Raw genomic sequence first — 57,671 nt, 5'->3', positions numbered from 1 at the left:
AGGGAATGTTCTTGGCAAGCTTTATGTAGAAAAGTATTTTGATGAAACACAACGCCCGGCCATGCTGGAAATGGTGGAAAATATCCGTAAAGCATTTCATCTAAAACTTGATCAGGCCAGCTGGATGGGAGCGGATACCAAAAGAGAAGTGCGACATAAACTGGATAGTATTAATGTCAAAGTTGGCTATCCAAAAACATGGCGCGACTATTCAGCCTTGGATATTCGTAAAGATGATCTGATCGGAAACATCCAGCGTACCCTAATGTTAAATTTTCAACGTGAACTGGACAAGGTAGGACAGGCCATTGATCCGGAAACCTGGTACATGTTGCCGCAATCGGTAAATGCCTACTATAACGCCCAACTCAATGAAATCGTGTTACCAGCGGCAATCTGGCAGCCTCCATTTTATTATGATACAAGCCATGATCCTGCGGTCAATTATGGGGCCATAGGCGCTGTGATTGCACATGAGATTAGTCATGGTTTTGATGATAAGGGCAGTCATTTTGATGCAAAAGGTAAGGGTGGAGAAAAGTGGAACGAGCATGACCGTAAAAAATTTAATGAACGTACCAAAGCCTTGGTCGAGCAATATAAACAGTATGAAGCATTACCCGGATACAAGGTAAATGCTGAATTAAATACAAGTGAAAATATTGCAGATAACCTGGGGCTAGGGGTCGCACATATGGCTTATAGATTATCCCTTAAAAGTCAGCCAGCACCTGTCATTGATGGCTTTAGTGGGGATCAGCGCTTTTATATGGGCTGGGCACAGGTATGGCGCAGCAAGAGTAATCCTGAATATCTGTTGAATAGTCTGAATCTTGCCCCCCATGCCCCGGAACCCGTGCGTGGAAATGGCGCTGTACGTAATCAACAGAGTTTCTATGAGGCTTTCGAAATTAAAGAAGGTGACAAGATGTATTTGCCACCAGAAAAACGGATATCCATCTGGTAGCGGTTAAAAAGCGGGGCCGTGAGTCTGAAAACAGCCCTGTTTTTCTGTAAAAGAGTATTATATAGAGCCAAACGTTTTTTTAGAGATTGGCATATATGCTGCTTATCGTATAAGGACTTAAGTGTCTGATCATAAAATCAACATACATATTTAAATTAAACTGCGCAGTGAAGCGCAAGGATAGTCAGCTTTGAAAATTTTTCTAAAAACAACACTAGTTAGTGCTTTATTATTGGTTTCAACTGCAAATTATGCTTCAGATCAAACTGTTGTGGCGCAACAATTAAGCTCAGGTGTAAACCAGCAATACTTTGATAAAAAAATCGCTCCACAACAGGACTTCTATCAACATGTGAACGGGCACTGGTTAGAACACGAAGATATTCCATCTGACATGCCAAACTGGGGTGCATTTACCCAGTTACGTGAAAATTCGACTCAGCAGTTGCATGCCATTGTCGAAGACCTGGCCAAAACAAAATCCGCTTATGGAACCAATGAACAAAAAGTCGGTAGCCTATATGCCAGCTTTATGGACACTAAGACTTTAGATACTAAAGGCTTAATGCCACTTAAAGCAGATTTAGCCAGAATTGCAGCTATGAAAACCTCAAAAGACTTTACGTTGTTGGTCGCGGAATTTGCGAAAACTCGAGTCACCACACCTTTTGATTTTGGTGTGATGCAAGACTTGAAAAAGTCCGATCAAATGGCGGTAATGATGGGACAAAGCGGTTTAGGCTTACCTGATCGTGACTACTATTTAAAAGACGATGAAAAATTAAAAATAGCACGTGAAGCGTATGTGAAATATATCGAAAAACTGCTTATGCTTTCTGGTGAAATAGAAGCTGAAGCAAGCACACATGCGCAGACAATTTTGCAGTTAGAAACCGACATTGCCAAAGTGCAATGGGACAGCGTGCAAAATCGCGATATAGAAAAAATGTACAATGTCTATGCACTCAAAGATGTAAAAACTTTAGTGCCGGCATTTGATTGGAAAACCTATTTTAAAGCCACAGGCCTAGATAAAAAAACCAAAACCGTGATTATGGCGCAAAAAAGTTATTTTGAAGATCTCAATCAAATTTTAGAAAAAACACCGATTAATTCATGGCAGACCTATTTTAAATTTCACCTGATTAATAGCAATGCAGCATATTTAAGCCAACCTTATGCCGATGCAAACTTTGACATGTATAGCAAAACCTTACGTGGAGTGACTGAGCAACGTGCGCGTTGGAAACGCGGTGTCGATTTGACCAATGCGATTCTGGGTGAAAGTCTGGCACAAGTGTATGTGGCAAAACATTTCCAGCCTGAACAAAAACAGCGTATGGAAAAATTGGTCGACAATTTATTGCTGGCGTTTGAGCAAAATCTCAATAAATTAGACTGGATGAGCGATACCACCAAAGTTCAGGCACATCGTAAACTGAAAAGTTTCAGTGTGAAAATTGGCTATCCAAATAAATGGCGTGATTACAGCAAGTTAGATATTAAAGATGGCGACTTAATCGGTAATATTCAGCGTACCAACAGTTTTATTTATGACATCGAAATGAACAAGCTGGGCAAGCCAGTTGACCGCGAAGAATGGCATATGCTGCCACAAACCGTAAACGCCTATTACAATCCGTTGTCGAATGAAATTGTTTTCCCTGCTGCCATTTTGCAGCCACCATTCTTTGACATGAAAGCCGATGATGCGGTCAATTATGGTGCGATTGGTGCCGTTATTGGGCATGAAATTAGCCATGGTTTTGATGATAAGGGGAGTCGTTTTGATGCCGAAGGCAACATGAAAAACTGGTGGACGGAAGAGGATAATGAAAAGTTCAAAGCCAAAACCAAAGCCTTGGTGGAACAATACAGCGCCTATGATGCCTTGCCTGGCTATAAGGTGAACGGTGAATTAACCTTAGGTGAAAATATTGCCGACAATTCCGGTTTAGCGGTGGCATACGAAGCATATAAATTGTCTTTAAATGGACAACCTGCACCTGAGATCGACGGTTTTAGTGGCGATCAGCGTTTCTATTTGGGTTGGGCACAAGCGTGGCGTGCGAAAATGCGTCCTGAAATGGCATTACAGCTGGTTAAAACTGATCCACATTCACCATCAGCTATTCGGGGGCGTGCAACCTTACTGAACCAAGACCCATTCTATGAAGCCTTTGGGGTGAAGCAGGGCGATGGCATGTATTTACCGGAAGAAAAACGCATCAAAATTTGGTAATCATGTTATTGAATCAATAGATTCTGAAAAAATCCTGACTGATGTCGGGATTTTTTTGTTCATGATTTTAGGTTACAGAGTCATAACAGGCTTGCCTGCCTTTTACATGATACAAAGAAGCTGTTTTGTTTAAGCAGCTTGAGCTGATGAAAAGGGAAATGGATATGAATTTGAAAGGTTCATCTTGTCTTCGTGCAGTATTCTTGGCAACGACTTTGCTTGGGGCGACTCAGGTTGCAATAGCTGGCCCAACGGTGGATCAGCTCAGTGACTGTTTGATGAAATCCACCACAGCCACCGATAAAACGACAGTGTTGCAATGGACCTTTGTGGCATTGGGTAATCATCCCGACTTAAAGGCTTTTAGCAATGTGACCGCTACTCAAAAGGAAGCATTAGACAAGAATCTGGCCTCGGTGTTGCAGCGCATTTTAGTGGAGCAATGTTCAGCACAGACCAAAGCGGTGATTCAGGCGGAAGGTTTGCCGGCGGTGGGCGATAGTTTTCAGGCATTAGGTAGAGCTACAGGCGATGAAATTTTAAAGAATCCTGAAATCAATAATCAGCTCAAAGGTGTGCTGCGTTATATCGACTTAAATCGTGTTGCACAGACTTTTTTGACGCCAGATTTGTTGAATAAGTTGGGATTATGAACTGGGTACTTAATCACCTCGCCCTAACCCTCACTTGCGCTTCGTTTTAAAAGCAGTGCTTTAAAACTCGCTCAGGAGAGGGAACATCCATTACAAAATATATGGCGGTATTCAATTCGTAATGAAAGCTCCTTCTTCCATCGGGATGAGAATCCTCAAAATATATTTTGAGTTCGCAAGGGGGTGAGGGTGCTAACCACGCATAAAGAAGGGCTTTGAAAGTTGAATACGTCCTAAGTCTTCGAGCTTGTTGATAGAGGATACTTTTTTGATTATGGTTGTTATAATCTAATCGATAGAAAAACTTAAATCATTTTTGTCATTTACTGTTTCTAAATCTCTTAAAAAATTTTCGTATTTATAATTCCTTGGCAAATATGAAAATGACTTAAGGAAAAAGAAATCTTCTTGAGTCATAAATTTTTTACTCAATTGTCTTGATAGTTGAAGGGAATCTTCAAAATTAATTTCTGAACTTAAATTTAAATATTTAATACCTGTTGAGAAATGTGAGATAGAAGCACCAAGAGATTTTAATTCGTCTATATATGATGTTGTATCTTCGTCCCAACCATATATTGTTACTGGACCTACAGATACACCAGTAATATAAATTTTATGCTTCTCAAGCCACTCCTCGGTTTCTTTCAAGGTTCTCTTTGTCTCACCAGCATATAATAAAATATTAATTTTGACTTTGATCCCAAGATTAAAAGCTTTAACTATTAATTTAGAAGCTCTATCTAAATATTGTTGAGGATTTTTAGTTTTCTTCATTGATATCAGTTGTTGATGAGATGCACTTTCTAAACCTAAATCTAATACTGATAACCCCGCTTCAGATAGATGATCAAGATTTTCAGGTTTAATAGAGTCAATTCTTGCTTCAGTACGCCATCTAATTTTTAATCCTTCTTCTACTAATTTTTCTTTTAATTGAATTGACCATTTACGATTAGGTGTAAACATGGAAGTTTCAAAATAAGGAGTAATGTCATCAGATTTATTAAAGGAGATATAGTTTTTAATTTCTGCTATTAGTTCTACTACTGGTTTCAATGGGGTTAAGGGCTCATCCTTTTCTTGGCAAAAAGCACAACCTTTGCCACATCCACGAGATACTTCGAAACTAGGTTGATAGAGTTGACTGTCATGCAATAATTCATAGTTGAGTTGATAATGTGTCGATATTTTTTTTATGAAAAGCATACTGTATCTTGAAAGTACTTCAGGTAGTTTAACTTCTCCTAAGCCTGTCGTAATCTGATCGACTGGTGGAAGGTTCGCCTTAATATTCTGTGTAGAATTGCCAATTACCCAACGTCCCCCAACTATAATTTTTTGTTTAGGCTTAATTTGGTATATCAGTTTAATAAACTCTTGAGCCCATTCTAATGCATAAAAACTAGGTATAGATAAAAAAAGTGGATAATCTGATTTTAAAAAATTATATTTATCAAGGCAAATTTGAAGGGTTTGTTGAGGACTATCAAATAATCCTTGAATTTGTACTGCGGGAATATTTTGCTCTTTCAATAGGGTTGCTAGAGAAAGTAAGCCATAGTTTAAATAACGATGTTTTAAAGAAAATGGGGTTTTCTTTTTTCTAGTGATAGTTTGGCCTGCACTAATGCAAAAAAAGTAAGTATTTGACATATAATGGCTTTATGCTGATTTTTAATCAAGTGATTATATAAAAAAACCCGCTCTAAAGCGGGTTTTTTTCTAAACTAATCAGATCAACCAATTAATTTTTTCATTAATTCATTTACTTGTGCAGGGTTGGCTTTACCTTTTGCTGCTTTCATTACTTGACCAACAAGACCATTGAAAGCTTTCTCTTTACCAGATTTATACTCTTCAACCATCTTCTCGTTCGCAGCAAGCACGTCTTTAATGATTGCTTCAATTGCGCCTGTATCAGTTTCCTGTTTCAAGCCTTTCTCAGCAATAATTTCGTCCGCAGATTTGCCTTCTTCCCACATAAAGCCGAATACTTGCTTCGCGATCTTACCGTTAATCGTGTTGTCCACAATACGTGCGATCATTCCACCAAGTTTTTCTGCCGATACAGGAGATTCTTGAAGATCTAAGCCTGCTTTGTTGAGCGCCCCTGAGAATTCACCCATCACCCAGTTTGCCGCAATCTTACCTTGTGCAGGGCCACCAGCAGCAACGACGACTTCTTCGTAAAACTCTGACATTTCACGAGTAAGTGTAAGCACGTGAGCATCGTACTCAGTCACACCAAAGTCCGCTACAAAACGCGCACGACGTGCAGCAGGCAGCTCAGGCATGGTTGCTTTAATTGCTTCGATTTGCTCATCTGCAATCACTACAGGCAACAAGTCAGGGTCAGGGAAGTAGCGGTAATCGTTCGCTTCTTCTTTCGAACGCATCGAACGGGTTTCCATCTTCACAGGGTCGAAAAGACGCGTTTCCTGATCAATGGTGCCATCCCAGTCCAGAATTTCCATCTGACGCTCAATTTCAACATTGATCGCCTGTTCAATGAAACGGAATGAGTTCAGGTTTTTCAATTCACAACGTGTACCGAAGGGTTGACCCGGACGACGTAAAGACACGTTACAGTCACAACGGAACGAACCTTCCGCCATATTACCGTCGGAAATGCCTAACCAGCGCACAAGCGTGTGAATCGCTTTGATATAAGCAACCGCTTCTTCAACCGAACGCATATCTGGTTCAGAAACAATTTCAAGTAGTGGCGTACCGGCACGGTTTAAATCGATACCAGACATGCCTTCAAACTGGTCATGAATCGATTTGCCTGCATCTTCCTCTAAATGCGCACGGGTTACGCCAATGCGTTTAACCGTGCCATCTTCAAGCTGGATGTCGATATGACCCAAGCCCACAATCGGGTTGTCCATCTGGCTGATCTGATAGCCTTTTGGAGAATCCGGGTAGAAGTAGTTTTTACGCGCAAACACAGAAGCCTGGTCGATGTAAGCATCGATACCCAGACCAAAGCGAATCGCAAGATCAACCACTTCTTTGTTCAATACCGGCAATACGCCCGGCATAGCTAAATCAACCAGGCTGGCTTGGGTGTTTGGATCATTACCAAAAACAGTCGATGAACCTGAGAAAATTTTGGTATTGGTGGCAAGCTGAGTGTGAATCTCGATACCAATAACGACTTCCCAGCCATCAATCAGGTTGGATTTCGGTTTAGCCGATTTTTGAGCTTGAGCCATTATGCGTTCTCCTCAGCAATTGCAGCGCGTTGTGTATGCCAATCTGTGGCCTGTTGATACTGATGTACCACAGACAACAATTGAGATTCTGACCAGTAAGTACCAATCAGCTGTAAGCCAACTGGCAAGTTGTTCTGGTCAAAACCGACAGGCGCGTTAATCGCAGGAAGTCCTGCCAGGTTTACCGCAAGCGTATAAATATCGCCCAGGTACATTTCAACTGGCGTTAAATCCGCACCAATTTTATAGGCAGTCGTTGGCGCAGAAGGTGCTGCGATGACATCGACAGATTCAAATGCTTTGAGGAAATCTTGCTGGATCAGGCGGCGTACTTTCTGTGCTTTTACATAGTAAGCATCGTAATAACCTGCAGACAGGGCATACGTACCAATCAGGATACGGCGTTGCACTTCTGCACCAAATCCTTCTGAACGTGAACGCTTGTACAGGTCCATCAGGTCCACCGGGTTTTCTGCACGGTAGCCATAACGCACGCCGTCATAACGTGACAGATTCGAAGAGGCTTCAGCAGGCGCGATCAGATAGTAAGTCGGCACATAGCTTTCTGTCATATCGAGATCAATCTCAACCAGAATTGCGCCCATGTCTTCCAGTTTTTTTAAGGATTCTTCAACCCGTGCTTTTACGTCTGCATCCAGACCTTCCACATTGAAGTATTGCTTTGGAATACCGATGCGCAAACCTTTTACAGATGTGGCGTTCAGATTTGCCACATAGTCATCAACGTCTTTGTCCATTGAGGTTGAATCTTTGGCATCATGGCCGGCCATCACATTCATCAGGTAAGCACAGTCTTCTGCCGAACGTGCCATCGGACCGCCTTGATCCAGTGATGAGGCATAGGCAATCATACCGAAACGTGATACTCGGCCATAGGTCGGTTTAAGGCCGGTCAGGCCACAGAATGACGCAGGTTGACGGATAGAACCGCCGGTGTCAGTACCAGTTGCAAACGGAGCAAGATCGGCTGCTACAGCTGCTGCAGAGCCACCTGAAGAACCGCCAGGGACATGACCCAGGTTCCAAGGGTTAGCCGTTGCGCCGTAGTATGAGTTTTCAGAGGTCGAACCCATTGCGAATTCGTCCATGTTCACTTTACCTAAAGTGACCAGGCCCGCAGCTTTGCCTTTCGCTACTACGGTCGCATCGTAAGGAGAGATAAAATTGTCCAGCATTTTAGAACCGGCAGTGGTCTTGATGCCCTGGGTACAGAAAATGTCTTTGTGGGCAACTGGCACACCAGTCAGGGCAGAGGCATTACCAGATTTGATTGCAGCATCGGCAGCATCAGCTTCAGCCAATGCCTGTTCAGCAGTTACCGTCACATAAGCCTTGACCTGTGCATCAATTTTTGCAATGCGCTTTAAGTAGTGTTCAGTCAATTCGCGAGATGAAAACTGGGCATTTGCCAGACCTTCACTAAGTTCACGAATAGATAAGCGATGTAAATCTGTCATGAGAAATAATTCTTTACGTTTAATTTAATAAAAAGAATGAACTGGGTAGTAATTACTCAATCACGCGCGGTACGAGGTACAAGCCATCCTGAACAGCTGGTGCAACTGCTTGGTATTGCTCACGATGATTGGTTTCGGTAACCACGTCATCACGTAGCGGCTGAGGGTGGTCGAAAGGGCTTTTCAGGGGTTCAACACCATCGGTATTGATGCCTTTCAGGGTTTCCATCATGCCTAAAATTTTATTTAAACTTTGAGCATATTCAGCAGATTGCGTATCATTGAGAGATAACCGTGCAAGGTTGGCAATAGCTGAAACTGTTTCTGCACTTAAATCTGCAGAATGCTGTGCATCCGATGTAGACATAATATTACCTAATCAGTATTAAAAAAATTCAAATTATCATGCGTTATGATAAGCGATTGACTTGTCCAAATCATCACATTTAGTTAAAGTGGCCACCTTGCGTCCATATAAAGTTTAACTGAGAACGTCCCCGTGATTCTAAAACGACTAATAGGCTTGTTTTCGCCCGATCTTGCCATTGATTTAGGTACAGCAAATACACTTATTTATGCGCCAGGACGAGGCATTATATTAAATGAACCGACGGTTGTAGCCATCCGTCATAGTGGTTCACATAAAATTGTTGCGGCAGTCGGTCTTGAAGCGAAGCAAATGCTAGGTCGTACCCCAGCCAATATCTCAGCGATCCGTCCGATGAAAGACGGTGTGATTGCGGATTTTGAAGTCACTGAGACCATGCTGAATCAGTTCATTCGCAAAGTACATGAAAACCGTTTATTTACTCCGGCACCGCGTGTCGTGGTCTGTGTGCCATGTAAATCGACCCTGGTTGAGCGCCGTGCCATTCGTGAAGCCGTGTTTAATGCGGGCGCACGTGATGTGCGTTTAATCGAAGAGCCAATGGCAGCAGCGATTGGTGCAGGGATGCCAGTCGAGCAGGCTTGTGGTTCGATGGTGGTTGATGTGGGCGGTGGTACCACTGAAATTGCAATTATCTCGCTGCAGGGTTGTGTTTATGCCGATTCTTTACGTATTGGCGGTGATGTATTTGATGAGCAGATCATTAACTATGTGCGTAAAGCGCATGGCTGTGTGATCGGCGAAACCACGGCTGAAGTGATCAAAAAAGAAGTGGGTATGGCGTTGCCAGATGAAGGCGCTAAACCGCTTGAAATTGAAGTTCGTGGCCGTAACCTCGCAGAAGGTGTGCCTCGCGCAATCGTGGTTAATTCTGACGAAGTTACCCAAGCCATTTCTGATCCATTGCAAAATATCGTTGCTGCGGTGAAATCGGCACTAGAACACACGCCTCCTGAGCTTTCTTCGGACATTGCCGAACGCGGTATCGTGTTAACCGGTGGTGGTGCATTGCTGCGTAACCTGGACAAGCTGCTGGCTAAAGAAACCGGTTTGCCTGTTGTGGTTGCAGAAGATCCACTGTCTTGTGTGACACGCGGTGGCGGCAAGGTCCTCGAATTTTTCGACAACCCAAATCATGACATGTTATTCGTAGGCTAAGAAAAGGATCCGGCGGGTGCAAGCACATCTGTTTTCTCGACAACCGCCATCTTTTCGCTCTTTTATCATTGCATTGGTGACATGCCTGGTGGTGCTTTTCTTTGATTGGCGCATGCCACATGTTGTTCAACCTGCAAGGGATGTCTTGTACGCTGCTTATAATCCTATTTATGCGGTGGCCAGTTATCCGGTATTGTCGCGAGAGTGGTTAAATCAACAAACCAAGTCTGAAGCTCAGTTGCGCCGGGAAAATACCGCGATGCAGGCCGAGCTGTTACAGGCACAGGTACGCTTACAAAAAATCTCTGAACTTTCTGCCGAAAATACCCGTTTGCGCGGTCTATTGGACACACCGCTAATCATTGATGGACGTATCGAAATTGCGGAAGTGATTGGCACCGATGCCGATCCATTGCGGCATATTATCGTGATCAACCGGGGTGCTAAAAGCCAGCTAAAAGTCGGGCAAACGGTACTGGACGACAAGGGTATCATGGGACAGATTATCAATGTCTATCCGCATAGTAGCCGGGTCATGCTGCTGTCTGATAAAGAGCATTCACTGTCAGTGCGTCTGGAACGTACGGGCATGCGTGCCATTGTCTCGGGCACAGGTGATCTGGGACGTTTGAAAATGGAATATGTGCCGACCAGTGCCAATATCAAGGTCGGTGAAAAAGTCTATAGTTCGGGCTTGGGACAACATTTTCCGGCAGGTTATCTGGTGGGGCAGGTGTCTAAAGTACAACGGCATAATTCCGGAGAGTTTGCCCAGATTGATGTCACACCTGCCGCCCAGCTGGCCGGTGGACATCACGTGGTGGTGTTATTTTCCGATTCATTAGCGATGGAGCAACCGCATGTCAATCGCTAGGATGAAGTCTAGAAAGCATCGTGATCCTTTAATGGCTATTGTCATTTCGGTGATTGTAGCTTCCATTTTAATGGTCTATCCACTTTCCTATAATCTCTCGGGCTGGCGTCCGCTGTTCATGCTGATGATCATGCTATTCTGGGTGCTGTGCCAGCCAACCTGGTGCGGAATCTGGTTTGCCTTCGGCACCGGTATTTTTATGGATTTGCTGCTAGATGCCCCCTTGGGTCTGAATGCACTCAGCTTTATCATTATCGCCTTTTTAGCCCGTTTTCTGACCCGCGAACGCCGTATCCTGACCTTCAATAATCTCTGGGTGATTATGGGGCTGGCGATTGTGGCGTATTTGCTGATAATCTTTTTTGCCCAGATTATGGCCGGGATGCAATTTTCTTTTGCACGGCACTGGATTCCGATGCTCACCAGTATTCTGGTCTGGCCAGTAATTTATTATATGCTGAAAAAATGGCGCATATAGTTCTAGCTTCCAGCTCACCACGACGTCGCGAGTTGTTACAGCAACTCGGGCTACAATTTGATATTTATAGTCCAGAAATTGACGAATCGGTACAAGAGGGCGAGACAGTCGCTGCTTATGTCGAGCGTCTGGCACGAGCCAAAGCGGATGCCGTGGCCGAACGCTATCCGGATGCCATCATTATTGCTGCGGATACCAGTTTAGGGGTCGATCAGGAGATTTTGGGCAAACCTGAATCTAAAGGACATGCGATTGAAATATGGACAAAAATCTCTGGTCGATGGCATGATGTGTATAGTGGCGTCTGTGTTCGTACAAAGTGTGAAAAATACAGTATAGTGGTGCGTACACAGGTCGAATTTCAAATCCTGAGCGCTGCAGATATGGAAAGTTACTGGGCGACAGGTGAGCCTTTGGGTAAAGCCGGGGCTTATGCAATTCAAGGAATTGCTGCACGTTATATTCCAAAAATACAGGGCAGTTATTCCAATGTGGTGGGCTTGCCCTTATATGAAACAGTACAGTTATTACAGACGGTTAAGGCACTAAATTAACTGCTGAAAAAGAATTCTTATAATGTTTTGAGTGTATTTATGTCTGACGAGTTGTTGATTAACGTCACACCGATGGAATGTCGGGTCGCGTTAATTGAAAACGGCACGGTCAATGAACTGTTTGTCGAGCGTACCGCCAAGCGTGGTCTGGTAGGAAATGTCTATAAAGGAAAAGTGGTGCGGGTTTTACCCGGGATGCAGGCCGCTTTCGTAGATATCGGACTCTCGCGTACTGCATTTTTGCATATCAATGATATGGTCTGGCCACGCAATCAGCCAACCCCGAATGTTTTTGAGCTACTGCAACCGGGACAGACCCTCACTGTTCAGGTCATGAAGGATATGCTCGGTACCAAAGGCGCACGCCTGTCTACTGACCTGTCTATTCCTTCACGCTATTTGGTCTTGATGCCATATGGCAATCATATTGGGGTATCGCAACGGATTGAATCCGAAGAAGAGCGTAATCGTTTGCGTTCTATCATTGAGCGGATTCAGGTGGAGCACAAGCTGCCGGGCTCAGTGATTGTGCGTACTGCGGCAGAAGGGATTGAAGAAGAAGCCATCGCGCAGGATATGGCTTATCTGGCCAAACTCTGGGAATACATCCAGCGCAAGCAAAAGATTATTGCGGTACCTTCTTTGATTTTTGAAGAATTGCCTTTGCCGCAACGCGTCATTCGTGATCTGGCCAATGAAGAAACGGCCAAAATTTATGTAGACTCACGGGAGATTCATGCCAAGCTGCAGGAATTTGTCGAAGAATTCGTTCCGAACATGAAAAACCGTTTGCTGCATTATCCGGGGGAACGGCCAATTTTTGACCTGTATAATGTCGAAGAAGATCTGCAGAAGGCATTGCAAACCCGGGTTGCGCTCAAGTCTGGTGGCTATTTAATGATTGACCAGACCGAAGCCATGGCTACGATTGATGTCAATACTGGCTCTTATGTTGGTGGCCGTTCGCTGGAAGACACCGTCTTTAAAACCAATATGGAAGCGACGCAGGTTATCGCACGTCAGTTACGTTTGCGTAATCTCGGTGGCATTATCATCATTGATTTTATTGACATGCAGGAAGCGCAGCATCGTGAAGAAGTGATGAAACAGTTTGAACGTATGCTGGAACGTGATCATGCCAAAACCAAGATTACTCAGGTGTCAGAACTTGGCTTGGTGGAAATGACCCGGAAACGGACCCGTGAATCGCTGGAGCATCTGCTGTGTGAGTCTTGTCCGACCTGTCAGGGGCGGGGTTATGTTAAAACAGCCGAGTCAGTATGTTACGAAATATTCAGGGAAATTCTACGCTATGCCCGTGCTTATGAGTCACAGAGTGGCTTTACTGTTGTCGCGCATCCAGCTGTTATTGATCGCTTGTTAACAGTGGAAGCGCCGGCTGTCGCTGATCTGGAGCATTTTATTAATCGCGTGATTAAGTTCCAGGTGGAAAATCTCTATACGCAAGAGCAATACGATATCATTCTCAGCTGAAATTGTAACAGAATATCGTTAAACACTTGTTACATCTGAAATTTTACATCGGGGCCTTTATTTACAATACTAGATGCATGAATTAGCCAAAGCCGTTTCTCCCAGTTTCAGGCTTAGCAAAAGGAGTGTGTGATGAATATGAGTAAAGCAGTAATCAATAAAGGCCTAAAACACGTATTAGAACCAAAGACTGTACATGCAGGCTATATCGTAGATGAACGCGGTAATGAAGTTCAGATTACCGCAAGTATGATTCGTAGTGCCTGTCATCAATTACTGCAACAGTGCCGTACCATTAAAAGCTGATGATCTTGTTTTCGGTTTTCTAAGCGGGCAAAAATCATTTGAAGAGATTTTCTTCTACCTAGGAAAATCCTCCAAAAATTCTAAAAAAATCAGAAAGATTTAAAAAATAAAGAAAAGGGACCAATCTGGTCCCTTTATTCTTTGGCAAGGACTGGCAAAAATTATCATTCTCTTTGTCAGCCTGGCTATTTTATTTATTCATCTGCGGTTAGCTCACCGCCTGTAACTTTGGGGCGGGTTCGCCCTGTATAATGAATTCAAATCGTTGAATTTCTTCTTCAAGATGCGTTAGCAAATTCTGCATTTTCGGCAAGGCATTCCGACATGCGGTCAAGCCAACTTCCAGTTTGTCTAAATAGCTGGTCATGGTGATATTGAGTGCCTGACCATCGAGCACAATGGAGGCAGGATACAGCGCTTCAAGGCGCGCACCATTCCAGTAAAGTGGTTCTTGTGGTCCTGGCACATTGGAAATAATCACGTTAAAAGCCTGACGTGTCGGCATTAAACCGGATGCAATATTCAGACCTGCTGCACCATAAACAAAGGCACTATAGTTTAGAATCTGATTGGCATTCATACGTTTAAAGCGCTCTTTGGCACTGAGTACACTGCGACGTACGATCTTGAGCCGTTCCAGCGGGTCTTCTTTATGGGTACCCAGATTGGCCAGAATCATGGTAATACGGTTGGATATATCGGAATCATCACTGCGCAGCGAAGCCGGAACCATAGCAATTAACGGTTTTTTCGGCAGGGCATCTTGTGATAATAAATATTCACGTAATGCCCCAGAGCAAATGGCGAGGACAATGTCATTAATGGTCACGCCTAATGTCTTGGAAATATGGCGTAAACGTGAAAACTCAAAAGACTGGGCGGCAAAACGACGAGAAGCACTGACGCGTTGATTCAGAATACAGCTTGGCGCCTGAAAGCTGGACACATAATCTGGATTACGCCCCATATCTTTCATGACGGTTTGCGACAGCTCATAAGCGACTCGCGGCACGCATTCCAATTGTCCTTTAATGGCTTGCAAGACATTTTTAAAGCCATTCACTTTGGGTGCTTTCAGGCGTTTGGCACGTGGCCCTTCTACACACCACGGCGGTACAATACTCTTGGCATGGGGGTCAAATGAAAGTGATTTTTCTACCAGACGCATGCCGGCAATTCCATCCACCATGGCATGATGGATCTTGAAATACATGGCAAAACGGTTACCTTCAATACCTTCAATGATATGGCAGGTCCATAAAGGTTTGGCGCGATCAATCAGGGCACTATGTTCTTGTGAAATATAGGTGAGCAGTTCACGGATACGGCCCGGTTTTGGCAGCGCAATATGACGAAAATGATGATCTAAATCAAACTCTTGGTCTTCATCCCAAAATAATCCGTTTAAATAGTTGTTAAAAGGTGGAATAGGGGTAGATTTTGAATTTTGAATATCCCTCACCAGATTCTGAATAAAAGAAGTGGGTGCATTATCGGGAATCTGGAATAAAAATAGCCCACCTACATGCATAGGCTGCTGTCGTTTTTCTAAAGTCAAGAAAATAAGATCAATCGGGTGTAATGGACGCATAGCGTAAATTGCCTCACTGCAGTTTCTTCAGCTGCTCTGATCCGAACAACCTTGTTAGAATTATTAATATAGACATTACAAAGTATAGCGGTTTTGTCGTGGAAAGGTACTGATTTTTCTGTAGATGTTTCGTTTACAAAAAAACCACCGATGAGTCGGTGGTTATGCTAGATCACTTTTTCAAGTTGCCGGCATGCAGCCCGCATTCTTTGTGGGTGGCCTCTTCCCACCACCAGCGACCTTCACGTTCATGCTGATTTGGCAGGACAGGGCGGGTACAGGGTTCACAGCCAATTGAAACGAAACCTTTTTCATGCAGGGCATTATAAGGCACTTCCATCATGCGGATATAACTCCAGACATCAGCACTGGACCAGTTTGCCAGAGGATTGTATTTGATTAGCTGCTTTCCGGGACCGGAAAAACCTGGATCTGCCTGAACTACAGGAATTTCATTGCGTGTGCCCGGGCTTTGGTCTTTACGCTGACCGGTAATCCATCCGTCCAACGTGGCCAGCTTTTTACGTAGTGGCTGAACTTTGCGGATTCCACAACATTCCTGGTGACCATCCCGGTAAAAACTGAACAGGCCTTTTTCAGTAGTCAGTTGCTGGATAGCCTCAGTTTCCGGGAAACAGATCTCAATATCAATATTATAATGCTGACGAACCTTTTCAATAAACTGATAGGTTTCTGCATGTAAACGGCCAGTATCCAGACTGAATACCCGGAACGGCTTCCCCAGATGAGAGGCCATATCAATCAATACCACATCTTCGGCACCAGAAAATGAAATCGCGATTTCACCTTGCTGGCTCAGGGCAAGTGCCAAAATTTCATTAGGTGATTTGTCTGCATATTCGGAAGCAAGTGCATCGATACGATCAATAGTAGGAATAATGGTCATGAGAGTCCTGGCGATATAGGCTTGGAAAAGACATGGCCTATATAAATTAATTTCACCTCTATTTTAATAGAATTGATTAACCAGACTTATCACTAAAAAATAAATAGTTATGAAAAAAATAGATTTAAAAAAGTACGGTGCAAAATCTGTTTCTTCAGCTATCATAATGCAAATTTTTTCAATACAACTCAGAGGGGATGTTCATGGAAGTCGTATGTCTAGATTTAGAAGGCGTGTTGGTTCCAGAAATCTGGATTAACTTTGCAAAAAAAACCGGTATTAAAGAGCTTGAAGCGACGACTCGTGACATTCCTGACTATGATGTACTGATGACTCAACGTCTGAATATTTTAAAACAGCACGGTTTAGGCTTGAACGATATTCAGGAAGTGATTGCAGAAATGGGTCCTTTTCCAGGAGCAAAAGAATTTGTGAAATGGGTGAGCACACATTTTCAATTGATTATTCTTTCAGATACCTTCTATGAATTTGCACATCCACTGATGAAACAACTGGATTGGCCAACTATTTTCTGCCATAAACTGGAAACAGATGAAGCAGGAATGATCTCTGCTTATAAACTTCGTCAGCCGGACCAAAAACGTCAAGCGGTAAAAGCATTACATGGCTTGAACTTCCGTGTGATTGCAGCAGGCGATTCTTATAACGATACCACGATGCTAGGGGAAGCAGATCATGGTTTCTTATTTGATGCACCTGAAAACGTTATTGCCGAATTCCCGCAATTCCCGCCAATTCGTGGTTATGATGCCTTGAAAGAAGCGATTCGTAATGCATCTGTGCGTGATATTCCAGCTTAATGAATCAACTGTTAATAAAAAAGGCATCTAAGAGATGCCTTTTTTATGGGATTCGTTCAATTAGAAACGGTAACCAATTTTCATTGCATAAGCCATAGCAGTGTTATCTTTAAACTCGGCTACAATATTGTTAGCTGTTTGCGCATGTGCATCGCCTAACCACATATAGCGTACACCACCTTGTATAAAGGTTTGTGCGGTTGGGCTATATTGCGCGCCAACACCCAGACCCCAGTAACCTTTAGTAGGACCAAGAGTCGTAACCGGGTTACCTGCGCCAGTGTCATAGTTCACCATCGCCGTACCTGACCATTTTTCATTAAACTTACGGCCAACACCGACATTTGCAGACCATTGGTCATCGCTATAGCTGATCAAGTCTTGACCTAATTCGCCTAACATTTCTGGACTCACTGTAAATTGATCCCAGTGAACCCAACGGACATTGGCAAATGCAACGGTATTGGCTGCGATACCTGTTTGTAAGTCTAAATTTACAGATTGAGGGGTTGTTGCATTAACCGTGCTTTGTCTAAAGCCTTTAGTTGCATATATTGCTTTACGTGGATCTGTATCAGACATAAATGATGCATATATTGGCAGATTAGATGTTTCAGTCGATTTCGCATCATGTGAAATTTCAGAGCGATAGGTAATCGCTGCTTTTAATGCAATTTCTGGAATTTGATAGGCAAAACCCGCTAACCAGCCATAGGCTTCTTTGGTATCAACGTTAATGTTATAGCCTGTATTTTTATAGGCTGTACCACGCAATTTAATATCCGCTTCTACCGTTTGCCATACTGGGCCTGCGTAGAAATTCCAGTTTTGATTTGGCTGGTAACCAAATAAAGCAGTTAAATTCTCAGTTCTAACTTCAACACTGGTGCCTTCAGTTACTTTAAGCAATGGATGGGTTTCAGAAAAACTTGTGGTTTCTGTATTGTAAGTTGCATCTGCACCAAAAGGTTGGTCATAAATTAGACCTAAAGAAAGATGATCTGTTGCTTGTACTTTTAATGCAGCAGAAGGGAAATAGTAATCATCGCCCATATCGGAAATTTTTTGACCGCCCAATTGTGCGATCGCTTGACCTCGAACAGTTGGATCAATGACAGTAATGCCTGCTTCTGCATAATTACCAGGCTGTAAAAAAGCATGAATTGACTGACCAGAACGGTCTAGGCCAGCTGCTTGAACTGCTGAGAGGGAGAAAGTGCTAAGTAAAATAGCTGAAGAAATTTTAGTGAGCTTCATGGTACGGTCCCTGATGCCATCTGTAACAAAAATGTGCAGGAAAAGTAACATAAATTTAAAAAGAGTAAATACTCAGGTTCGCATGAGAAATGAACTGGAACGGTTAAATATAGGGATTGCTTAGAGTATTTATACTAGAATTTTAAGATTAAATAGATGAAAAATAACAAAATAAAAAAGATAAAAATTTCTATAGAAATGAAAGTGAGTAAAATATTGATTGGCGGTAAAATAAACAAATGCTATGCAAATGTATAAAATTAGGATTCAAACATAAAAAACCACCCGGAAGTGGTTTTTTATTTTATGAAAACTTAGAAGCGGTAACCCATTTTCAAGCCATAAGCAATTGCGTCATTGTCTTTAAAGCTACCTACATTTGGATTTGCTACAGTCAGAGCATCAGCATCGCCCAGCCAGAAATATTTCATTCCGCCTGCAATGAAATAGTTTGGAGCAGGAGAGAACTGAACCCCTACACCCACATTCCAGTAACCTTCTGTTGGACCAAGCGTTGTAACAGGATTACCTGCACCAGAGTCCCAGCCTACAGAGACATTACCTGCCCATTTTGCATTGAATTTACGGCCTACGCCCGCTGTAGCAGACCATTGATCTTCATTATATTCAACAAGATTCCCACCCTCTAACGAGGTCAAGAGAGCTTTAGTTGGAGCTAATGCTGGTAAAGCAGGAAGAGCATTTCCCGCAGCAGCAAGTTGATCTAAAGCTTGGCCGAATTGAGTTGGTCGAATTGCGAATCCATCCCAATTTACCCATCGAACATTTAAGAAGGCAACCGTGTCAGCCATGATCCCTGATTGTAGGTCTAGGTTAACAGATTGAGGAGTAGTAACATCAGTTTTGCCAGGAGCATAAGCAAATAATTGAGTAGGTAATACTCCAGGAATGCCGAAGCCTGGTACTACTGTATTAACATTCTCTCTTGAAGCAAGTTGGTGTTCGATTTCTGAACGGTAAGTCAAAGATGCTTTCAAGGCAATTTCAGGAATTTGGTAAGCCAGACCTGCTAACCAGCCTGTACCACCATCTTTTTTCATGGTGGCATCATATCCAGTTAATAATCCATAAGCGGTACCACGTAAAGATACATTACCTTTAGCTTCTTGATAAACTGGGCCTGCATAAATATTCCAGTTTTCAGTTGGCTGGAAACCAAACACGAAACTTAAATTTTCTGTCGTCACTTCAGCCCGGGTGCCATCATTACCTGTAGGATTAAAGGCAACAGAGCGGTCTTTATAGTCTGCTTCAGCACCAAATGGCTGATCAAAAATAAGACCAAAAGAAAAGTTGTCTGTTAACTGGAGCTTCAACGCAGCTGATACAGAATGATAATCACCCGCCATATCACCTGTTGCCTGATTGGTACCTACACCTAGTGTAGGTGAGTCTAGGGATGGTGCGTTAGAAGTGGTACCAGATACAGAAGGATCTAATACAGTAATACCCGCTTCAAAGTAATTACCTGGCTGTAAAAACGCTGCGATAGATTGCCCCGAACGATCCATTGCAGCAGCAAATGCACCTGTCATAGGTACAGTCGCGAGAATCATTGCAGTAGTTAATGTCTTTAATTTCATTTACGTCTTTCCTTGAGGTACAAATTTATATCTAGCGTTGTTGTTTGCACTTAAATTTAATTCTTTGGAGAGTTTGGTTACTAAACCGCAATCATTTGTTACTCCATGTGCCAAAAATACCACAAATAAAATAAGAGTAAATGCTCTAGTTTGAATAGACAGTTCAAAAAAACATCAAAATAGAGTAAAAGTACTAATTAGTGGCTTTAATTTAAAATTTAAGTTATTGAAATTATTATTTTTAATTACAGATAAATTGATTCTTAAAAAAATTAAATTTAATGAAAGATTGCACAACTAATTTGTTAATTAATTCGCATATTTCTACCCTTTTGTTCCGCTCAGTTTGAGCGAGAACGACAAAATTCTGTTACATGAGCGTTACATATACGCACCTCCAAAATGTATGAAGAAGAGTGTTTAAGACAGATAAAGTAGCTCATTAGGGTGAAACTTATATAATATATTTATTAGAATCAAAGGAATACTTGGACTAATTAATTGATTTTTTCAGGGGTGGCAGTGCAATGGGGTACCTTAAATCTTCTACCATGAAAGCCAGTTTCAATTTGTTACTACATTAGATGGGTGAATACAGAGAGGGATATGTGCAGCTTAGACTGAACCGTGTATTGTGTAGAAATACACGATTGTAATAGGCAAACACACGTTGCAGATTGCAGAAAGTCTTGCCCATATAATGATGGTTAGAAGTTAGATGTTTAATCCTTGAAATAAGGAGACGAAATGGCCTGATTCAGAGGTCAGGTTTTAAGCCTTTAATAGGTTAAAAGAAGAATATAAAAATTAAATAAAATAAATACTTAGTGCATTATGTCGGATAAGTCCTGATACTGACTAGAATTCAAAAGAATCAAAAGCCATGTGATCGGGTAGGTGAACGATATCGCCACCTTTTTCTGATGACTTAAGCAGATATTTATCTCAGACAGTCATGCATGCATATTTTTAGAAAAGGCTCAGCTGACAGGAGGGTCAATTGTTGAAACTGAATATTTTTTGCAGATTTTATCTAGATAGCAGTCTGGCGATACTCCCCATTTTAGCTCTACTGACAGGCTGTCAGAATACAGCCCCTTTGATCAAACCAGAGCCTGTCTTGCCAGCACACTATCCATTTCAGCAGGGCGGTACATATCATGCTTTGCCGTGGTCTGATTATGTCAGTGATCCTACTTTAGTGAGAATTGCCCGTCTTGCCCTGACCTATAACTATGATCTGAAAATTGCAGCACTCCGGATCCGTGAAGCCCAAGCTGCCTATGGTATTCAGCGTTCAGAATTGTGGCCGAGTATATTGGGAAGCAGTAGTTATGAACGCAGCAGGGTACCAGCAGATTTATCTCCTGTGGGCCGTGCTGTAACCACAGAACAGTATACGGTAGGTGTGGGAATAAGCCACTGGGAACTGGATTTGTGGGGACGTATACGCAGCCTGAATGAAGCAGCATTACAGCAGTTTTTCGCTTCTGAATATAATCAGCTGGCGGTACGAAACAGCATTATTCAGCAGTCGATTCAGACCTATCTGACCCTGGCTGAACTAGAAAAACGGATTTATTATGCCGAAGGTTCTGTGCAAAATTATGAAAAATCTGTACGTATCTTTAAACGGCGTTACGAGGTTGGGGCAGGTTCAAAAGTAGAATATATGCAGGCACAAACCTTGCTCAGTAATGGCCGGGCGTTGCTAACCCAGCTGCAAAATGTTCAGGACATGACAGCCAATTATTTGATCCAGTTGATAGGTCAGCCTGTAGAAGTCCCAAGATTAGGCCTGGATCAGCTGAATTTTAAGCCAGTCGTATTACAGACCGGACTTCCGTCGGAGTTACTGCTGAACCGGCCAGATATTCGGGCTGCTGAAGCTTTACTGTATTCCCAGCATGCCAATATCCAGGCTGCCCGTGCTGCATTTTTTCCGCGTATTGCGCTCACGGGGAGTTTTGGAACAGCCAGTACAGAACTGGAGGGTCTGTTCAAATCCGGTAGTTCAGTATGGTCGATTGCTCCCAGTATCACTTTGCCCATATTTACCGCAGGTCAGTTAAAAAATAATGTCATCTTGGCGGAGGTGAGACAGGATATTGCTGTGGCTGACTATGAAAAAACTGTACAGAATGCCTTCCGGGAAGTGGCTGATGCTTTGGTTGATCAGCGCTATTTAAGCCAGCAACTGCAAATACAGGATCAGGGACTGGCTGCTTTTCGGGAAACAGCACGACTGGCACAGTTACGCTATGATAATGGTGCCGTGGGTTATCTCGATGTGCTAGATGCACAGCGAAGTTTGCTGACGGCAGAACAGCAGTGGATTGAAACCCAAAGTGCCTTAATGCAGTCTTATATTTCCCTGTATTTTGCACTGGGCGGTGATAGCAGACTGGTACAGCCAGGCTAAATTTATTTGTTGAATACACTTATTATAAATTGAACAAAATAAAAGAATTAATGTTTTGATTTTACTAAAAATTATAAAAAGGGTGAGTAACAGCCCGATTGAATATGTTGAGTAAGCAGATCTATGAATATAAAAAAAATATCCATTGTGGGAGCAGTCGTTGTCGCCATCTTGGTGGGCTACCTGATCTGGAAAAACATGAATCAGCCTGATACCGATGGGTTGGTCAGTGGGAATGGACGGATTGAGGCGACTGAAGTCAATATTTCCAGTAAGTTCGCTGGCCAGTTAGAAGAAATTCTGGTGCGGGAAGGAGATTTTGTCGAGCCGGGGCAGATTCTGGCGCGAATAAAAGTTTCTACCCTTGAAGCTCAACTGCGCGAAATTCAAGCCCAACAGCGTCAGGCTGAAGATGGTATTGCGACCGCTGAAGCGCAACTGGCAATGCGTAAAAGTGAAAAATCAGCCGCCGAAGCGATGGTGCTGCAACGTGAAACAGAACTTATTGCAGCAAAAAACCGTCTGGCACGGACGGAAATTCTAGCCAAGGAAGGCGCATCTTCCAGGCAGCAGCTGGATGATGAGAGGGCAGATGCCAAGCGTGTAGCAGCAGTACTCAGCGCAGCCCAGGCGCAAGTGGACAGCGCTGAAGGAGCTATCGTGGCCGCACGCAGCCAGGTTTCGAGCGCACAATCTCAGGTCGATGCTATCAAAGCAACCATTGACCGGATCAATTTCGATATTGAGGATGCCCAGCTTAAGGCACCCTTGAAGGCACGGGTGCAGTTCCTAGTCGCACAACCAGGCGAAATGATTGCTGCGGGGGGGCGGGTCATGAACCTGATTGATCTGTCCGATGTCTATATGACGTTTTTCCTGCCGGAAACCGTGGCTGGCCGTATCGCAATCGGTACTGAAGTCCGGATTGTGCTGGATGTGGCCAAAAATCTGGTAATTCCTGCTCGGGTGTCTTTTGTTGCCGACACGGCCCAGTTCACTCCAAAAACCGTAGAGACTGAAAGTGAACGCCAGAAATTAATGTTCCGTGTCAAGGCGAAAATTGATCCTGAATTGCTGAGAAAACATATCCAGCAAGTCAAAACCGGTCTTCCGGGCGTGGCCTATATCAAACTTGATTCCAATCTGCCCTGGCCGGCGTTCTTAAGAAATCAGGTTAAATCATGATGCCGCAATTTGTTGCCGGAGCGGCAGTTGCCGAAATCCAGCAGGTCAGTCTGAAATATGGCAAGACCCAGGCTTTACAGGACATTTCCCTGTCGCTTCCTGCGGGCTGCATGATTGGACTGATCGGACCGGATGGCGTGGGGAAATCCAGTTTGCTGGCCTTACTGGCCGGTGCCAAGGTCGTTCAGGCGGGCCGACTGATCGTGCTTGGTGGAGATATTGCTGACCCGAAGCATCGCAGAAAAGTTTGTCCGTATATTGCCTACATGCCTCAAGGTCTGGGCAGCAACCTGTCCAAAAACCTATCTGTTGAGGAAAACCTGCAGTTTGTTGCCCGATTGTTTGGGCATAGTCGTACAGAAAGCCGTAAACGCATTGATGATCTGACTAAAAGTACAGGACTATATGAATTTCTCGATCGGCCGGCAGGAAAATTATCTGGAGGCATGAAACAGAAACTTGGATTGTGCTGCTCCCTGATTCATGATCCGGATTTTCTGATTCTGGATGAGCCCACCACGGGAGTCGATCCCTTGGCACGGGCACAGTTCTGGGAGCTGATTAACCGTATCCGCCAGGTTCGTCCCCAGATGAGTGTGATTGTCGCTACTGCCTACATGGATGAAGCCCAAGGTTTCGACTGGCTGGCGATGATGGATGAAGGCAAAATCCTGAAAACCGGAACTCCGCAAGAACTGTTGACGCAGACGGAGAGTAACAGTCTGGAAGATGCTTATATCAAGCTATTACCGGAAGAAAAGAAACAGGGCTATACCCCTGTAGTGATTCCACCTTTACCAGATTACGATTCGGATGGCTATGCGCTGGAAGCGAAGGATCTGACAGTCAGGTTTGGTGATTTTACCGCAGTAGATCATGTCAATTTCCAGATTCGGCAGGGTGAAATTTTTGGTTTTCTGGGATCGAATGGCTGTGGTAAAACCACCACCATGAAAGTACTGACCGGATTGCTCGAAGCTTCAGAAGGGCAGGCTTGGTTATTTGGCCAGCCAGTGGAAGGCAGTAATATTGAGACCCGCCGCCGTGTTGGCTATATGTCACAGTCTTTCTCTCTCTATAGTGAACTGACCATTACCCAGAACCTGGTACTTCACGCAAAATTGTTTCATGTGCCGGCTGAACAGATTGACACGCGTGTACAGCAGATGCTGCAGCGTTTTGACTTGGCCGAAGTGAAAAACAAGCTGCCTGATGACTTGCCGCTGGGTATCCGTCAGCGTCTGTCTCTTGCTGTGGCACTGGTACATAACCCGGAAATCCTGATTCTTGATGAACCGACTTCGGGGGTAGACCCGATTGCTCGTGACAATTTCTGGCGTTTTTTAATCTCCTTGTCTCGCAAGGACGGGGTTACCATCTTTATTTCAACGCATTTCATGAATGAAGCACAGCGCTGTGACCGGATTTCCCTGATGCATGCCGGCCGGGTTCTGGACAGTGCTGCACCCGCACAGTTGATCAAAAATAGGCAGGCTGCCACTCTGGAAGAAGCATTTATTGGCTACCTAATGGATGCTGGAGCAGCCAGCCAGACGCCACCTGAACAGGAGCTAGAAGGCAGTATTTCCAATGACCAGACAGTGAAAGAAGAAACCAGGATATCCAGCCGATTTAGCCTGCAACGGATGCTTAGCTATGCTTGGCGTGAATCGCTGGAGCTGGCACGTGATCCGATACGTGCCACCATGGCGCTGGTCGGGTCGATTATCCTGCTGTTTGTGATGGGGTATGGAATCACCATGGACGTAGATAATCTGACCTTTGCAGTACTGGATCGTGACCAGAGTGGTCTTAGCCAGAATTACAGCATGAGCATTGCGGGTTCACGTTATTTTGTTGAAAAGCCACCGCTGCAAAATTATGAGGATCTGGATCAACGCATGCGAAGTGGCGATATCTCTTTGGCCATTGAAATTCCACCTGATTTTGCCCGGGATGTTAATCGCGGAGAAGAGGTTAAGATTGGCGCCTGGATTGATGGTGCCATGCCACAGCGTGCTGAAACAGTGAAGGGCTATGTACAGGGAATTCATACTCACTGGTTGATGCAGCAGGAACTAGAGCGAAGTGGATATAAAACCTCGAGTACCATAAATATAGAAACCCGATTCCGCTACAATCCCGACATCAAGAGCCTGCCTGCAATCGCGCCCGCTGTATTTCCCATATTGATTTTATTGATTCCTGCCATGCTGACAGCACTGTCTGTGGTGCGGGAAAAAGAGCTCGGTTCAATTGTGAACCTGTATGTAACTCCGGTGACCCGCAGTGAATTTTTGATTGGCAAGCAAATTCCTTATGTAGTTCTGGCCATGCTGAACTATTTCCTGATGTGCCTGATCATTGTGGCGATATTCGATGTGCCGATCAAGGGAAGTTTCATAACGCTGACCCTGGCATCCTTCCTGTTTATTATTTTTTCTACTGGCTTGGGACTGCTGGCATCTTCATTGACCAAAAGCCAGATTGCCTCGATGTTTCTGGTGTTGATCGGTACGCTTATACCTGCGGTGCAGTTCGCCGGTATTATCAATCCTGTTTCCTCTCTGGAAGGTTTTGGTCGCTGGTTTGGTGAAATCTATCCTACTACGCATATGGTGAATATCAGCCGCGGGGTATTTAACAAGGCATTGAGCTTTAATGCACTGCATCAGGATTTTTGGGTGATTCTGCTGTCAGTCCCTGTGATTATGGGTGCAGCAATTCTTGCCCTGAAAAAACAGGAGTCCTAGCATGGTCAGCCAGAAAATAAAGAATATCTATCTGCTCGGTTGCAAGGAGCTTTGGAGTCTATGGCGTGATCCGGTCATGCTGATTCTGATTGTCTATACTTTTACCGTCGCCGTCTATACAGCTGCAACCGCTATGCCTGACAGTCTGAATATGGCACCCATCGCGATTGTGGATGAAGATCATTCAACCTTGTCGGAGCGGATAAGCTCGGCTTTTTATCCTCCCTACTTTCTGCCCCAGACGACTGAACTGAATCATATGGATGCCGGAATGGATGCCGGAGAATTTACCTTCGCCCTGAATATTCCGGTCAATTTTCAGGAAGATATACTGGCAGGGAGAGAGGCAACGATTCAGGTCAATGTTGATGCCACGCGGATGACTCAGGCCATGGTCGGGGCGGGTTATATTCAGCAGATTATACTGTCCGAAGTCAATGAATACGTTCTGCGTCACCGTGAAATAAGCACCCTGCCAGTAGAACTGGAAATGCGGGCACGTTTTAACCCTGTACTTGACCAGAAATGGTTTGGGAGTGTGATGCAAATCATCAATAACGTGGCAATGCTGTCCATTATTCTAACTGGTGCGGCTTTAATCCGTGAACGTGAACACGGTACGATAGAACATCTGATGGTCATGCCGGTCACCGTATTTGAAATTATGATGTCCAAAGTCTGGTCGATGAGCCTGGTGGTTTTGCTTGCAGCATTTTTAGGTTTGAAACTGGTGGTACAGATCATCTTGAAGGTACCGATAGAGGGGAATCTGTGGCTGTTCTTTTTCGGAGCATTATTGACCTTATTCGCGACTACTTCGATGGGCATTTATTTGGCGACCATGTCCAAGTCAATGCCGCAATTTGGCCTTTTGATGATGTTGACTCTGATCCCGATGCAAATGCTGTCTGGTGGAATGACGCCACGTGAAAGTATGCCTGAAGTACTGCAAAATGTGATGCTGATTGCTCCGACCACACACTTTGTCGAACTTGCTCAGGCCATTTTGTATAGAAATGCCGGGCTGAGTGTGGTCTGGCCGGCATTTCTCTGGCTCATTGGCATTGGCACGGTATTTTTCTATGTAGCATGGAAACGCTTTAAGGACACTATTCATACCATGGCTTAGCCATACATCGAATATGTCATATGTTGAAAAAGTATCTGGGGGTATGGGCAAGCGGATATTTTACAGGAAGGGCAGACCAGTGGACTTGTCTTGCTAAATTATACTCTAAACCAATAGCACTGACTCTGGGAGTACTTGATAGAGCAGTGTCGGGGAAGGCCATTCTATAAAGAATAACGGGCCAATCTAAAAAAATGAAAATAAATGGTACGCCCTGCGGGACTCGAACCCACGTCGGTCGCTTAGGAGGCAACTGCTCTATCCAGTTAAGCTAAGGGCGCAAAAGAAGGCTAATGTACTGCAAAAAACACAAAAAAAAAAGTTATTGCCGAAGCAATAACTTTAAAAATCAGGAATAAGAAGATTTTTCCGTTATTTTTTTGAATGCAGCAGTTTGAATACGATATACATCACCACGATCCAGACAGGAATCATATAGACAGATTCTTGAAAACCTTGTGTCCACATGATGTACAGGATGGTGGCGATAAAGGCCAATACCAGTATATTGCTTGCAGGGGACCAGAGCGCCGGGAATTTGGTTACGATGCCCTGTTTCTTCATAGTCTGGATAAACTTGAGATGGGTCAGACTGATCATGGCCCAGTTAAGTACAAGTGCACCGACTACAATATAAATCAGGTGGCTTAAGGCATCTTCAGGTACGAAGTAATTAAGCAGTACACAGCCAAAAATCAGTACAGCAGAGAATAATACGGCAGGAATCGGCGTACCTTGTTTATTCACTTTCATGAATACTTTAGGTGCGTTTCCTTGCTGAGCCAGACCATACAACATACGGCTGTTGGCATACATACCACTGTTATACACAGACAGCGCTGCAGTCAGGATAATAAAGTTAAGCAGATGTGCAGCCCAGTCGATACCCAGCTGACTGAAAATCATCACGAATGGACTTTTGTCCAGACCACCGAGCTCCAGCTGGTTCCAAGGCACCAAAGACAACAGAATGGTCAGGGCACCGACATAGAAAATCAGAATACGGAACACGACCTGATTAATGGCTTTCGGAATGGTTTTTTCCGGATTTTCAGCTTCTGCTGCAGCCATACCGATCAGTTCAATACCACCAAAAGCAAACATCAGAAAGGCCAGCATATAGAACAGACCTTCAAAACCATTCGGGAAGAAACCACCCGCGGTCCAGAGGTTGCTAAAAGAGGCACCTGAAGAAGCATCAGCTGTCAGGATCAGATACAAGCCAAAGACAATCATCGAAATAACCGCAGTTACTTTAATGATAGATAGCCAGAATTCCGATTCACCGTAGAATTTCACATTGCCGAGGTTGACCAGTGTAATCACGATAAAGAAAAATAGTACCGATGCCCAGGCTGGAATATGAGGCCACCAGTAGTTGATGTATTTCGCAACAGCAGTGAGTTCGGTCATGGCCACCAGGATATACAAAATCCAGTAGTTCCAACCCGCAAGGAAACCGGGGAATTTGCCCCAGTATTTATAAGCAAAATGGCTGAATGAACCTGCGACAGGTTCATGAACAATCATCTCACCCAATTGACGCATGATTAAAAATGCAATCAAGCCACCAATGGCATAGCCCAAAATAATGGAAGGACCCGCAGATTGGATCACCTGTGCGGAACCTAAGAATAAGCCTGTGCCAATTGCACCGCCCATGGCGATCAACTGAATATGACGGTTCTTTAAGCCACGCTGAAGTTGTGAAGACTCGTTATTCAAAGTGTTCAGCCCGACAATGGAAAATAAGTATGAAGATTGTAAAGGATGGAAGTTAAGAAACCTAGTACAAGCATTTGAATGAAATATTATTATGGTGTTTATAATAAAAAATTATAAAAAACGAATTCGAGAAACCATATATGAATCAATATATTAATTTTATTTTAATTATAACTGATGAGTTTTCTGTTTTTTTGCCCCGATACAAATGCCGGTTTTTTATACTTAGGTCGGAACACTGCACTCACTTGGCCTGAAACTGATTATACTCTTGGTACAAATATTCAATAAGCACTACCACAACAAAGACAATTCAAAGGATGAAATAAGTCATGAGTTCTGCAGTCCAAATCAAGATTCCTGCGACCTATATGCGTGGAGGAACCAGCAAAGGTATTTTCTTTAAGCTGGATGATCTGCCTGCACAAGCACAACAGGCTGGCCGGATTCGTGATCAGCTTTTGCTACGTGTGATTGGTAGCCCAGACCCTTATGGGAAGCAGATCGATGGCATGGGGGGCGCCAGTTCCAGTACCAGTAAAACGGTCATCCTGTCGAAAAGCCAGCAAGCCGATCATGATGTCGATTATTTATTTGGTCAGGTTTCAATTGAGCGTCCTTATATCGACTGGAGCGGCAACTGTGGCAATCTGACTGCGGCAGTTGGGGCATTCGCCATTTCCAACGGGCTGGTCGATGCCGAACGTATTCCTGAAAACGGGTTGTGTAAGGTACGCATCTGGCAGGCCAATATTCAGAAAACCATTATTGCGCATGTGCCGATACAGAGTGGACAGGTACAGGAATTGGGTGATTTCGAATTGGATGGCGTCACCTTTCCTGCAGCCGAAGTGCAGATCGAGTTTCTGGACCCTGCCGATGATGATGCAGAAGGCGGTTCCATGTTTCCGACAGGCAATCTGGTCGATACATTGGAAGTCCCCAATATTGGCAGTTTCGAAGTGACGATGATTAATGCCGGTATTCCAACCGTATTTTTGAATGCTGGAGATCTCGGCTATAAGGGCACCGAACTTCAGGATCAGATTAATAATGATGTAGCAGCCCTGGCAAAATTTGAAACGATTCGTGCCTATGCTGCGAAGAAAATGGGGCTGATTCAGGATATTGCAGAAGCAGTTACCCGACAACATACCCCGAAAATTGCATTTATTGCCCCATCTAAAACTTATACTTCGTCCAGTGGCAAGACGGTCACCGAATCTGATACCGATATTCTGGTTCGTGCCTTGTCTATGGGCAAACTCCATCATGCCATGATGGGCACGGCTGCTGTGGCCATTGGTACGGCAGCTGCTATTCCGGGAACATTGGTAAACCGGGTAGCAGGCGGAGTAGAGCGTGAAGCAGTGCATTTCGGTCATCCTTCCGGGACGTTGAGAGTGGGTGCACAAGCAAGTTTTGAAAATGGTGAGTGGAAAGTGAAGAAAGCGATTATGAGCCGCAGTGCCCGTGTATTGATGGAAGGCTGGGTGCGCGTACCAGAAGATGTTCTCGTTTAAAAGCGGTGCATACTTTTAGCCTGAATAAAACCACCGGTTCTGCGGTGGTTTTTTATGGTTTAAAATCTCTGACTTGCTTATTTGATGTTGAATAGCAAATTTCAGCAGAACAATTCGATTTATGGCTGAAAATTCAAGGCATTTCTAGGTACAATGCCTGATCAGCGTACAGGCATTTATTCGCTTGTCATTTTATTCTTCTGGACTACGTATTCGAGGCGAATGTGTCATCTATCACTGACGTATCAACCCATGCACTCACACAAGCACAACACCGCATTCAACAGGATTTATTGACCGCTCTGGAAGCCTTTGCCATTCCGGAACCGTTAAGGTCGGCAGTCCATCATGCTGTGATGCTGGGTGGCAAGCGGGTACGTCCAGCGCTATGCTATGCCACCGCTGCATTAAAACCCAACCAGAATAGTGCTGCAGTGCGTCGTGCAGCGGTTGCGATCGAGTTTATTCACTGCTATTCACTGGCCCATGATGATCTGCCGTGTATGGACAATGATTTGTTGCGCCGTGGCCAGCCAACCTGTCATGTGGCTTATGGAGAAGATACAGCACTTTTGGCAGGTGATATCCTGCAGTCTATGGCTTTCGAAATCTTGGGTAGCCGTCTGTTTGATCAGGGGCCAGCGGTAGAAGCTTCCATTGTACTGAAACAGATGCAGATTCTGGCAACCGCTTCTTCGAAAATGGTGAATGGTCAGGTTTTAGATTTACAGTCTGAAGGCAAAAAAATCGATCAGCAGGCACTGGAAACCATCCATCGCAATAAAACTGGTGCTTTGATTAGTGCCGCGATCATGATGGCGGCGGTGACAATCTTTGAAGGTACCGATCTGGCCATTCCTAAATTACGTGAGTTTGGACAGGCGATTGGTCTGGCCTTCCAGGTACAGGATGATATTCTGGATATTATTTCCGATACCGAAGTCTTGGGGAAAACTGCAGGTAAAGATGAACAGGTTGAAAAATCAACCTATCCGGCATTGATGGGTCTGGAGCAGGCCAAAGCCTATGCCCAGCAATTACACGATCAGGCAATCAATGCCTTGAACCATTTTGAAGATCAGGCGGAAGAGTTGATGCAAATTACCCGGTTCCTGCTCACGCGCAAAAGCTGATTGGAACATTCTTCTGAGGTATAAGAGCATTCCATAAAAAAGAGGACTTCAAGTCCTCTTTTTTAGTTGCTACAGAATTATTTGCTTTCGTTGTAAAGGCGTTCCGCTTCTTCAAAACGGTCAGTCACTTCTGCTGTTGGCGCTTTACCCATCAGGCTCACCACCACAATCGCCAGCATTGAACAGATAAAGCCAGGAACGATTTCATACAGTCCAGTGTCAGCAAACAGGTTCTTCCAGAAAATAACCACGACTGCACCTATGATCATCCCTGCCAAAGCACCATTCAAGGTCATGCGTTTCCAGAACAGTGACAGGATAATCAGCGGACCAAAGGCGGCACCAAAACCTGCCCAGGCATACGCCACCAGCCCCAGTACTTTGGATTCAGGATTACCCGCCATCCAGATCGCCAGCAAGGCAATCAGCAGTACCATCAAACGGCCAACCCAGACCAGTTCTTTTTGCGAGGCATTTTTACGCAGGAAAGACTTATAGAAATCTTCAGTCAGGGTGCTTGAGCAGACCAAGAGCTGACAGCTTAAAGTACTCATTACTGCGGCAAGAATGGCAGCAAGCACCACACCTGCAATCCATGGGTTAAACAGGATTTTGGTCAGTTCCATAAATACTGTTTCAGGATTGGCATTCACTGCAGTTGCCAGTTCTGGATGCTGCTGGAAATAGGCGATCCCGAAGAAGCCGGCTGCCACCGCACCACCCAGACATAGAATCATCCAGGTCATGCCGATACGGCGTGCATTTGGAATTGACTTGACCGAATCTGCTGCCATGAAGCGTACCAGAATATGCGGCTGGCCAAAGTAACCCAGACCCCAGGCGAGCAGGGAAATAACCGCAACAACGCTCAGATCACCCAGAATATTCATTGCTTGAGGACGGGCAGCTTCCAGTGCCAAAGTCACCTGGGACATGTCTGAAAATGCCATCAACGTCACGATTGGCGTCAGCAACAGGGCAAAAATCATCAGACCTGCCTGAATGGTATCGGTCCAGCTCACCGCCAGGAAGCCACCAATAAACACATAGCTGATGGTGGCAATGGCACTGATCCAGAGCGCGGTACTGTAAGACATGCCAAACATGCTTTCGAACAGACGTGCGCCTGCAACCATGCCGGAAGCACAGTAAATCGCAAAGAAAATCAGAATGACGAATGCAGAAACCACACGCAGGATTTTTTTCTGGTCATTGAAGCGATTCGAGAAATAATCCGGCAGGGTCAGGGCATTGTGCTGGACTTCGGTATGTACGCGTAAACGGCCAGCGACCAGCAGCCAGTTGAGCCAGGCACCAATAATCAGACCGATGGCAATCCACATTTCAGACAGGCCGGAAAGATAAATTGCACCGGGCAGACCCATCAGTAGCCAGCCACTCATGTCGGAAGCCCCTGCAGAAAGTGCAGTTACGAAACTCCCTAAACGTCGGCCCCCTAAGATGTAATCGGAAAAATTGCTTGTCGCACGATAAGCGATCAGGCCAATCACCACCATGGCGACAATATAAAAAAGAAAGGTAATTAAGGTTGGATTTAGGGAGCTCATACGGTATCCATTTTTAAGTTGGACAGTAGATCGAAATAAGGATTGTGACAGATGCGAGAAACTTTAATCCGAAAGTCAGGCAACATCGAATCCAGGAGATTTCAAAAATAAACGCGAAATTTAACCATAAATTCACAATCTTTGCTGAGATTTTCTTATTTTCAAGAGAAATAGGCAACCAATTGGCTGCCTATTATGAAGTATTTATTAAATCTAGTTAGGACGTCCCATCACACCACGAATGGTATTCAGCACATCAGCAGGCAGTACCACAGTCTTGGCATTTGGCGATTTGGCCATATCCTGCATGGCTTTAATATACTGTTCACCCAGTAAATAGGCGACCGGAATTTCATTATCACCAATGGCGGAAGTCACCATGTCGATTGCACGTTGTGAAGATTCAGCCAGTACCACTTGCGCTTCAGCATCACGACGAGAGGCTTCCAGACGGCCGTCCGCTTCCAGAATTGCGGCCTGTTTTTCACCGTCAGCTTTAGTCACTGTTGCACGACGCTGACGTTCAGCAGCGGCCTGTTCTTCCATCGCGGTCTGCATGGTGATAGAAGGTTTAATATCCTGAATTTCTACAGTCTTTAGGGTGATTCCCCAGTCCGAGATATCATCGGAAATACTGGATTTCAAGCGTGCCTTGATATGGTCACGTGAAGATAGCGCATCATCCAGATCCATTTCACCGACAATCGAACGCAGTGAGGTCTGTACCAGGTTCTGAATCGCCCAGGAGTAGTTTTCAATCCCGTACACGGCTTTTTCCGGTGTGGTCAGGTTGATATAGGCCACGGCATTCATCAGCAGGACAGCGTTATCACGGGTAATCACTTCCTGTGAAGGAATATCCAGAACGATGTCTTTGGTTGTGACTTTATAGGCAACTTCATCTACATAGGGAATGACAAAATTCAGGCCAGGATTTAGCGTGGTATGGTATTTCCCCAGACGCTGTACGATCCATTTGTAGCCTTGCGGCACAATCCGCACCCCTTTAAAAATGGTAATTGCCACAAAGGCCAGAAACGCGATAACAATGATAGAACCACCAGACATAGCTTATTCACCTTATTGATTTTGATAATGTGTGCTGTGAGGTTGTACGACCAGGTCGTTTCCAAGAATATCCACGACGCGAACACGGTCACCGACCTGAACTGGGTCCAGAGTTCGGCATTCCCATTCATCAGAGCCTAAAACTGGCATTGGAAAGCGTACCCGGATTTGCCCATGATCCAGATTGATCTGAATCACCATACCAATCTGGCCAATCGTTGCCTCACGCGACAGACCCGCTTTAGTCTTGTCAGTGGAAAGCGGTTTGATAAACTTGAACCAGAGCAGCGTACACAGTACAGAAAGTATGATCCAGGTCAAGATCTGGGTGGTCAGTCCCATCATCGGGAACATCCAGTACAGGACACCAACCATGACGGCACCAATCCCGAACCAAAGGGCAGCAAATGCGGGCAGCAGTAATTCTGACAGGATCAGAAGGATGCCTAATACAAACCAGTGCCAAGGTTCAAGAACTAATTCCATATCGTGACCTATATCGCTAAGTATTTAATTAATCATCATCTTTATATGATTGATCTTCAATGTAGCAGATGCGGCCGCAGATGAATATAAAAAAATCGTGCATCAAAATTTAGCCTGACGCGGCGGTTTAAGTGCTGCAGGAGACTGCTTGAAATCAGTAATTGCTTTTTCAATGGCACGAATTTTCAGCTGGGCTGCTTTTTCACCTTCCAGAATGGTCGCATTGCTGGCTTTCAGGTCTAAAGTACCGATATGGCCGACTTTGGGCTGGATCACCACATTGGCCTGACTCAGTTCCTCATGAATGCTTTGCTGTCCCATAATATTCAGGGTCTGATCCAGTACACCCCACATGTTCAGGGCTTTATTGCCATCTGGACGGGCAGAAATATCCACAGCAATCACAATATCAGCTCCCATATCTTTGGCGGTCTTGACCGGAATCGGACTGACCAGGCCGCCGTCGACATATTTGGTGCCGCCAATCACGGCAGGCACAAACACATTCGGAATACTGCAGGACGCGCGAACTGCCTGGCCGGCATTGCCTTTAATAAAATCTGCCTTGCGGCCATTGTCCAGACGAGTGGCAACAGCAGCAAAGCGAATCGGGAACTGCTCAATCGGTTTGTTCGCTACATTCTTGTTGACGAAATCCTGCAATTTTTGTCCGGCAATAATCCCTTGCCGATTCAAGGTTAAATCGCGGATATCCGACTCTTTAAAATTCAGGGCAATCTGCTGTAACTGATAAGGGGATTTGCCGCTGGCATACAGACTGCCGACAAAACTGCCGGCACTGGTACCGGTGACGATTTTCGGTTTAATGCCATGTGATTCGAGTACTTTAATCACACCAATATGGGCAAAACCTTTGGCACCGCCACCACCGAGAGCAAGTGCGACGACGGGTTCGCGGGCTTTGATAGGCGTGGTAGTGGTGGGTGTTTTAGTGGCTTTGTCACAGGCTGCAAGACTTAAACCAAGACAGCCAATCAAGGCATAATGGGCTAACTTCATTATAAAAACTGGTGATTAAATCAACAAAATTCAGGCTATCACATCAAAAAAAGCCGTATTTGCCTAGTCTTTTTTCAAAAGCTTTTGTAACGGCTTGGCTACCCACTCCGGATTTTTGGCCGAGAATTTTCCTTCATAATACTGATAAATCTTTTCCAGATCATATTCATAGTCACCGGTCAGATGGTATATACCCAAGATGTGAATGGTCTTGATGTCATAGTCAAAGGAAAACATCACAATCGGCAAATGCGCTGCTTTGGCAATATGATAAAAACCACTGCGGATTTTTTCAGGGCCCTTGCGTGAGCCTTCGGGCGCCATACCGACCCAGATTTGAGGTGATTTTTCAATAATCTCGACAATCTGTCGGGTATGACCTTGTGGACTATCCCGCACGACTGGAACGACCCCAATCCATTCCAGAACCGGCTTGAGGGGAGTGCGAAATAGGCTATCTTTACCAAAAATCGTAATCTGAATACCGAGACCGAGCAGGGCGTTAAAACCGAGCCAGGCATCAATATTTGAAGTATGCGGAGAAATAATGGCCACAGCTTTGGGCAAATCGGGAAATTCTCCTTCCAGACGCCAGCCCTGAGCCAAGAAAAGTTGCCTGAAAAAAGTCCGGCTCAGTTTGCTGCCACGAGCCGGGACATGCGGCGGTAACCGGGGGAAACGTGTCTGGGTCATTACTTCTGTCTCTTCCTGAAACTAATTTTTCTTTATTTTTGATTATATTAGACTGTTGTAAAATCCGGATCATTGGCAAAATGTATGGCATCTTAAATGCCGTTAATGCATTTTCACCCTAAGGACTTGGCCTGCATATGCGGAATATCTATATCTTACTGTTTTCGCTGTATTGGGCACAGGGGCTTCCGGTCGGATTTATGACGCATGCCTTGCCGGTCATTCTGCGGGCTGAAGGGGTATCACTGGCGCATATCGGGGGCTTTGGCCTGCTGATGATACCGTGGTCGATCAAAATATTCTGGGCGCCTTTAGTTGATCGGCATGGATCGAGTGCCAAAGGTCATTACCGTAGCTGGATTATTCCCTTGCAATGGCTGTCAGTTACTGTCTTGATTGGACTTTCTTTTCTACCCATTCAGGCTTTGAACCAGCCGCTATATTTACTGCTGTTTTTTATCATGCTTTTGCTGATGAATGGTATTGGCGCCACGCAGGATATTGCGACCGATGCACTGGCAGTCAATATTCTGAAAAATGAGCAGCAACACTGGGGCAATACCTTTCAGGTGATTGGTTCGCGTCTGGGATTCATTGTCGGAGGCGGGGCCATATTATGGCTGCTCGATTTGCTGCAATGGCAAAGTACTTTTCTGTTGCTGGCTGCGCTGGTTTTTGTTAATACTTTACCGATTTTACTTTTTAGAGAACCTCAGCATTCAAAAATTATCACGCCAGCTGATAAAGGACCTGCACTCAGCAATATAAAAACCTATTTTCAATACTTTTGGTCAGATTTAACCTTGGCGAGGTGGCTTCTGGTTTTACTGACCTTTAAAATCGCCGATGGTTTATCCGGGCCTTTATTAAAACCGTTAATGGTAGATCTCGGGCTGAGCTTTAGCCAGATTGGCCTTTATGTCACCATGTTAGGTGCATTTGCGGCACTGATTGGGGCCGGATTGGCTGGCTGGTGTCTGAAATACTGGTCACGTAGCCGGAGTTTACTGATTTTCTCTGTTCTGAAAGTCATGACTTTAATGGCTTATGCCTGGCTGGCTGCCCAGTATGAAATCCAAAATAAAGTAGAAAACTGGATCATTTATCTGATTAATGCCGCCGAAGATATGATCTCTGCCATGCTCTTGGTGGTCATGCTGACCTTGGTCATGCAATACAGTCGCAAGCATCTGGCCGGTACTGATTTTACCTTTCAGGTGGCGCTGATGGCCACAGTGAGTGGTGGGTTATATAGTCTGAGTGGGATATTCGGGGATTATTGGGGGTATGCACAGTATTTAACATATATTGTATGGATCAGTGTGTTTTTATTATGGCCTATCGTATTTTGGGGTAGAACACAGCAAGACTCCTGATCATTGCAACGCATCAATTAAAGCCGTATTAAAAACAATCAAATTATTTTAAAAGTGTCGTTAATACATATTTTAGCTAAAAGTATGAGATAAAAATGATTTCAAACTGAGTCTAAAATTGTTAAATTTCTGATGTTTTTATACGGCTTATTATGTAGGTATAGTAAAAAATCATAAATCCAGTAAAATCATGTAACATGATAAGGATGGTTTTTAACTATGCATATTGTTCGTGAGTGATCTCGCGAGATAATAAAATAAGTCAATTTATAATTATAGATATTCCCCACGCTTTAGATTTTAGTGGGAATCAGTGAGCTTTCAAAGCCAATGAACGTTTGTTCAATATGGAGAATTTAATGAATCAAGTTTTAACACGAAAGTTTTTAGTTAAGGGATTAGCAGTCGCAGTAACAACCTTGATGATGGGGACGGTTGCACATGCTGAAACACAAGAGCAAAAAGAAATTAAGCAGCTGCGTCAAGAAGTTGAAGCACTAAAAGCATTAGTAACACAGCAGCAACAAGTTCAGCAAAATCAAGCCGTGCAGATTGAACAAGTTAAAGCAGCACCACAACCATCAGCAGCTGCACCGAAAGCACTAAGTACAAAATCAGATACTGAAGTGAAGCTATATGGTTTCGTTCGTGGTGATGCAAACTATATCATTGAAGGTTCAGCAGGAGACTTCTCTGACGTTGCTAAAACCAATGGTCAAACCAGAGACAAGTTAGTCGCAACCGCAAAAACAACACGATTGGGTTTAGATTTTAAAACCAGTGTTAACGGTGCAGAGGTTGGCGGTAAACTTGAAAGTGATTTTGCAGGTACTAACGATTCATTCCGTATACGTCAAGCATATTTAACCTATGAAAATTGGTTGATTGGTCAAACCCAATCTAACTTCTTGTCAAATCATGCACCGTTTATGATTGATTTCAGCACCAACGTCGGTGGTGGTACTACCCGTCTACCAATGGTTCGTTATGGTTTTGATTTGACACCAGCAACGCAATTGTTCTTGGCGGCAGAAAAACCAAACTCAAGTGCTGCACAGACTGAATTCAATGCCCAAGGCCAAAGAGTAAGTGTTGAACACATCAAATCAAGCGTACCAACATTGACTGCTAAATTGGCACACAACTTTGATGACAAAAAAGGTAATGCGTCTGCGCGTGCTTTAGTTGAAGTTTATAAAGATGAAGACACTAATAAGCGTAAAGCAGGTTGGGGTCTAGCAGCAGGTACAACCTATCAAGTAATTGATCCTTTAAAAGCGACGCTGGATGTCAGCTATACCAAAGGTGTAAACGGTATTTTGTATGGTACCAATGCCAATGCTGCATTCGTAGATGATGAAGGTAACCGTAATATTGAGCAAAATGAAATTTGGGCGGTACAAACGGGCTTAACGTACAGTATTTTACCTAACTTAAAAACCTCACTTGGTTATGGTGCATTGTTTGCTGATAAAGACTCAGACTATGCAGACCTCAATGAGGCTGCAAACAAAGAGGTACAACAAGCATGGTTAAACTTGGTGTATTCACCAGTTAAACCGCTTGAGTTTGGTGTTGAGTATGTCAACGGTGAGCGTAAAACCTTTAATAATGAAAAATTCAAAGATAACCGTATTGGTTTAATGAGTAAATATAGCTTCTAATTGATGATGTGAAGCTAAATATAAAAAATCCCACCACTTGGTGGGATTTTTTATATCAATACCTTGGGAGAAGGTTATTTTGAATAAAGCATAGGGATTTTTGTACAGGCTTAGAATACAAATTCTAATCGAGAGTTTTATTTTCCTATCAAAAAGCGGTGCTTCAGCATCAATTTTTTATGCTTAAAACAACAAAACTTAGCAATTTTAGGTCTAATCTACCCAGTTTCGGGCTGTTACCATGACTGAAAGCTTCAACATTTTGATTTGAACATTATGACGATCCAAGCCGTTTTATTTGACCTTGACAATACCTTGACCCACCGTGATCTGACTACACAGGCCTATAGCCGTTATCTGGCAGAATATTATGCTCCAGCATTGGCACAGGTCGATTCAGATAAAATTATCGAGATTGTAAGACGTATTGATAATGGCGGTTATCCTAAAAAGGAACTGCTGACGCATGGCAGTATTGGCGCTTCGGCTGCTTATGCCTTATTGCAGGAATTGTCTTGGTTAAATCCTCCGAGCATAGAGGAACTGGCCCAGTTCTGGTTTCGCCAGTTTGGTCGTTTCGCTGTAGAAATGCCACAAGCAATACAAGTATTAAAACAGCTGAAAGATCAGGGTTATCAGCTAGCCATTGTTTCCAATGGCGGACATGATACCCGTTTGAATACGATTCGGGGTTTGGGTATTGAAACTTATTTTGATGAAATTATCAGTTCAGGACTGGTAGGCTTTAACAAACCACAGCCGGAAATATTCCAGATCACCGCAGAACGTCTAGACGTGCAACCAGAACGATGCCTATATATTGGAGATCATCCGGTCAATGATGTACAGGGAGCAAAAAATGCCGGCATGAATGCCTTATGGATGCAGGGCTTTCATGCCGATGCCGAACATATTCAGCATAAAATTCAGCATCTGCCGGAAATTTTTGCCCATTTGCAGTTATTAAATCGCGCTTAAGTTACTCTTAAACAGTCAAGTGTTTCGGACCATTGCGTAGAGTCGCAGCGCGGGCATTGCTGGTCGGCACTCGAAAGAGTTTGTACCTGTCCACAGTAAATACAGGCATATAACTCATTGGCCTTGGCCTGTTTGACAATAGAACAGCTTTTAGGAAAAAGAGGAAGACCGGGCCTTACTTCATCATCGCTAAATAATAACACACTGAATTTACCGTCAGTTTCCAGTAAACCTGTACGAACCTGACCGAGATGCTCAACACCTTGCTGGCGCATTTCGGCAAAGAATTCATCATGCGACATTTTACCTTTTTTAATCTCTTCAACGACCAACAGTCCATCTTCTACAATATAAATGGGTTTACCTTCCAGTAAGTCTTCAAACCACTGATATTTCATCATGAGCCAGGTGGTCAGACGATACATGATAATAATGACCGACATCACCAGAACTGCCTGAATCAGGGGAATATCTTCGGTAAACATCGGGTCACCGGCAATCGAACCCAAGCTCAAAATGATAGCGACTTCAAAGATGGAAAGTTGCCGTACCCCGCGTTTTCCGGTCAGGCGCAGAAACAGGATAATCATGGTGTACATCAGGGCACAACGCAGCAAAATTTCTGCGGTAAACGCCCAGGTGGTGTCATGTATAAATATCGTGGCCCAGTCCATTTAGATTCTTGATCCTCATTTTGCTCTTTGGCTCGAGTCTAGCAATATCAGTATTTTATTTGCTGCTGTGATTGTGTAAGTTTATGAATAAAAATAGATTCTATTTAAAAAAGAAGCTTGAGCTTAATAATCCAGCTATTGAATATAATAAAAATAAGATAGATATTTCATGTAAAAAATGCATAAAAAATCAGCAAATCAACTTTGAAGAAGATCACATTCTTTTTTGGCTATTTTTAAATCTATAAAAGTATTATCCATTTGAAATTTATCAATATAAATTCAGAATAACTTATTTTGAATATCTAAGAGTGTTTAGAAATTTGTAAGCAAATCACTTCATTTCTATAAAAATCTGTAGTTTGTAGCCTGAAAAAATAGAGTGATTACACTACTTTAATAAACTGTTTTTAAATTAGAAATTTGATTTTGATTTCCACCAAGGGACGTATTGTGAAAAAAATATTCACACTTTTAACGGTTATGGGTTTAAGTACAGCGGTCTGGGCAGATGCGGATTGGGATTATACTCAGCCTGAGCAATGGTCGACTTTGAGCCAGAAATATTCGGCCTGTAATGGTCTGAACCAGGCACCAATCAATATTGAGCGAACAGTGAAAGCAGAACTGGAACCGCTCAAGTTTAGCTATAACACCATGATCCATGCGATCGAAAATAAAGGTCATACTGTTCAGGTGGATTTTGCACAAGGTGGTGAATTGCAACTGGATGGCGATACCTTTGTGCTAAAACAGTTTCATTTGCATAGCCCGAGTGAAAACCTGATTAAAGGCAAAAGCTATCCACTAGAAATCCACTTTGTCCATGCCAATGCCAAAGATGAGCTGGCTGTCGTGGGGATGATGTTTGAACAGGGACAGGAAAGCCAGATGCTCAAACATATGTGGAACCGCTTACCGAAAAAGCAGGGCGAGAAAGTGATTTTGAAAACCCCACAAGCGGTGAATCAGATGTTGCCTAAGAATCTGGATTATTATCGCTTTAGCGGCTCGCTGACCACACCGCCGTGTTCGGAAGGCGTACGCTGGCTAATTCTGAAAGATATTCAGCAGGCTTCTGCCAAGCAGATTTCGGAATTTGCCAAATTGATGGGGCATCCGAACAACCGTCCGGTGCAGTCATTGAATGGCCGTGTAGTGCTGGAATAATCAATATGAGAGCGAAAAAGCAGATTTTGGTCTGCTTTTTTTAATTCTGATACAAATTTCGAAAGGGCATACTGAAAAGGACTTTGTGACGAAAGCTGAAAGATTTAATATGGATATTATTTCTTCTTTGACTTTCTCCTGCCATGCTCTTTGACTTGAAAACCATGATTCAGCCGTTCACAGCGCTTTCGCCACAGCAGAAGAAGCTGGATCATCTGATTGATAAAATCGAGCAACAGAAACAGGAATTACACCAATGGCAACAGGCTGAAGAAGATCTGCAGCAATATACCCATAAAACCTTCATGCCGGTCTATCATGAATTGCATGGTGTACTGTTCAAGCAGTTGGAACAGCTCTGGAAGCACCTGCAGGAAACCACATTTTCCAAGGCTGAACTGGTGGTGCTGGATGAAAAGATTCAATACCTTGCAAATTATCTAAAAGACTCTCAGGCAATGTCGGTGCAACAAGCTCATAAAGTGAATGAAATCTTCACTTACTATCAGCAACGTGCCGAACATGCCCAATTCAGAAAAAGCCAAAAGAAAATTAATGAACTGGAAACATTCTTTAAGAGTGAGAATCCCTCAGATTTTGCAGATGCAGAAGTATTTGAAGAATGGGAATCAGATCATTTTCAGCAGGCACGTGAGCAAGCCAGGTTAAAACGCCAGCAGGAAAAACAGGCACAGGTTACAGCGATGGCAGAGCAGTCATTGAAAACCGTATATTTAAAAATTGCTGCCATCATTCACCCTGACCGTGAAGTGAATGATGTCAAAAAAATCAAGAAAACTGAATTATTGCAACGTGCCAATGAGGCTTATGCAGAGCAGGATCTGTTTACGTTACTGAAAATGCAACTGCAGATTGAACAAGATCAGGAAGTTTCACAAAAAGGTTTAAGCGCAGAGCAACTCAAGTTTTATCAACTGGCTTTGGATGCACAGAGCCAGAAATTACAAGAGCAGATTGATGCCTTGATTCATAGATTGGTCTGGTCATCGAAAACCAGAATTGCGGTGAAAAAGGGGAAAGGGAAAGTTCAAATTGCTGATCTGTATAAGCAGATTGACGAAGATACTTCAGCCATCAAACAGCAGATTAAAGTAGAAAAAGAACGCCTGATGTATATCAAAAAGGTGAGTGGCTTGGAGATGTTTTTAAGGCATGGGATGCTTTAACTTAATTAGAATTGCCTCTCCCTTGCGCAGCAGTGCTGCTCATCACTTGCGCTTCGTTTTAAAGCAGTGCTTTAAAACTTGCTCAGGAGAGGGGAAATCCATTACAGAATAACTTTAAGCTAGAATTTCAATATTGGAATTAAATAACAATAATTAAAGTCACAATGAAAGTTTCTTCTCCCTTTGGGATGAGAAGCACTGCTTCGCAAGGGGGAGAGGGAAAATAACAATGAAAATAGATCCTCAATTATTAGAATTCGCCAAATCAATGCGCCACACCGCCACCGATGCAGAACACTTCATGTGGCAACTGCTACGTGCCAAGCGTTTTATGAATCTTAAATTCCGTCGTCAGCATGTGATCAAACCCTATATCGTAGATTTCTACTGTCATGAAATTGGTTTAGTGATTGAGCTGGATGGTAGTCAGCATGGAACAGATGAGACAAAAGAATATGATGCTGAACGCACCAAGTTTTTAGAGGCTTTGGGTTTAACCGTTGTGCGGTATTGGAATCATGATGTGTTGAGAAGGATGGATGTCGTGTTGGAGGATTTGTGGCAGAGATGTTTTGAATTAAAAAGCAAAATCACCTCTCCCTAACCCTCTCCTGAGAGGAGAGGGAACTCCATTCTGGATTTCACATAGGCATGAAATCAGGTGACGGCTCCCTCTCCCTATGGGAGAGGGCTGGGGTGAGGGTTTCAACTATGAAAAAATTATCTTTAAGTGATGGTCTAGCATTTTGAAAAATAATAGAAAAATGTATTATCACAAGGAGTTATGTTATTGGGATAATTAAATGGAAAATTTTTTCTTGGAATTACAAGAATTTAATCCTTTAGACATTTTAGAATTATTAGATAAAAGAAAATTAAATGATAGTTCAAAAAAAGGAGAAATTTGGGAAATCACAAATGAGATCAAACCAATTGATTTATTTTGCTATTTATCAGCAAAATATGGTGATCCCAATGGAATTTTAACAATATTAAAAAATGATCATTCAGATAATTTAATTCATTGGGATTGGATGTTAGATTCCCCTAAAGGACTAGTTCATATTCAAGGACATAATTTCAGAACAGAAATACATGTTAGTGGTGAAGTTATCGAGTCAGGACTAAATAAGTTCGATTTCATTAGCCAAATCAAAGCAGATTTTAAAAATTATGGACAAGGTATATCCATAACTAAAAAGTCATTGGAAAAATGGACTGAATTTATTAATCCGTATTATCGTATTAAGTCTACGATTGAACAAAGTTTTATAAAGTTAAATGAGCTGAATTTAAACTTAGAGCAAGATCGTATAGATTTAAAGATCACTCAAAATCAATTGGAGTTTGAGGAAGTTCAAGAAAGATGGACACAAACACTTCAAAAATAAGATTTTGCAGTTGGGCAAGTTTTCGGTTTAAGAGCTATGTTGCCTGTTATGGCAGAATCTTTTGTAAATTTCTTATTATTTATATTAGCTAAGCCTGAAATTAAATCAAATGACAGACTCTATCAAACTACTCTTAGACAGCCTATAGATATCAGAGTTCAATCATTGCATTTAAATTGTAATGGATTTTCATCTAATGTTGATTATACAACAGAGGAGTGTAAAAAGTTTCATACTTTGATGAATGAAAGAAATGATCTGCTTCATGGTAATGTAAATATCAATAAGCAGGCATTTGGAAATGTATATTTTGATAAACAAATGCCTATTTTTGATCAATATGAAGATTTTTGGGAAAAAAGTATAGGTGTATCTATTCGGACTATGAATATTCAATCAATTTATGGCGAATATGAAGTTGTGAAAAATTTTATAAATTATATTTTAAGTAAATTAAATGAGAAAATTAAAGAGCAAATAGAACATCTTTTAGAAACATCTAGATTAGGCTTTAATGAGGAAACCAAAAGGGTAGGTATTTTATTTCCACCTTATCTTGTTGATATGAGAGGATTTACCAAATAAAAAAAGGGCTGAATAATCAGCCCTTTATACACAAATTAGATCAAACTAACAACACATTAAAGCGCCGCAATCTGTTCCATATTCGCTTTAATCTTCGCTAACTGGTCAGCAAACTCAGCAAGCTTCACTTTCTCGCCTTCAACCACAGCAGCAGGAGCTTTTGCCACAAAACCTTCGTTAGAAAGTTTGGTCGCAATCTGGTCATGTTGCTTTTGAACCTTGTCCAAGTCTTTTTGTAGACGACCCAATTCCGCTTTAGGGTCAATTAAGCCCTTCATTGGAACGTATACCGATACGTGACCAACGACAGATGATGAAGACAATGGTGGTTGTTCGCCATCAGCCAAGAAGGTAATGCTTTCAACTTTCGCCAATGCTTTGAACAACGGTTCAATACGTGCAATCTGTGCTTTTTCAGCATCAGTGGTATTTTGTAGCAGAACAGGCAATAAGCGCGCATTCCCTAGCCCCATTTCACCACGGATGTTACGCACCGCACCAATCAAACCTTGCAGCCATTGCATATCTGCTTCAGCCTGATCATTAATCAATGCTTGCTCAGCAACAGGGTACGGCGCCAACATAATAGTTTCGCCAGTGATACCGAGTTTCGGCGCAAGTGTTTGCCAGATTTCTTCAGTCAAGTATGGCATTAACGGATGCGCAAGACGTAAAGATGCTTCCATCACCGAAAGAAGAACACGACGTACTTCAGCTTTACGCTCTTCAGATACATTTTCATCGTTTAGAACTGGTTTGGTTAACTCAACATACCAGTCACAGTATTCATTCCAGATGAACTCGTAAATCGCTTGAGCAGCCAGATCTAAACGGTAGGTTGCAAATGCGGTTTGCACCGCTTGTTCCGCTTTTTGCAGACGGCTTACGATCCATTGTTCAGGCAATTCCCAAAGGTCTTGACGTGCTTCTGAACCAATGGTTTGACCTTCGACATTCATCATCACGAAACGCGTTGCGTTCCAGATCTTGTTGGCAAAGTTACGGTAACCTTCAACACGCTTCATGTCGAACTTGATGTCACGACCGGTGTTGGCAAGTGCACAGAAGGTGAAACGAACTGCGTCAGTACCGTAAGACTGAATCCCTTCAGGGAATTCTTTACGGGTCGATTTTTCAATCTTCGCTGCCTGTTTCGGGTTCATGAGTCCTGTAGTACGTTTTTGTACTAATGTTTCAAGATCCACACCGTCAATCAGGTCTAATGGGTCAAGTACGTTACCCTTAGATTTAGACATCTTCTGACCTTCGCCATCACGTACCAGACCGTGAACATACACAGTCTTGAACGGAACTTGAGGCGTACCATCTTCATTTTTCATGAAGTGCATGGTCAGCATGATCATGCGGGCAACCCAGAAGAAGATGATGTCAAAACCTGTCACCAGTACATCTGTCGGGTGGAAGGTATTCAAGAAGTAGTTGGCTTTGTCTTTTGCTTCGTCGCCAGTCCAGCCTAAAGTCGAGAATGTCCAGAGACCTGAAGAGAACCATGTGTCCAGTACATCTTCATCCTGATTCAACTCAATATCGGCAGGAATATTGTTTTTCGCACGAACTTCTTCCTCGTTACGACCTACATAAACGTTGCCTTCCGCATCGTACCAGGCCGGAATGCGGTGACCCCACCACAATTGACGCGAGATACACCAGTCCTGGATATTATTCATCCACGCCATGTACATGTTGCTGTACTGCTCAGGCACGAACTTGATACGGCCATCTTGAACCGCTTCAATCGCAGGTTTCGCAAGCGGGGCAATTTTTACATACCATTGGTCAGTCAGTAATGGCTCAACAATCACGCCTGAACGGTCACCGCGAGGTGGCTTTAATGTATAAGGTTGGATCTGGTCTAACCAGCCTTCAGCTTCAGCCTGTTCAACGATCTTCTTACGTGCTTCAAAGCGTTCTAAACCAATGTAATCTGCAGGCGCAGGAATGGTTTTAGAAATCTGCTCACCCGCTTTCGCAATATATTCAAACTCAGCCAGTACTTCAGCATTTTTGTTGAAGATATTGATCAGTGGCAGGCTACAGCGTTTACCCACTTCATAGTCATTAAAGTCGTGTGCAGGCGTGATTTTTACACAACCGGTACCGAATTCTTTGTCGACGTATTCATCTTTAACGATTGGAACCGCACGACCAGTAATTGGCAGGATGATGTTTTTACCCACCAGATCCGTATAACGCTCATCATCAAGCGCAACAGCAACAGCGGTATCGCCTAACAATGTTTCAGGACGTGTTGTCGCCACAACGATATAATCTTTACCATCGTGTGTACGCACTGACTTGTCTTCAAAGAAATATTTGAAGTGCCATAACGAACTTTGTTCTTCTTTATCTGACTCTACTTCCAGATCAGAAAGCGCAGTTTGCAGTTTAGGATCCCAGTTCACCAGACGCTTGCCGCGGTAGATCAGGCCTTCTTCATGCAGTTTGACAAATACTTCTTTTACCGCATTTGACAAGCCGTCATCCATCGTGAAGCGTTCACGTGACCAGTCTACAGAAGAACCTAGGCGACGGATTTGACGGGTAATGTTACCGCCAGACTGTTCCTTCCATTCCCAGACTTTTTCGATGAATTTTTCACGACCCAAGTCATGACGGCTGATACCTTCAGCACCCAACTGACGCTCAACCACCATTTGCGTTGCGATACCGGCATGGTCCGTACCTGGCTGCCAAAGCGTATTTTTACCAGACATACGGTTATAACGGGTCAACGCATCCATGATGGCATTGTTGAAACCATGACCCATGTGCAGGCTGCCAGTGACGTTTGGCGGCGGAATCATGATACAGAATGATTCGCCTTTTTGAGACGGCTTGAAGTAACCGCGCTCTTCCCAGGTTTGGTACCATTTTTTCTCGATCTCGGTCGGATCGTAGGTTGTCGCGATATTTTGCGCTGAGTCAGTCATAGTCTAAACAGATCAAAAGTGAATGAAAAATTGCATCTATTGTAGCAAAAAAAATAGTACATGCGGCAGCTTAACCAAACGCAAACTTTAGCCAATTGGCATGTATAACAACTCAACGTATGATAGAACCATAAAAAACGCGACTCATCGCAGCATATCAAAAAAAGGATAATAAGATGAGCTATAACATTTCCCTCAAGCTTCGGCCCGAAACCCATCAGCGCTTTAAAGAGATCCATTCCAGATTAAATGCCGGCGAGCAAAACAGTCTCGCCAGACCCTTAGGTGAAAATCTGGCCGATATGGCCTGTGAAATTATTGACCAGATTTTTGGTGAGATTGTGCAACTTGCCAATTCGCCGAACAGTGAGTCTGAAAAAGTGATTCAGCAGATCATTCATACTACCCGTAAATATATGCCCTGGTCGGTCTCCTTATTTGACAATGAACGGCTCATGCCGATGGTGAATTACCTGCATCAAATGACGTATGAGCAGGCCGGTGATGCTTTTGTCCGTTTTCCGGTGGAAAAGATGCTGGTGATGGAGCTGCTCGGCTGTATGGACCAGATGAAAAATGGTAATCACCAGTATGTAACACCGGCCTTAAAAGCCTTTACCCAGGTCATTGATCAGGGCGTGACACATTTGATCCGTCAACCGAAAAAAATGTTGAAATTTAATGTGGTCGTCGATAAAACCTTGAATGGGGTGATTCATTTAACCACCCAGTTAGGCTATAAACGTTTTGATAAACTCAGTCACATCTATGATGCTGATACCATGAGTTATTATTTTGAACATTTACTGGCATTTCTGGAAGACGAAATGCCTCAGCGCATCCATTAAAACAAGGGAAACAGGATTTCATGGCGAAAGTTGAAGACTTAAAGGGAAAAGTGGTCTGGATTACCGGAGCATCTTCAGGAATTGGCAAGGCGATTGCACAACAATGTGCTGCACTGGGCGCACAGGTGGTATTGACTGCACGCCGGCATGAAGAGCTGGAAAAGGTACGTCAGCTTTTAAACAATCCTGAACAGCATATTTCTATCACGGCTGATATCACGGATGAAAGCCAGGTTCGTCATGCCTATGATCAGGTTTTGCAGCAAAAAGGCCGGATTGACTGGCTGATTAACAATGCCGGACTCAGCCAGCGTGCCCTGATTCAGGACACCACCATGCAGACTGAACGTGCCATTATGGAAGTGGATTATTTCTCACAGGTATTTTTGACTAAAACCGTACTGCCCACTTTTCTGGAACAAAAATCCGGACGTATTATCTTTATTTCCAGTGTGGCAGGTTTGCTTGGTACCCAGTATCGTGCATCCTATTCGGCGGCAAAAGCTGCAATTCACATGTGGGCCAACAGCTTGCGTGCGGAAGTCGCTGCGCAGGGCGTGCAGGTTTCGGTGGTTTTCCCGGGCTTTGTCAAAACCAATGTATCCCTGAACGCCTTAAACGGTGAAGGAAAACCGCAAGGACATCCAGATGAAGCGATTGAAAATGGTCTATCCGCAGAAGATTTTGCGGCTCAGACTGTACAGGCTTTGCAGAACGGCGAAGAATATATCGTGATTGGCGGCAAGAAAGAAAAACTGGGCGTACTGGTTTCACGTATTTCACCAAAAGTTCTGTACAAGATGATCCGTAAAACCAAAGTAAAATAAATCATCCAGAGTAAAAAAGGGCAGGAGCGCCCTTTTTTATGTCTCTTAAAACCTCAATAAAAATAACAATACTTAAAAATGCAATTCATTTCTGGAGGGATTGCACGTACAGGGAAAGCAGCCGATAACATGGATATGCAGAAAATTACCTTTTCACGCTGGTACTTAAGTCAAAAGCCGGTATGTTAATTAAAAATAACAGCCAACTGGAATAAGCTCAGTCGATGAAAACACCGGTGCCAGACTACCTCAAGCATGTTTTAACTTCCTGCCGTGACAATGATAAAGGTGCCCTGGCAGATTATATTCCTGAGCTGGCAGCAGTAGACCCGGATAAGTTTGCTTTGGCACTCTCGACCGTAGATGGCACGATCTATTCAACCGGTGATGACGAGGTTGAGTTTACCATGCAGTCCATGTCCAAGCCCTTTGCCTATGCTCTGGCTTTGCAGAAAGTCGGCTTGACCAAGGTCATGGAAAAAGTAGGCGTGGAGCCTTCAGGCGAGGCCTTTAACCAGATTTCACTGGAGAAGGATTCCAATATTCCGAAAAATCCGATGATCAATTCGGGTGCAATTACTACCCATTCCCTGATTCCCTATAAACGAACAGTATCCCGTGCGGAACAGTTACGCCGTTTTTTAAGTGGTCTGGCGGGGCGTGAGCTGAGTTTTGATACCGAAGTATATACCTCTGAACTGAAAACAGCATTTCGTAACAGATCTTTGGGTTATATGCTACGTACAGTGGGGGTACTGGAAGAAGATCCAGAAGCGATTGTAAATGGTTATATCAAACAGTGTTCAATCAAGGTGACGGTCAAAGACCTGGCGATGATCACTGCGGTACTAGCCAATGGCGGAATTCAGCCACAAACCGGTAAAAAATTGCTGGACCGTTCTGTGGTGCGGCAAGTCCTGAGTGTGATGCTCACTTGCGGGATGTATGATGCTGCCGGTGACTGGCTGACCACGGTGGGTATTCCGGCTAAAAGCGGGGTCGCAGGCGGTATTATCGGCGTGTTGCCGGGACAGGTGGGTATAGCGGTATTTTCTCCACGCATTGATGAGCATGGGCATAGTGCGCGTGGCGTCGAAATTTTTGAACGTATGTCCCGGGAAATGGGACTGCATTTGATGGAAGGAACGCCCTCGGCACAAACCATTTTGCAAAGCCGTTATCTCACCGGTAAGAGGGATCATGTGGTGGTGTACGAGCTGCGTGGCGTATTACAGTTTACCGAATCGGAAATGCTGCTACGTATATTGCAAGATGAACCGGAAGGCAAAAAACGGATTGTATTGGATCTGACCAATTTGACCTTAATTCATAATGTCGGTGCCCGGATGTTATTTGAAGGCGTGGCCCGTTTGAAGAAGGATGGCCATCCAGTGGTGGTGGTTGACTCTGAAGGGATTTTGAGTGAAGCACAGATGAAGGGCAATAAAAGGGTGGTGGTCAAAGAAAAACTGGATAAGTATCTAGAAAAGTTTCAATAAATATTTTTCTATCATCTTGATTGAAAGCAAGGTTTATCATCCTCGCCAGGAAATTAAAAAGCCCCGAGAATTCGAGGCTTTTTATTGGGTGTTATTTACTTAATATGCTCTGCGATATCGCTAAAGATGACACCTAAGCCATGTGCGCCGGCATCCGGATAACCCAAACTACGATCACCCACTGTACCGGCACGTCCCATACGTGCCACGATATCTTTGGTCGATTCCGCACCTTTTACTGCCGCCGCTGCACCCAACACAAAGTTTTCCTTAAATGTTTTATCGGTATTGGCAGCCCATGAATCTGCACAAGGAACCAAAGCATCAATCAGGGTTTTGTCACCCACCACAGCGCCACGACCAAATGAATGCTCACCAGTAGTTTGAATACCTTTTACCGCAGCTTGAAGCATCTCGGCAAAATCTGCCACAGTTAATGTGGATTTGCCTTGAATGGCTTTACTCGCTGCACGAAACGCTGAACCCCAGATTGGACCCGATGCACCGCCACAATGCTCCATAATAATCATCGAGCTATTCAGCAGGAATTCATCCATGTGCTGCGCTTGAATCAGGCCTTGCCATTCGCGTTTCAGCTGTTTAAAACCTTTAGCCACACTCATGCCAAAGTCACCATCACCTGCATGGGCATCCAGCTCGCAGAATGGCACTTCGTTTTTGATAATACAGGCAGCCATCACATCGACCACATAACGCATATTTTCTATCGTGAACTGTTCATTTTGAATTTCAGCATGTTCTGCTTGGGTTTCAACTTCGGTATTGGCGGTTTGTTTTGCTGCTGCATCTTGTGCTGCAAATTCAAATGGTAGTGCAGGTGAGCCATCAAGCTTTAAGGCAGGGGTATTGGCTTCCGCATCCAGATAGGTTTTCAGTTCATCATCCACAGCAAGTAATGAGACCGATGCACCATTCATGTCGATACTGGTCATGTAGTTGCCAACAAATGTACGGTAAATCTTGATGCCTTTACGTGCCAAATGTTCGCATACATCGTTATTAAAGACATACAGCTCTTGCATTGGCGTTGAACCAAAGCCGTTGACTAGAACAGCAACTTCAGTCAGATCAGGACGGTCCAGAAACAGGTCGTCAATAATACGTTGAGCCAGTTCTTTTGAAGGCAGGATTTTTTCACGACGAATGCCGGGTTCACCGTGGATGCCGACGCCGTATTCCATTTCATCATTCGCCAAGGTGAAGGTGGGTGTGCCTTTGGCAGGAACGGTACAAGAGGTAAAGGCAAAACCAAGGCTAATCACGTTATCTGCTGTTTTTTGAGCCAGCTCTTTCACGCGAGCAAGTTCATAACCTTTAGAGGCAGCAGCACCGGCAATTTTATGCACGAAGATGGTACCAGCAACACCACGACGACCAACCGTATAGAGGCTGTCTTTAACGGCAATATCATCCGCCACTTTGACGTAATCCACTTTAATGCCATCTTCCGCAGCCAATGCTGCACCATTCTGGAAATTCATCATATCGCCAGAATAGTTTTTAATAATCATCAGGACGCCTTTGTCAGTCGCCACTTGCTGCAAGGCTTTATAAACCTGAATTTGTGAAGGTGAGGCGAACACGTCACCACATACAGCAGCGTCTAGCATGCCTTGACCGACAAAGCCGGCATGGGCTGGTTCATGACCGCTACCACCACCACTGATCAGGGCGACATTTTGGTGTTTTTCTTTTCGGGAAATGATTTTATAAGATTCATTAAATGCCAGTTCTGGATGTGCTAGGACAAAGCCTTTGCACATTTCGACAACAATGTTTTCAGCACCGTTCATGAGTTTCTTCATTGGAACACCAATAGTCATTGATTTGGGAGATAAATTTATTGGTCTATTATTCATGAAAGTGATGAGTTTTGCAGACTTAAAAGTGTAATAACAAATAGTTAGGGATTGATGGGTTAAAAATTAGGATTAAATATAACTTCTTCCATTTATCAACCATGATAAATGGAAGAATTTGTGTAAAAATCAACCTGAAATATATTCTAAAATTTCAGCATTAGCAGCATTTTTTATAATTCTAGCTTTATGAGGCCCAACACCATAAATTTGATCTATCAATTGTTCTTCGGTATGGTTTAGAAGTTGTTCTAAAGTTAAGATATTAGCTTCGAGCAGCTTATCTTTTTGCCATTTGGTCAGAAGATCTAAAACAGTAATAGATTTTTGTAATAATGAATTTAGTCCAGATTTATAGCTTTCCTCATTTTCTAAGTCGATAACTATGTCTTCAAATCCATTAAAAGCTGGGCTTGTCTTTCCAAATTCAGGAAATTTTGAAATATTAAGTTTTCTAAAAAAATCTTTAGATATAGCTGTAGGGTTGTTGTCTAACGAAATGATACAGCCGTACTTAACTTCAAATCTATTTCCTAACTCAGCTTTTGTTGCCTTAATATAGTTCTCATCTTTTTTTATAATGCCAGTATAAGTTAATAGTCGTAATGCTTCATGAACTATTGTCGGAGCATCTTTATGTACCCAAAAGTATATTGTTGCTTCGTCTAAATCACGTTCTTGACGTGAAACATTATATTGCTGAATTGTCGGGATAATTTTGTTTTCTAAAAGATCTCGTCCCCAATCAATTATATTTTTATGACCTGAATACTTAGTACCTAGGTCAGTATGTTCAGTCCAAATTTGTGTTCGATAAAAGTTTTTAATAATATTTCTGACAGAGGTAGTATCAAATTTATTTATATCTTGAATAGTTTTTAACAGCATACGAGGATTTCCCCCAGATGCTAACGCTAAAGTATTAAATAACTCTGTATTCTCTTCTATTTTTATTTTTAAAGAGTCATCGGCTTGTTTATAAACAATTTCTCTAAAGTAACTCAAATAATCTTGGTCTTTGATATTGCGTTCTAATTTTTTGTAAATACAGTCATGAGTGAGTTCAAAAGAAGAGCCAAAATAAGTTACGCCTGGATATATAGCGGCATTACATACAATATATGGTGAACGTAAGTCTTTAAAAAGTGTAAAAAATTGTCTTTGCTGCTCGGGACGAAATACATGAGCAGCTTCATCAAAGAAAAAATAAATTTTGTTTAGATTATTACTTTCACAAATATCTTGTATAGCCTCTTTTACATCTTCAATATCAGGTAGTTGTGAAATATCTGGTTCAGTTGATGTGTCTTCATATGAATTTTCAAATAAAGTAACTAACTCTTTTAAATTAGTTTCTATTTGATTTGAGTCATCAGCAGAATCATTACTTAATAAATTTGCTGAAAAGAAAGAAACAGATAATCCTTTTCTTTTTAACTTGTTTAATAAAAATTTTAATAATTTTGCTAACATCCAGTGATAAAATTGAAGTCTATCAATTGTATCGATTAAGGAGCTCTTACTAAAGGGAATAAAGATACAAAGAGAAGATTGATCAGAATATTCAATTTCTTGTTCTGCAATCCTCATTAAGAATGATTTACCTGTACCTCTAGCACCTTCTAAAAGACATGGCTCAGATGATTTTAAGGCATCTATTATTAATTTATCAGCAACATTCGTTACGCTTAATTCACTAAATTTTTCTGGTCTAATACTTTCTGTTCGTAAAAAAAACTCACTCATTTGCTAACTGCGCCCCCTAAAAAACTTCTAATGCAATCATGATGACCTAAAATTTCATTAAGAAAATCATGTTTATCATTTTTATTACCAAATTCATGTGCATACCGTATAAATAAGCTGCATAATAAAATTTCAACAATAGTTTTGAAATGTGCTAGAAAAACTTTTAGAGAATCTTCATTATAGTCAAGCTTTAGCCCATCTTTAAGCCACGTTTCATGATTCCCATGAACATATTCTGAAAGTTTTCTATAGCTTGAAATAGCAGAATCTTTTAAATAATCTCTAATATCCAAAGACTCAGGAAAAAATATTTTCAAATATCTATCAGAAAAAATTCCATTATCAGAATCGATAATTTTTGACCATTTAATATCATTTTTTCCTTTAAGCCATTCGTAAAAACTAAGTTTGTCGAGAGAAAATAAAATCAAACCTAAACCTAATTCAAAAGCTAAACGTAATGATGAGAAAGCTTGTCTATACATTCCTGTAATTGCGCTAAAAAGAGCAGTTTCTAATTGGTTGGCTACATTCTGCCAATTCATTTTTTGATTAGCATCATATATTTCATGGCTATAATCAAAAATACATTTAATGAAATAATGTGATTGACTAATTCCATCTTTCATTATCATGGAATCTTCTAAAATCTGGGATGAGGTGTTTTTTATTTCTATAAAGTACGCTTTTATATCCAAAATTATTTATTCCTTATTTAATATAAAAAAGTGAGAGTATTACTACTCTCACTAGCATATTTTTATTAAATTACTGAATCATCCAAATTTGGCGCTAACCAACGTTTCGCCTCATCCAGTGTCCAACCTTTACGCTTCGCATAATCTTCCAGCTGATCACTAGAGATTTTACCCACGTTAAAGTATTCAGTTTGCGGGTTTGCATAATAGAAACCGCTGACTGATGAAGGTGGCCACATTGCAAAGCTCGAAGTCAGGTAAGTACCCATCTTCTCTGTCGTACCTAACCAGTCGAACAATGGCGCTTTTTCAGAATGTTCAGGACACGCAGGGTAGCCCGGTGCAGGACGAATACCCACATACTTCTCTTTAATCAACTCATCATTGGTTAATTGTTCGTCTGTCTGGTAGCCCCAGAACTCTTTACGGATACGTTGATGCAAGTGCTCAGCAAAAGCTTCAGCAAAACGGTCACCCAAGGCTTGAACCATAATCGCGTTATAGTCATCGCCTTTGGCTTTGTATTCTTGCGAAAGTTCTTCCGCACCAAAGATCGAAACTGTAAAGCCACCCAAGTAATCCTGAGCCACATCTTTTGGCGCAATAAAGTCAGCCAGAGAGTAATTTGCTTTACCGGTGACTTTGTCAGATTGCTGACGAAGGTGCTCGAAGCTATGCGTCACATTGCCATTTTCATCAGCAACCGCAACCGTATCTGCCGCAACACGATTCGCAGGATAAATGCTAAACGTCGCACGGGCATCGAAACGTTTATTCTCGATGATGTCTTTCAGCATTGCTTGTGCTTGTTCATACAAATCACGTGCTGCTTCGCCCACCACTTCATCTTCAAGGATTTTCGGGAATTTACCCGCCAGGCTCCAAGAAATAAAGAACGGTGTCCAGTCAAAGTATTCCACCAAGGTTTCTAAAGGATAGTTGGTGAATGTTTGTGAGCCAATGAAATTTGGTTTAACTGGTGCATGCTTCGCAAAGTCGATTTTGAAACCGTTTTCAACTGACTCAACATAAGAAAGCTTCGCAGCTTTCGGCTGCTTATTGGCAAGACGGATACGGATTTTTTCATAATCCGCGGCATAGTCTGCTGCCAGTTTTGGTTTCATCTCGGCAGAAAGCAATTGCGTTGCCACACCCACCGCACGAGAAGCATCAGCCGTATAGTACACGCCATCATTATGATACTGCGGTGAGATTTTTACAGCGGTGTGCGCTTTAGAGGTCGTCGCACCACCAATCATCAGTGGAATGTTAAAGCCTTTACGCTGCATTTCTTTAGCAACAAAGACCATTTCATCCAATGACGGCGTGATCAGACCAGACAAACCGATGATATCGACTTTTTCATCAATCGCAGTTTGTAGAATCTTCTCGCAAGGTACCATTACGCCAAGGTCAACGATGTCATAGCCATTACAGCCCAATACCACGCCCACGATGTTTTTACCGATATCGTGTACATCGCCTTTCACCGTAGC

47 protein-coding genes, 1 tRNA gene and 1 pseudogene (1 of these 49 only partly in view) are annotated in these 57,671 nt (G+C 43.2%); 28 read left to right on the top strand and 21 right to left on the bottom strand.

The window, feature by feature from the left end; translation table 11 throughout:
• The 3 genes from AY607_RS01930 to AY607_RS01920 form a co-directional block, all read left to right on the top strand.
• Positions 1–967: the final stretch of a M13 family metallopeptidase gene (locus AY607_RS01930; protein ID WP_227509944.1), read on the top strand. Its footprint begins 1,040 nt before the window's first position; only the last 967 of its 2,007 coding nucleotides appear in the window; the start codon falls outside the window, past its left edge; its stop codon occupies positions 965–967.
• 190 nt (positions 968–1,157) lie between these two features.
• On the top strand, positions 1,158–3,209 hold the full coding sequence (locus AY607_RS01925) for a M13 family metallopeptidase (protein WP_064101597.1): 2,052 nt from the start codon (positions 1,158–1,160) through the stop codon (positions 3,207–3,209).
• A gap of 164 nt (positions 3,210–3,373) precedes the next feature.
• On the top strand, positions 3,374–3,862 hold the full coding sequence (locus AY607_RS01920) for a hypothetical protein (protein WP_064101596.1): 489 nt from the start codon (positions 3,374–3,376) through the stop codon (positions 3,860–3,862).
• Positions 3,863–4,150: 288 nt separating this feature from the next.
• Here the strand turns inward: AY607_RS01920 and AY607_RS01915 are convergent, their stop codons facing one another.
• From AY607_RS01915 to gatC, 4 genes are all read right to left on the bottom strand, one after another.
• The gene (locus AY607_RS01915; RefSeq protein WP_064101595.1) at positions 4,151–5,518 is read right to left on the bottom strand and encodes a B12-binding domain-containing radical SAM protein; all 1,368 of its coding nucleotides are present in this window, start codon (positions 5,516–5,518) and stop codon (positions 4,151–4,153) included.
• An 83-nt stretch (positions 5,519–5,601) separates the two neighbouring features.
• The gene (gatB, locus tag AY607_RS01910; protein ID WP_064101594.1) at positions 5,602–7,083 is read right to left on the bottom strand and encodes an Asp-tRNA(Asn)/Glu-tRNA(Gln) amidotransferase subunit GatB; all 1,482 of its coding nucleotides are present in this window, start codon (positions 7,081–7,083) and stop codon (positions 5,602–5,604) included.
• Complete coding sequence (gene gatA / locus AY607_RS01905; RefSeq protein WP_064101593.1) at positions 7,083–8,561, bottom strand: Asp-tRNA(Asn)/Glu-tRNA(Gln) amidotransferase subunit GatA; 1,479 nt, start codon at positions 8,559–8,561, stop codon at positions 7,083–7,085. Before gatA ends, gatB begins: the two co-directional genes overlap by 1 nt.
• Before the next feature lie 52 nt (positions 8,562–8,613).
• Complete coding sequence (gatC, locus tag AY607_RS01900) at positions 8,614–8,928, bottom strand: Asp-tRNA(Asn)/Glu-tRNA(Gln) amidotransferase subunit GatC (RefSeq protein ID WP_064095715.1); 315 nt, start codon at positions 8,926–8,928, stop codon at positions 8,614–8,616.
• 132 nt (positions 8,929–9,060) lie between these two features.
• Between gatC and AY607_RS01895 the strand changes: the two genes are divergently transcribed.
• The 6 genes from AY607_RS01895 (at position 9,061) to AY607_RS15005 (ending at position 13,813) form a co-directional block, all read left to right on the top strand.
• Positions 9,061–10,107: a rod shape-determining protein gene (locus tag AY607_RS01895; protein ID WP_064095714.1), complete on the top strand. Its 1,047-nt coding sequence runs from the start codon at positions 9,061–9,063 to the stop codon at positions 10,105–10,107.
• A gap of 16 nt (positions 10,108–10,123) precedes the next feature.
• The gene (mreC, locus tag AY607_RS01890) at positions 10,124–10,981 is read left to right on the top strand and encodes a rod shape-determining protein MreC (protein ID WP_064101592.1); all 858 of its coding nucleotides are present in this window, start codon (positions 10,124–10,126) and stop codon (positions 10,979–10,981) included.
• On the top strand, positions 10,968–11,459 hold the full coding sequence (gene mreD, locus AY607_RS01885) for a rod shape-determining protein MreD (RefSeq protein ID WP_064101591.1): 492 nt from the start codon (positions 10,968–10,970) through the stop codon (positions 11,457–11,459). The genes mreC and mreD overlap by 14 nt, the downstream gene beginning before the upstream one ends.
• Positions 11,447–12,013 (top strand): Maf-like protein, encoded by a 567-nt coding sequence (locus AY607_RS01880; RefSeq protein ID WP_064101590.1) that lies wholly within the window; start codon positions 11,447–11,449, stop codon positions 12,011–12,013. The genes mreD and AY607_RS01880 overlap by 13 nt, the downstream gene beginning before the upstream one ends.
• 39 nt (positions 12,014–12,052) lie before the next feature.
• A complete protein-coding gene (rng, locus tag AY607_RS01875; RefSeq protein ID WP_064101589.1) occupies positions 12,053–13,507 on the top strand; it encodes a ribonuclease G in 1,455 nt (484 codons plus the stop codon).
• Positions 13,508–13,639: 132 nt separating this feature from the next.
• Positions 13,640–13,813, top strand: coding sequence for a PA1571 family protein (locus AY607_RS15005; protein WP_171255259.1), 174 nt, complete (start codon positions 13,640–13,642; stop codon positions 13,811–13,813).
• A gap of 208 nt (positions 13,814–14,021) precedes the next feature.
• On the opposite strand, the gene AY607_RS01870 is transcribed toward AY607_RS15005, so the two are convergent.
• Entirely contained in the window at positions 14,022–15,404 is a 1,383-nt protein-coding gene (locus AY607_RS01870) for a WS/DGAT/MGAT family O-acyltransferase (protein ID WP_064095709.1), read from the bottom strand.
• Positions 15,405–15,576: 172 nt separating this feature from the next.
• Entirely contained in the window at positions 15,577–16,311 is a 735-nt protein-coding gene (locus AY607_RS01865) for a phosphoadenylyl-sulfate reductase (protein ID WP_064101588.1), read from the bottom strand.
• 203 nt (positions 16,312–16,514) lie between these two features.
• Here AY607_RS01865 and thrH point away from each other — a divergent pair, with 203 nt between their 5' ends.
• Positions 16,515–17,132, top strand: a complete 618-nt coding sequence (gene thrH / locus AY607_RS01860) for a bifunctional phosphoserine phosphatase/homoserine phosphotransferase ThrH (RefSeq protein WP_004646225.1) — start codon at positions 16,515–16,517, stop codon at positions 17,130–17,132.
• 60 nt (positions 17,133–17,192) lie between these two features.
• Here thrH and AY607_RS01855 read toward each other — a convergent pair whose 3' ends face one another.
• Positions 17,193–18,389 carry an OmpP1/FadL family transporter gene (locus AY607_RS01855; protein WP_064101587.1) on the bottom strand — a complete coding sequence of 399 codons (1,197 nt, stop codon included), beginning with the start codon at positions 18,387–18,389 and terminating at the stop codon, positions 17,193–17,195.
• 314 nt (positions 18,390–18,703) lie between these two features.
• Positions 18,704–19,993, bottom strand: a complete 1,290-nt coding sequence (locus AY607_RS01850) for an OmpP1/FadL family transporter (RefSeq protein ID WP_064101586.1) — start codon at positions 19,991–19,993, stop codon at positions 18,704–18,706.
• 1,000 nt (positions 19,994–20,993) lie between these two features.
• Here AY607_RS01850 and AY607_RS01845 point away from each other — a divergent pair.
• From AY607_RS01845 to AY607_RS01830, 4 genes are all read left to right on the top strand, one after another.
• Complete coding sequence (locus tag AY607_RS01845) at positions 20,994–22,415, top strand: efflux transporter outer membrane subunit (RefSeq protein ID WP_404793932.1); 1,422 nt, start codon at positions 20,994–20,996, stop codon at positions 22,413–22,415.
• A gap of 123 nt (positions 22,416–22,538) precedes the next feature.
• Positions 22,539–23,600, top strand: a complete 1,062-nt coding sequence (locus AY607_RS01840; RefSeq protein WP_064101585.1) for an HlyD family secretion protein — start codon at positions 22,539–22,541, stop codon at positions 23,598–23,600.
• Positions 23,597–26,353 carry a ribosome-associated ATPase/putative transporter RbbA gene (rbbA, locus tag AY607_RS01835; protein WP_064101584.1) on the top strand — a complete coding sequence of 919 codons (2,757 nt, stop codon included), beginning with the start codon at positions 23,597–23,599 and terminating at the stop codon, positions 26,351–26,353. The genes AY607_RS01840 and rbbA overlap by 4 nt, the downstream gene beginning before the upstream one ends.
• Position 26,354: 1 nt before the next feature.
• Positions 26,355–27,482, top strand: a complete 1,128-nt coding sequence (locus AY607_RS01830) for an ABC transporter permease (protein WP_064095703.1) — start codon at positions 26,355–26,357, stop codon at positions 27,480–27,482.
• Positions 27,483–27,687: 205 nt separating this feature from the next.
• Here AY607_RS01830 and AY607_RS01825 read toward each other — a convergent pair.
• Both AY607_RS01825 and AY607_RS01820 read right to left on the bottom strand, forming a co-directional pair.
• A tRNA-Arg gene (locus AY607_RS01825) sits at positions 27,688–27,763 on the bottom strand.
• Positions 27,764–27,854: 91 nt separating this feature from the next.
• A complete protein-coding gene (locus AY607_RS01820; RefSeq protein ID WP_064095702.1) occupies positions 27,855–29,207 on the bottom strand; it encodes an amino acid permease in 1,353 nt (450 codons plus the stop codon).
• 332 nt (positions 29,208–29,539) lie between these two features.
• On the opposite strand from AY607_RS01820, the gene prpF reads away from it, so the two are divergent.
• Positions 29,540–30,730 carry a 2-methylaconitate cis-trans isomerase PrpF gene (prpF, locus tag AY607_RS01815; protein WP_064095701.1) on the top strand — a complete coding sequence of 397 codons (1,191 nt, stop codon included), beginning with the start codon at positions 29,540–29,542 and terminating at the stop codon, positions 30,728–30,730.
• A 224-nt stretch (positions 30,731–30,954) separates the two neighbouring features.
• Positions 30,955–31,863: a polyprenyl synthetase family protein gene (locus AY607_RS01810; protein ID WP_064095700.1), complete on the top strand. Its 909-nt coding sequence runs from the start codon at positions 30,955–30,957 to the stop codon at positions 31,861–31,863.
• A gap of 77 nt (positions 31,864–31,940) precedes the next feature.
• Here the strand turns inward: AY607_RS01810 and putP are convergent, their stop codons facing one another.
• The 3 genes from putP to AY607_RS01795 all read right to left on the bottom strand — a co-directional run bounded on the left by putP (position 31,941) and on the right by AY607_RS01795 (position 34,985).
• Entirely contained in the window at positions 31,941–33,431 is a 1,491-nt protein-coding gene (putP, locus tag AY607_RS01805; RefSeq protein ID WP_064101583.1) for a sodium/proline symporter PutP, read from the bottom strand.
• Positions 33,432–33,644: 213 nt separating this feature from the next.
• The gene (locus AY607_RS01800; RefSeq protein WP_004279377.1) at positions 33,645–34,499 is read right to left on the bottom strand and encodes an SPFH domain-containing protein; all 855 of its coding nucleotides are present in this window, start codon (positions 34,497–34,499) and stop codon (positions 33,645–33,647) included.
• A 12-nt stretch (positions 34,500–34,511) separates the two neighbouring features.
• Complete coding sequence (locus AY607_RS01795) at positions 34,512–34,985, bottom strand: NfeD family protein (protein WP_064095698.1); 474 nt, start codon at positions 34,983–34,985, stop codon at positions 34,512–34,514.
• A 374-nt stretch (positions 34,986–35,359) separates the two neighbouring features.
• Between AY607_RS01795 and AY607_RS15385 the strand changes: the two genes are divergently transcribed.
• Positions 35,360–35,422: a hypothetical protein gene (locus AY607_RS15385; RefSeq protein ID WP_404793942.1), complete on the top strand. Its 63-nt coding sequence runs from the start codon at positions 35,360–35,362 to the stop codon at positions 35,420–35,422.
• 1 nt (position 35,423) lies between these two features.
• Here AY607_RS15385 and AY607_RS15380 read toward each other — a convergent pair.
• Together AY607_RS15380 and AY607_RS01785 are read right to left on the bottom strand one after the other, a co-directional pair.
• Positions 35,424–36,005: pseudogene (locus tag AY607_RS15380) on the bottom strand (patatin-like phospholipase family protein); the annotation flags it as partial.
• 63 nt (positions 36,006–36,068) lie between these two features.
• Complete coding sequence (locus AY607_RS01785) at positions 36,069–36,698, bottom strand: 1-acyl-sn-glycerol-3-phosphate acyltransferase (protein WP_064095696.1); 630 nt, start codon at positions 36,696–36,698, stop codon at positions 36,069–36,071.
• 137 nt (positions 36,699–36,835) lie between these two features.
• Here AY607_RS01785 and AY607_RS01780 point away from each other — a divergent pair, with 137 nt between their 5' ends.
• The 3 genes from AY607_RS01780 to AY607_RS01770 all read left to right on the top strand — a co-directional run bounded on the left by AY607_RS01780 (position 36,836) and on the right by AY607_RS01770 (position 40,716).
• Positions 36,836–38,074 carry an MFS transporter gene (locus tag AY607_RS01780; RefSeq protein WP_064095695.1) on the top strand — a complete coding sequence of 413 codons (1,239 nt, stop codon included), beginning with the start codon at positions 36,836–36,838 and terminating at the stop codon, positions 38,072–38,074.
• A gap of 359 nt (positions 38,075–38,433) precedes the next feature.
• The gene (locus AY607_RS01775; protein WP_064095694.1) at positions 38,434–39,738 is read left to right on the top strand and encodes a DcaP family trimeric outer membrane transporter; all 1,305 of its coding nucleotides are present in this window, start codon (positions 38,434–38,436) and stop codon (positions 39,736–39,738) included.
• A gap of 276 nt (positions 39,739–40,014) precedes the next feature.
• Entirely contained in the window at positions 40,015–40,716 is a 702-nt protein-coding gene (locus AY607_RS01770; protein WP_064101581.1) for an HAD family hydrolase, read from the top strand.
• Here the strand turns inward: AY607_RS01770 and AY607_RS01765 are convergent.
• Positions 40,713–41,390: a DUF421 domain-containing protein gene (locus AY607_RS01765; protein ID WP_064101580.1), complete on the bottom strand. Its 678-nt coding sequence runs from the start codon at positions 41,388–41,390 to the stop codon at positions 40,713–40,715. The genes AY607_RS01770 and AY607_RS01765 overlap by 4 nt on opposite strands.
• A gap of 483 nt (positions 41,391–41,873) precedes the next feature.
• On the opposite strand from AY607_RS01765, the gene AY607_RS01760 reads away from it, so the two are divergent.
• The 5 genes from AY607_RS01760 to AY607_RS15140 all read left to right on the top strand — a co-directional run bounded on the left by AY607_RS01760 (position 41,874) and on the right by AY607_RS15140 (position 45,723).
• On the top strand, positions 41,874–42,560 hold the full coding sequence (locus AY607_RS01760; RefSeq protein ID WP_064101579.1) for a carbonic anhydrase: 687 nt from the start codon (positions 41,874–41,876) through the stop codon (positions 42,558–42,560).
• Positions 42,561–42,703: 143 nt separating this feature from the next.
• A complete protein-coding gene (locus tag AY607_RS01755) occupies positions 42,704–43,747 on the top strand; it encodes a hypothetical protein (RefSeq protein WP_064101578.1) in 1,044 nt (347 codons plus the stop codon).
• 229 nt (positions 43,748–43,976) lie between these two features.
• Entirely contained in the window at positions 43,977–44,351 is a 375-nt protein-coding gene (locus AY607_RS01750) for an endonuclease domain-containing protein (protein WP_064095689.1), read from the top strand.
• A 199-nt stretch (positions 44,352–44,550) separates the two neighbouring features.
• Positions 44,551–45,138: a hypothetical protein gene (locus tag AY607_RS15145; protein ID WP_225215795.1), complete on the top strand. Its 588-nt coding sequence runs from the start codon at positions 44,551–44,553 to the stop codon at positions 45,136–45,138.
• A gap of 36 nt (positions 45,139–45,174) precedes the next feature.
• Positions 45,175–45,723: a hypothetical protein gene (locus tag AY607_RS15140; protein WP_225215794.1), complete on the top strand. Its 549-nt coding sequence runs from the start codon at positions 45,175–45,177 to the stop codon at positions 45,721–45,723.
• 56 nt (positions 45,724–45,779) lie between these two features.
• On the opposite strand, the gene AY607_RS01740 is transcribed toward AY607_RS15140, so the two are convergent.
• Positions 45,780–48,674, bottom strand: coding sequence for a valine--tRNA ligase (locus AY607_RS01740; RefSeq protein ID WP_064101577.1), 2,895 nt, complete (start codon positions 48,672–48,674; stop codon positions 45,780–45,782).
• Positions 48,675–48,850: 176 nt separating this feature from the next.
• On the opposite strand from AY607_RS01740, the gene AY607_RS01735 reads away from it, so the two are divergent.
• From AY607_RS01735 to AY607_RS01725, 3 genes are all read left to right on the top strand, one after another.
• Entirely contained in the window at positions 48,851–49,522 is a 672-nt protein-coding gene (locus AY607_RS01735) for a hypothetical protein (RefSeq protein WP_064101576.1), read from the top strand.
• A 20-nt stretch (positions 49,523–49,542) separates the two neighbouring features.
• Entirely contained in the window at positions 49,543–50,349 is an 807-nt protein-coding gene (locus AY607_RS01730; protein ID WP_064095686.1) for an SDR family oxidoreductase, read from the top strand.
• A gap of 224 nt (positions 50,350–50,573) precedes the next feature.
• Positions 50,574–51,848, top strand: a complete 1,275-nt coding sequence (locus AY607_RS01725; protein WP_064101575.1) for a glutaminase — start codon at positions 50,574–50,576, stop codon at positions 51,846–51,848.
• 95 nt (positions 51,849–51,943) lie between these two features.
• On the opposite strand, the gene dhaK is transcribed toward AY607_RS01725, so the two are convergent.
• The 4 genes from dhaK to AY607_RS01705 all read right to left on the bottom strand — a co-directional run.
• On the bottom strand, positions 51,944–53,674 hold the full coding sequence (gene dhaK, locus AY607_RS01720; protein ID WP_064101574.1) for a dihydroxyacetone kinase subunit DhaK: 1,731 nt from the start codon (positions 53,672–53,674) through the stop codon (positions 51,944–51,946).
• 183 nt (positions 53,675–53,857) lie between these two features.
• Positions 53,858–55,474, bottom strand: a complete 1,617-nt coding sequence (locus AY607_RS01715) for a hypothetical protein (RefSeq protein WP_064101573.1) — start codon at positions 55,472–55,474, stop codon at positions 53,858–53,860.
• Positions 55,471–56,175, bottom strand: coding sequence for a hypothetical protein (locus tag AY607_RS01710; protein WP_064101572.1), 705 nt, complete (start codon positions 56,173–56,175; stop codon positions 55,471–55,473). The genes AY607_RS01715 and AY607_RS01710 overlap by 4 nt, the downstream gene beginning before the upstream one ends.
• 65 nt (positions 56,176–56,240) lie before the next feature.
• Positions 56,241–57,671 (bottom strand): vitamin B12 dependent-methionine synthase activation domain-containing protein (locus AY607_RS01705; protein WP_171255258.1); only part of this gene is annotated, 1,431 nt, incomplete at its 5' end.

Origin of the sequence: Acinetobacter sp. SFA (assembly GCF_001647535.1) — a bacterium.
GTDB classification, from domain to species: Bacteria; Pseudomonadota; Gammaproteobacteria; order Pseudomonadales; family Moraxellaceae; genus Acinetobacter; species Acinetobacter pecorum.
This window is presented reverse-complemented; position numbering and strand designations above follow the sequence as displayed.

Bases quoted from the DNA above. Each gene is read 5' to 3' on its own strand.
- AY607_RS01920 (WP_064101596.1), top strand. From the start codon at position 3,374: ATGAATTTGAAAGGTTCATCTTGTCTTCGTGCAGTATTCTTGGCAACG.
- AY607_RS01915 (WP_064101595.1), bottom strand. From the start codon at position 5,518: ATGTCAAATACTTACTTTTTTTGCATTAGTGCAGGCCAAACTATCACT.
- gatB (WP_064101594.1), bottom strand. From the start codon at position 7,083: ATGGCTCAAGCTCAAAAATCGGCTAAACCGAAATCCAACCTGATTGAT.
- gatA (WP_064101593.1), bottom strand. From the start codon at position 8,561: ATGACAGATTTACATCGCTTATCTATTCGTGAACTTAGTGAAGGTCTG.
- gatC (WP_064095715.1), bottom strand. From the start codon at position 8,928: ATGTCTACATCGGATGCACAGCATTCTGCAGATTTAAGTGCAGAAACA.
- mreD (WP_064101591.1), top strand. From the start codon at position 10,968: ATGTCAATCGCTAGGATGAAGTCTAGAAAGCATCGTGATCCTTTAATG.
- AY607_RS01880 (WP_064101590.1), top strand. From the start codon at position 11,447: ATGGCGCATATAGTTCTAGCTTCCAGCTCACCACGACGTCGCGAGTTG.
- rng (WP_064101589.1), top strand. From the start codon at position 12,053: ATGTCTGACGAGTTGTTGATTAACGTCACACCGATGGAATGTCGGGTC.
- AY607_RS15005 (WP_171255259.1), top strand. From the start codon at position 13,640: ATGAATATGAGTAAAGCAGTAATCAATAAAGGCCTAAAACACGTATTA.
- AY607_RS01870 (WP_064095709.1), bottom strand. From the start codon at position 15,404: ATGCGTCCATTACACCCGATTGATCTTATTTTCTTGACTTTAGAAAAA.
- AY607_RS01865 (WP_064101588.1), bottom strand. From the start codon at position 16,311: ATGACCATTATTCCTACTATTGATCGTATCGATGCACTTGCTTCCGAA.
- thrH (WP_004646225.1), top strand. From the start codon at position 16,515: ATGGAAGTCGTATGTCTAGATTTAGAAGGCGTGTTGGTTCCAGAAATC.
- AY607_RS01855 (WP_064101587.1), bottom strand. From the start codon at position 18,389: ATGAAGCTCACTAAAATTTCTTCAGCTATTTTACTTAGCACTTTCTCC.
- AY607_RS01850 (WP_064101586.1), bottom strand. From the start codon at position 19,993: ATGAAATTAAAGACATTAACTACTGCAATGATTCTCGCGACTGTACCT.
- AY607_RS01840 (WP_064101585.1), top strand. From the start codon at position 22,539: ATGAATATAAAAAAAATATCCATTGTGGGAGCAGTCGTTGTCGCCATC.
- rbbA (WP_064101584.1), top strand. From the start codon at position 23,597: ATGATGCCGCAATTTGTTGCCGGAGCGGCAGTTGCCGAAATCCAGCAG.
- AY607_RS01830 (WP_064095703.1), top strand. From the start codon at position 26,355: ATGGTCAGCCAGAAAATAAAGAATATCTATCTGCTCGGTTGCAAGGAG.
- prpF (WP_064095701.1), top strand. From the start codon at position 29,540: ATGAGTTCTGCAGTCCAAATCAAGATTCCTGCGACCTATATGCGTGGA.
- putP (WP_064101583.1), bottom strand. From the start codon at position 33,431: ATGAGCTCCCTAAATCCAACCTTAATTACCTTTCTTTTTTATATTGTC.
- AY607_RS01800 (WP_004279377.1), bottom strand. From the start codon at position 34,499: ATGTCTGGTGGTTCTATCATTGTTATCGCGTTTCTGGCCTTTGTGGCA.
- AY607_RS01795 (WP_064095698.1), bottom strand. From the start codon at position 34,985: ATGGAATTAGTTCTTGAACCTTGGCACTGGTTTGTATTAGGCATCCTT.
- AY607_RS01785 (WP_064095696.1), bottom strand. From the start codon at position 36,698: ATGACCCAGACACGTTTCCCCCGGTTACCGCCGCATGTCCCGGCTCGT.
- AY607_RS01780 (WP_064095695.1), top strand. From the start codon at position 36,836: ATGCGGAATATCTATATCTTACTGTTTTCGCTGTATTGGGCACAGGGG.
- AY607_RS01775 (WP_064095694.1), top strand. From the start codon at position 38,434: ATGAATCAAGTTTTAACACGAAAGTTTTTAGTTAAGGGATTAGCAGTC.
- AY607_RS01770 (WP_064101581.1), top strand. From the start codon at position 40,015: ATGACGATCCAAGCCGTTTTATTTGACCTTGACAATACCTTGACCCAC.
- AY607_RS01765 (WP_064101580.1), bottom strand. From the start codon at position 41,390: ATGGACTGGGCCACGATATTTATACATGACACCACCTGGGCGTTTACC.
- AY607_RS01760 (WP_064101579.1), top strand. From the start codon at position 41,874: ATGGGTTTAAGTACAGCGGTCTGGGCAGATGCGGATTGGGATTATACT.
- AY607_RS01755 (WP_064101578.1), top strand. From the start codon at position 42,704: ATGCTCTTTGACTTGAAAACCATGATTCAGCCGTTCACAGCGCTTTCG.
- AY607_RS01750 (WP_064095689.1), top strand. From the start codon at position 43,977: ATGAAAATAGATCCTCAATTATTAGAATTCGCCAAATCAATGCGCCAC.
- AY607_RS15145 (WP_225215795.1), top strand. From the start codon at position 44,551: ATGGAAAATTTTTTCTTGGAATTACAAGAATTTAATCCTTTAGACATT.
- AY607_RS15140 (WP_225215794.1), top strand. From the start codon at position 45,175: ATGTTGCCTGTTATGGCAGAATCTTTTGTAAATTTCTTATTATTTATA.
- AY607_RS01740 (WP_064101577.1), bottom strand. From the start codon at position 48,674: ATGACTGACTCAGCGCAAAATATCGCGACAACCTACGATCCGACCGAG.
- AY607_RS01735 (WP_064101576.1), top strand. From the start codon at position 48,851: ATGAGCTATAACATTTCCCTCAAGCTTCGGCCCGAAACCCATCAGCGC.
- AY607_RS01730 (WP_064095686.1), top strand. From the start codon at position 49,543: ATGGCGAAAGTTGAAGACTTAAAGGGAAAAGTGGTCTGGATTACCGGA.
- AY607_RS01725 (WP_064101575.1), top strand. From the start codon at position 50,574: ATGAAAACACCGGTGCCAGACTACCTCAAGCATGTTTTAACTTCCTGC.
- dhaK (WP_064101574.1), bottom strand. From the start codon at position 53,674: ATGAAGAAACTCATGAACGGTGCTGAAAACATTGTTGTCGAAATGTGC.
- AY607_RS01715 (WP_064101573.1), bottom strand. From the start codon at position 55,474: ATGAGTGAGTTTTTTTTACGAACAGAAAGTATTAGACCAGAAAAATTT.